This is a genomic window from Paenibacillus sanguinis 2301083 = DSM 16941 (genome assembly GCF_000374825.1).
In the GTDB taxonomy this organism is placed as follows: domain Bacteria; phylum Bacillota; class Bacilli; order Paenibacillales; family Paenibacillaceae; genus Fontibacillus; species Fontibacillus sanguinis.
Map to the genome: position 1 here is coordinate 1 of NZ_KB895388.1, position 57,671 is coordinate 57,671.

Consider the following 57,671-nt stretch of genomic DNA (forward strand, 5'->3'; position numbering starts at 1 on the left):
AGAACGCCATCTTTCCGCCCGTGCCTGCCCAAGTCTACGGCTACAGCCCTTGGCAGCTTTGGATTTCGTCATGTATTGGTGACTCATCCGACTGCGACCGCCTCCAATTGGATTCGTGTACCTCAGGCCGTGCTTTTGCCTCCGGCTTCCTTCAGATTCCACCTCACGGTGGACACCCTTGCCCTTGGCTAACGGTAGGCGCTTGCCAGCCCCCGCTCGGGACTTTCACCCTAGAGATGACGCCCATGCTGGGCGTACCATAAAAAAGACTCCTTGCCTGATTCAGGCAAGGAGTCCTCAGTCATAGTAATTCCATGACTGTCATGTGGGTCTTGGGCAGAATCGCTGCATATGAGCGTAGTTTACCCCATTTCCCCATTCACGTTACCTTGCCAGCCTCACGGGACTGAATTAAAGGTGCTTATGATTTACATGAATTATGACAGAACGAGGTTAGCCTGTCAAGACGCCTGGCCGGAAAATATCCGTAAGCTGTAAGTATCATAAATTCACTTAACACTAATAATTATACGTTTTAAGTTATATTTATTCAACAGTATTTTTAGGACAGAATGAGCTTGGCCGACTGAATTAACAACCTTTCCTATCTCATTTCACTAACAGAATCATTTCGTCATCAGAAAATGCCTTTTTAAACAACCCTTAAACAAAAAAAGAGCTATCCTCAGGTCTTAACAAGAACCTTGAAGACAGCTCAAGCTGCTTAACATTAACACTTAGAGAGGTTGTTCAAAAAGTCGTCATCCCAGGACGTAGCTGTTCCAAGGAGTAGATTCGACATCGAATCTTGAATTCACCCGGGCCAAGCGTTTGCTTCTGTAGTATATTTCTTGCAGAGACATTTCAGTTGCTCACGTACCCCTGCTTCCGAAGTCGTTTTCTGCGAAAACGTGTAGCTCCGCTACTTACGTCCCTAGCTTCATTCAACCTAAAGCGTTTTGAGAAAACGCACATCGGAAGCATAAGCCTCGGTCCTGTAAACCTGACTTCTTGAAAATCGCACTTAAAAGGTAAATTTCACTTCGCCCAATCTGCGTTTAATTTCCGAAATAACACGACGTTCCTCTTCTTCTCCATGCGCAACAAAGGTAACAGAAAAGCGCACATAATGTCCGGCATCATCCCATGGCACCGTAGAGATTAATTTCTCACGAATTAAATATTGAGAGAAGTCCTCAGCCGTGGCAAACACAGGACCGCCCTCTACACCACTTGGAATCTTTACGTACAAGAAAAATGAGCCTTTGGGCTTCGTGGCCGTAAATCCCAAGTCATTTAATGCAGCAACAAGCAATTCATGCCGGCGGGAATATTTAGCGGCGATCTTCTCCGTAATCTCCGGATGCTCAAGCCCGTAGGCACCTGCCTTTTGAATGGCAATGAATTGACCGGAATCGTTGTTGTCCTTGACATCGCTAAAGGCCTTGACGACCAACGGATTCCCCGCCACAAAGCCAATTCTCCAGCCAGTCATATTATACGACTTGGACAAGGAATGAAGCTCGACACCCACATCCTTCGCTCCGGGCACAGACAAAAAGCTAAGCGGTTTTACTCCGTCATAGGTTAACGCTGAATACGGAGCATCATGCACAACGATAACATGATATTTCTTTGCCCAATCAACTACTTTGGCGAAGAATTCCGGCGTAGCGCTTGCTCCTGTGGGATTGTTGGGATAATTCAGGTACAGCAGCTTAGCTTTCAAGGCAATCTCTGCCGGAATTGCATCCAGATCTGGGAGAAAGTGATTTTCTTCTGTCAACGGAACCGTGTACACCTCGCCCCCCAAATACTTCGTATGGGTACCGATGACCGGATACCCGGGAACCGTCATAATTGTTATATCTCCCGGGTTGATAAAGCAGGATGGAAGCATCGCGATTGCCGGCTTTGAACCGATGGAATGCACAACCTCTGTGACCGGATCAATGCCTTCTACGCCAAATACCTTGTGCAAATAAGTGGCGGCAGCTTCCTTAAATTCCGGAATACCATTATCAGCGTAGCCGCGATTCTCCGGTTTGGCCGCTTCTTCAGCCAATTTTGCCACAATGCCGGCATCGGCCATATCGTCAGGCTCACCAACGCCCATATCAATTAATTCAACGTCTGGAAAATCCTTTTTTGCCGCGGCCTTAGCCCGTTTAATCTTCTCAAATTTATAAATAGCGGTATCTTTGCCATAATTCGATCCGCCAATCCGTTCGGCAAATTGCTGCTGAATGTAAGTTTCTTGCCCGTTCAACGTACTCATCTCAGAGTTCCACTCCTTCATATCATAAAAAATCTGCGCAATATAAATATGCAGGAAGCAGAACTAATATTGAATGGATTAATCACCTGATCGTTTGTACTATTTGATTAGGCTGTCTCCTGGAGATGCACATTCAGAAGCTATATTAACGATTTCTAAGTGATACTAATAAAGCTGCCATATCCTCTGGAATAGGAGCTGAATACTCCAGATACCGTGCGTCCTCGGGATGTTCAAATCCCAGCACCGCGGCATGCAGCGCCTGGCCATTCATCTTGATGCCCTTGCTTCGCCCATACAATGGGTCTCCCACCAGCGGATGGCCGATAAACTTCATATGCACGCGAATTTGATGGGTGCGGCCAGTCTCCAGCTTCAGCTCCAGCAAGGTATAATCCCCCAAGCGTTCAACAACCTGGAAGTGGGTAATCGCGGGCTTGCTGTTCCGCTCAATCACGGTATACATCTTACGGTCATGCGGGTCTCGTCCAATCGGCGCATCCACCGTGCCCTGATCATGGCTCACATGGCCATGCACCAGTGCGAAGTATTTTCTCGTCACGGAATGCGCCTTTAATTGAGCCGCCAGTGAAGCGTGAGCTTTATCGTTCTTGGCGGCCATAATCAACCCCGAGGTATCCTTGTCGATCCGGTGCACGATTCCCGGGCGCAACTCCCCGTTGATCCCAGACAAATCACGGCAATGGAACATCAGCGCGTTCACCAAAGTCCCGGAGGCATGTCCTGGTGCGGGATGCACAACCATGCCCCGCTGCTTGTTGACTACGATTACATCCCGATCTTCATAGTAAATATCCAGTGGTATATCCTCCGGTACAATCTCTACTGCTTCAGGTTCGGGCACCGTCAAGCAGATAATATCTCCTGGACTCAGCTTATAATTAGTTTTCACAGAAGCTCCGTTAACCATGAGATTTCCCGCCTCAATCCATAATTGAATTTGACTGCGGGATACCTCTTCGCCCAATTGCTGCTTTACATATTTATCAATTCGTTCCTTAGCATCAGTAGGACTAGCTACCCATTCCAGCTGCTCATCTGCTTCTGCTTCATATGGCTTACTTGAATTCATACCTTCTCCTCATGATCTTGCTGTGCCGCCGCAATTTGCTTCTCTCGGCGAATTTCCATCAACGAATCCAGTATAATCAAGGCTACGCCCACCACAATACAGGAGTCCGCCACATTGAAGATCGGAAAGGTATAGCTGCCGAAATTGAACTGGAGAAAATCCACCACTTCGCCGCTTATCGCCCGATCCAGGAAATTGCCGATGGCCCCCCCCAACACGAGAGATAGCGCCGTGGGCAGCAGCTTGTTAGGCTGCTTCTTCACTTTTTGCAAATACCAAATAATTCCGATCACAACTACAGTGGTTATTACGATAAAAAACCAACGCTGATCTTGCAAAATGCCAAATGCAGCACCTCGGTTCCGATGGGACGTAATCAGAAAGAAATCCCCGATGACCGGAATTTGCTCTCCGATGGTCAAACGGGTTGCGATCAAGTATTTTGTTCCCTGATCAATCAGAAACACAATCAATGCAATCAAGAAATATACCACGCGGCAAGTCACCTCGTTTTTCATTTCCTGTCCGCCTGAAGCGGCAGGATGTTCCACGTTCAAGCCTTGTTTATTGTAGCACAGCGGGAATTGGCCCGTCCATGCACGAAAGGTTTTTCCTTAGGTATTTCGTCTTAATTTTGCGCAAAATAGGCGTAGACATAAGGAAAGGAGCAGCAAGCTATGACTCATTTAACAGCAACTCAACTGGAACAGCTGGCCGCAAAGCTGACCCAAGCCCGCGAATCCCTCATACATCAAGAGCGGGAAGACAAAAGTTATGGATTGGAAAGCTCCCTGCGCGATCAAACGGATGAACTAAGCGTCATTGATAACCATCCTGCCGACCTTGGCTCCGAAGTGTACGAACGCGGCAAGGATCTGGCTTTGGCCGAACACCAGCAATTGCACCTTGCCCGAATCGAGAATGCCCTGCAGCGAATCGCGAATGGAGACTACGGTACTTGTACTGTCTGTGGTAGCCCCATCAAATTTGAACGTCTCGAAGCTATCCCTGAAACGGCATATTGCCTGGAACATAGTCCGCAAACCTCAGTTTCCGCCAGCCGTCCAGTGGAGGAGACTGTTTTGGCTCCTTCATTTGGACGAACGAACCTGGATGATCGGGATGACCAAAATGGCTTTGATGGTGAAGATACCTGGCAGGCCCTGGAGCGCTTTGGCACATCTGGCGTTCCCGCCATCATCGAAAGCTCGGATATGGCGGATTACAATGAGCTTGAGAACGAAAGCCCCACTGAGTTAGAGGGGTTCGTAGAGCCTTATGAGAGCTTTGTTGCCACCGATATTTATGGTCAGCATGCCTGCTTTTATCGTAATCACGCTTATCGCCAGTATATGAATGAGGAAGAACACTTGGAAAGCGAAGACTCATTGGAATAATCCTTCACTAATAATCAAGCTCAAGCTGTCTTTGCACAATACGCACAATATCAGCAATGTAATCACCAATAATGGGTAAATTAAGTGCGCCTAGAATCTGGAGCATGTAAATAATTGTGGCCGCAAAAAAGGTGAATCCAATGGCAATGCCTACGCCCCGGGCTGTACCGGATAACAGGTTCAGCCAAATAAGACGCCAGGGCCGATTCAGCAGTTCGGTATATTCAACAATTCGCGATTTCTCCAATTGTCGGGTCCATTTTAACGTCAGGCGGTATATCGCATTCATTTGCTCTTCAGGATTTTCCGGGTATTCGGCTGGTGGTTCGATAGGTGTTTGTTGACTGCGAGTCATTAGCTCCCCTCCCCATTATGGCCGCAAGATTTTCTCTTTATTAGCGCAAACGAGCCGGGATTTCTGCTATGCAGAGATTTACCCAGGCTCATTTGCACACTTATAGCACGTTAGTGCGTGTTACTTCTAGTGTGTGTTATTTCGTGATCAAAAGACGACTTTTGAACAACCTCTATCTATTATGTTCCATCTGAAACAGACCCATGCAGCCCAGCAGCACGTCGTTACAGGCTAAGCATCAATCAATCCACAGCCGGATCGATTTCTGGCCAAGATCAGCCGTTTCCGGTTTTCCTTCCGCCTCCCCGAACGTCAGCTCATTCACCAATACATTTTCCCGCAATACATGTTCAAAGGCTTGGATAGCTTCCTTCAACTCATCATCTACATCCAGGGTAAGCCGAACGCGCTTCTCTATGGCCAAGTCAAGCTTCTTGCGAGTATCCTGCACGGCGCGCACCACTTCGCGAACCCAGCCCTCTTGCTCTAATTCAGGAGTGATATCCGTGTTGAGCGCCACCGTCAATCCATAGCCCGAAGCTGAAGCAAAGCCCGGTTTGGCTTGCTTTTCGATCAGCAGTTCTTCTGCCGTTACTGTTAACTCCTCACCTTCCGGAGATACAATGGAGAATTGCCCCTGATCCACAATCGCCCGAGTCTGCTCAGCCGCAAGTCCCTTCAGATAGCCCTGCAAAAATCCAACATTTTTGCCATACTTTTTGCCAGCCACCTTCAAATTGAGCTTCAAGGTGAAATCAACAAAGCCGCTGTCGCTATGCTCGATATCGATGACTTTGACATTAATTTCTTCCTTGATAATTTCCTCATATTCCTCAACCGCAAAATGACGATCCATGGAGACAATCAAGTTGGACAAAGGCTGGCGTGTCTTAATGCCGCTTTCGTTGCGTACATTACGAGCAAGCTCGACAATTTGCCGCGCACTTTCCATATCCTGCTCCAGCTCCAAATCGATCAAGGCCTCATCCGGCTGCGGATAATCCGCAAAATGCACGCTCTCCCCACCCCTGAGGTTCGTAAAGATATCCTCGGCGATCATCGGCGCAAACGGAGCAATCAGCTTCGAGACAGTGAGCAATACATGAATGAGTGTTTGATAAGCCGATACCTTATCCTCACCCAGGCCGCTGCCCCAGAAACGGTCCCGGGAACGACGGATATACCAGTTGCTCAATTCATCGACGAAACCTTCAATAGCTTGTGCAGCATTTACATAATCATTAACCGCAAGTCCTTTATCAATAACAGGAATCAGACTATTTAACCGAGAAAGAATCCAACGGTCCAGTTTATTGGTGGATGGACGATAAGGATGCTCCTCCGGTTTGTAGCCGTCAATACCCGCATACAGTGTCAGGAAAGCATGGGTATTGACCAATGTATCCATTACCTTTGATTTGGCCTCGCCCACGATTCCCTTCGAGAATCGCTTGCTGTTCCATGGAGCACTATCAGACAATAAAGCCCAGCGGAATGCATCCGTACCAAACTCGTTGATGATATCCCAGGGATCGATCACGTTCCCTTTGGATTTGGACATCTTTTGCCCATTTTCGTCCAACACATGCCCTGTGGCGATAACCGCTTTGTACGGTGCTTTGCCGGTATATAAAGTAGATATGGCGAGCAAGCTGTAGAACCACCCGCGCGTCTGATCGATTCCTTCGCAAATCATGTCGGCCGGGTATTGCTCCTCGAAGGTCTCCTTATTCTCAAATGGATAGTGATGCTGTGCGAACGGCATCGACCCACTATCGAACCACACATCAATAACTTCGCTTGTACGAGTCATCACGCCGCTCTCGCAATGCGGACAATGTACTTTAACTTCATCTACATAAGGCTTATGCAGTTCAAGGTCCTCGCTGACCTCGCCTACGGCATGTTCACGAAGCTCCTGCAAGCTGTGCGGGGCGAATTGTTCTCCACAATCCGAACATACCCACACATTAAGCGGAGTCCCCCAATAACGGTTCCTGCTAATGTTCCAATCGACCAATTCTTGAAGAAATTTACCGAAGCGTCCTTCACGCACATGCTCCGGATACCATTCTACAGCATTGTTGTTGGCAATCAATTGATCCTTCACTGCCGTTGTCTCAATAAACCAGCTCTCCATCGCATAGTAGAGCAGCGGTGATTTGCAGCGCCAGCAGAAGGGGTAGCTATGCTCGTATTTCTCTTTGCTGTAGAGAAGACCTTGCTCCGACAGCATCTTCACAATATCCAGATCGCAATCCTTCACGAAGCGTCCGGCAAAGTCGGTCACCTCTTCCGTGTATCGGCCTTGCCCGTTCACCACACTGACGAAGCTGATGCCATTCTCGCGGCAGACGCGATAGTCATCCTCACCATGAGCAGGCGCCATATGCACGATCCCCGTACCGCTGGCATCCGTAACGAACGAAGCGCCTACGATGACGTTGATCTTGTCGGCTTTGATGTAGCCAAACGGCGGAGTGTAGGTTTTGCCAATAAACTCGGTTCCCAGATGAGTCGACAATACCGTATAGTCGCCCTTCATCACCTTCTCCACCAAATTTTTGGCAACGATGTACACGCCATCCGCTTGCTGAACCTTGGCATATTCCATCTCCGGATTCATCGCCAGCGCTACGTGAGCTGGCAATGTCCAAGGGGTTGTTGTCCAGGCCAATACGTATTCGCCTGTACCGTGAAGCTTGAACTTGGCGGTAGCACTGAGATCCTTCACGTCCTCGTAGCCCTGTGCAACTTCATGGGAGCTTAGGGACGTTTGACAACATGGGCAATATGGGCTGACCCGATGCCCGCGATATAGCAGGCCCTTATCATGAATCGTCGCCAGGATGTTCCAGACGCTCTCAATGTAGCTGTTATTAAGGGTAATATAAGGGTCATCCAGATCTGCCCAATATGCAATTGCTTCGGTGAACTCACGCCATTGCTTTTCGTAGCCAAACACGCTGTCCTTGCACTTTTTGACGAAGGCTTCAATGCCATATTTCTCAATCTCCTGCTTCCCGGAAATGCCCAGTTCCTTCTCAACCCCAAGCTCAACCGGCAAGCCATGCGTATCCCAGCCCGCTTTACGAACAACCCGGTAGCCCTTCATCGTTTGGTAGCGGCCTATAAAGTCCTTGATAACGCGTCCCAGCACATGACCGATATGCGGCAAGCCGTTGGCCGTAGGCGGCCCATCATAAAATACAAAGTTAGGGCGGCCCTTTCGATTCTCAATGCTCCGCTTGAACGTGTTCTCCCGATTCCATTTGTCCAAAATCCGCAGGTCGCGCGTACGCGCATGTTCTTTGACATCCACTTTCTTCATGTTTTCGCTTCCTTTCACTTGTTTACATAGAAAAAACAAAAAAAGCCCCGCCCCAAAAGGGACGAGACCTGGCTCGCGTTACCACCCTTGTTCCATGAACGTATAGAGCACCTCATAAAAATGAGGATGTGCTTCAAGCGAACATGACACCTTGATCCCATACGCTTCATATGGGGTCGGGATAACGGCCGACAGCCGGCAAAGCTTACTTGATATTTCAGCTTGGCTTCTCCGGGATGATCTTCCACTCGCGCTTTGAACATTGGCTTTCAGCAAATCGCCAACTCTCTGGAGAACAAAATCACGGTGTACTGGTTCCCATCATCAAATGTTTAACCTATTCAAGTACATTATGTACATAGTTATAACGCATTTGGTGCGTGCATGTCAATGAGTCCCTATCCTAACAAAAAACCATTTGCCTCTTCCTTCGATAAGCGGGCAAATGGCATTTATTAATGTTACTTATCAAGCTTAGTATAACTCCGGTACTTCCCGACCTTTATCTGCCGCATGCTCACGGGTATCCAGCGTATCCCATCCGTCGCTGGAAAGCAAATCAAGCTGAGCTTCTACCAGTGTGCGGAACCGTGCTCTGTAAATAGATGCCTGCTTCTTAAGCTCTTCAACCTCCAGGGCCACCTTGCGCGACTTCGCTAGAGACTCGTTCACGATCCGGTCGGCATTCTTCTCCGCTTCCTTCACAATAAGCTGTGCTTCCTTCTTGGCATTATTCTTGACCTCATCAGCAGCTTCCTGAGCCACAATAATTGTCTTGCTCAATGTTTCTTCAATCGTGGCAAAGTGATCCAGCTTCTCCTGTACAGCCAGCAATTGATTATGAAGCTCTTTATTCTCACGAATCACAATTTCATAGTCCTTAATGACCTGATCAAGAAATTCATTGACTTCATCTTCGTCATAACCGCGAATTCGTCTGGAGAACTCTTTGTTATGTATATCTAACGGCGTTAATGGCATGATCCCCACCTCCTATAATTTTCGGGCACCTCCCGCAAGGGGAAGACGCGGTCATTATCCATATCTATGTGGCAACAGATAGTTTGAACTATACTTATTCGACAAGAATTCACCATCTCCTGCAAAGCCAATCACACAAATTTACCGATTTTGACACGATGTCTCCCTTTTTTGGTCAATCCATCTACCTCAAGCACCTTAAAACGACCAAATCCTTGCAGTGCGACGATATCTCCTGCCTTAAGCGGCTTGGAGGGGTCCTCCTCAACACGCCAGTTCACCCGGCAGCGTCCCGCCTTGATTGGAAGCAGTACCTTGTTGCGACTGAGCCGGAACACGTCGCTGGCAATGCCATCCAACCTTAAGGAAGCCACCGTCAAGTCCAGCGGCTCTAGCTCCTTCTCTACCCTTCTTAGCTCGTTTAGCTCCAGAATATCTGTCATTACCCCTACACGGTGCACCTGACGAAGATGAAGCTGAACAAATGAAGCAATCTCTTCCGCCACCACCACATGGCAGCCATCCTCCAGCACATGAATATCACCAATTTTGTCCCGCTTTAGTCCCAAGCCCAAAATTGAACCCAAATAATCACCATGCTGAAGAGTTTGGAACTTTTGGTCCCCCGAAGTTACTGCCAGCACTTTCATTCCCATCGATTCTCCACTAAGATCGCGATAATCAGGGGCTATCAATGCCCGGCATCGTTCAGCACCTTCATAGCCGCCATCCAGGCGAATAACGACATCCGGATGACGATTGGCTAAGGATTCCAAGATGTATCCCTGTCTTGGATCAAGGAAATCGCTGCGTTTGACCTCATGGTATTCCCCCGCATTGACCACCCACTCCCATGCACGGTCAACAAAGGGACGTTCTTCTGGACTAAAATGCTCATATAGTTCTGTTCTCATCAAATTCACGTTACCTGATGATAAAGTACAGCACGCTCAGCAACCCATCTACAGCCAGGCGCAACACAAACAAGGCCACGATCGGGGAAATATCAATGGCTCCCATAATCGGAGGAATAAAGCGCCGGAATATAGCCAAATAAGGCTCAACCAGCTTTCCAAGCAATTCGCCAATGAAACTTTCGCGAGCGTTCGGAACCCAGGACATCAGGATATAGACTAAAATCATGTAGAAGTAGATATTGTAAAGCACTAGTACGATAGAATTGATAGTCCCTATCAAGCAGTCTTCACCTCATTCTGTTATAGTCAGGATCCTCGGTTAGTATTTCCGTAATTGACCCTTCAATTTCAACTGTGTCGGGCGTACATAGAAAGATATTTCCGCCTATCTTGGAAATACTGCCGCTAAGCGCATAGATCGTTCCACTCAGAAAATCGATAATACGCATAGCCTGATCATTGCGCACCCGTTGCAAATTGACAACAACCGATCGGTGCGAACGCAAATGATCAGCAATTTCCTGTGCCTCATCATAGGAACGAGGCTCATAGAGAATAACCTTCACATTCTTCTGGGAGTGAATGCTCACAACGTTATTTCCTCTCTGATTTTTACGGGATTCAAAGCTTGGGGTTTCAAGTTCCGTATCTTCCTCAGCATCGGAGAAACGCTCGCGCTCCACAACTTCCTCTTCTTCCTGCAGCCCCAGATAATTCATAAACCGGTTCATGACTCCCATGTCATCTCTTCCCCTTTCCCCACTAAAATGGTCCCTAGACGCACCCATGTTGCCCCTTCCTCAATCGCTACCTCAAAATCGCCTGACATTCCCATTGACAGTTCGGTTAGCGGTTCATCCATGATACTCAGATCGTTCAACTCGTCACGCAATTTGCGAAGTCTGCGAAACACGGGTCTCGTCAGCTCCGGATCATCCTCAATCGGAGCCATCGTCATGAGACCAATGATCTTGATGTGAGGATAAGCTGCCATTTCTCTCAAGAAATCCGCTGCAGCTTCCGGCGCAATTCCCTGCTTGGAAGCCTCTCCGGATACATTAACCTGTACAAAGGCCGAGACTGTAGTATTCAACCCCTTGGCCCGCTTCTCCACCTCACTCGCCAGAGAAATCCGGTCTAGCGAATGAATATATTGAAATCTACCGATGACATCTTTGACCTTTCTGCTCTGCAAATGGCCGATGAAATGCCATACGCCCTGTCCACCAAGCGCTTCCCACTTCGGCACAGCGTGCTGAGGGCGGTTCTCTCCAATATGGGTTATTCCTTCCTCCAGGACCGCGCGGGTTAAGTCCGATGACACGTACTTGGTAACGGCTACAATATGCACGTCCTCGCGTCTTCGTCCGCTGCGCTCGCAAGCCGCCTGAATTCGCTCTTCCACCTGCTTAATCTGTTCCTTCAGCGACAACGAAAGGATCACCTCTCTTTCATGCCAATCCAGCTGGCCATCCTTCCTGTCACCCCATTTTGCTTGCGGTATGAGAAGAAAATTTCAGGATGGCAGCTTGTACACCACGTTGTACATTCGATATGAGTCGGCAATATTCCTGCTTTAATCATAATGATTCGATTCATTTCTTTCAAGTTCAGCATTGTTTTTCCTTCATGAACAGAGGGAGAGCACCATTCCGACTCCGTTATTCCGTCCTCTTCTGGTGGCAGCGCTAGCCGTGCCTGCGCCATGACCTTCTCATCCACTTCATAGCAGCATTCCCCAATGCTTGGTCCTAGGGCCACGCGAATATCCGCTGGTCGACTGCCAAACTCCTGCTCCATTCTGGACACCATTGCACTTGCCATCCCCGCTACTGTGCCTTTCCAACCAGCATGAGCCAGTCCGACAACCCGCTGTACAGGGTCCGCAAAATATAGGGGAACACAATCGGCATAGAAGGAAGTAAGCAGCACGCCGGGAACATCGGTGAGGAGTCCGTCGGTTTGCTGGAAAGCATCCTGACGGCTCAGGTAGCCCCGCCCAGCATCCCCGGAGCGTACCACAGCAATGTTCGTCCCGTGAACCTGTTCTCCGCAGGTCCATGCCTCGGGCGCAAAGCCCAGCGCCTCGGCCAGAAGGCGCCGGTTCTCCAGCACATGTACAGGATTATCTCCTACATGGTAAGCAAGATTTAATTGATTATAAGGGACCTCTCCGACCCCGCCAGACTTTCCGGTAAAGCCTACGCTCAGCTCAGGCATTAATAAGCTCCAGGAGCGAAGTTCAAACCGCTCCGGCTGCTTTTGATTAGGATTGCTAATAAACGGTTCCATCATCCATCTCCTGGTCAAGATTATTGAAATTATGATTTATTGATAACAGCTTCGTCCTGGGAAGACGACTTTTTGAACTACCTCTTTAAGGACAGTTTACCATAAAGTCGGGCCAGTTTCGCCTCTACCCCCGCCGTTCCGCCTTTCCATCCCGGTCAATATATACCGTGGTATCGTAGGCCCCCCCTTTGGGCTCCCTTGCCTCCTCCATCTTCACCAGCACTACATCAGAACCAATTTTAACAATGTTTCTCCATGGAATGATTAAATCACTGCCACCGCCAAACAATCCCATAAATTTGGCTCCTGCAGGGACCACAATAGCCTCGATCACCCCTTGCCGCAAATCCAGCTCCAAATCGCTGATGTGACCAAGCCGCTTCCCATCTACCACATTAATGACATCCTTCGTCTGAAAATCGGAAATTTTCATATTGGCCCTCACCACACTATCCATGCCCTTCGCCTCCGCTCCACCGAATTCACTGTCCCTTTACTATATGACTCGTATTTTGCGTACATACGTCTAAAAGCGTGGTGAATAAGTTGCCAGAAGGCCGATATGGAGCTGAAACAGCGAGTGTAAGCCCATATCGCCCGTAGGCCCTGTATTGTTCACCACACTTCGAAGCATGAGAAACATCATGCTCAGAATTGGCCTGTTATCTTCTAAACCCAGAAGGACGCAAAAAAAGAGCCACGCCTGACGGAATACATTCCGATCAGGCACAGCTCCTCTTTATCCTGTTCCTTCTAACACTTTAATGCTACTTGCCTAAAGCATCGGCAGCCGCACTCTCGCCGCCAAGACGCCCGGATGTAAAGGAATAACCAATACCTACACCGTTGCCTACATAAGTATCGTTAAACAATACACCTTCAGACTCCAAACCTACTGCATAAAGGCCTTTGACCGGTATCCGCTTATCATTCAGCACCTGGAATTTGGTGTTCACCAGCAAGCCGCCGACAGACCCCAGGTTATTGATTTCGGCAATCACTGCATAGTAAGGTCCTTCGCCCATAGGTTGCAGGTATTCCTTGGACTTGCCAAATTCGCTGTCTACCCCGGTTTGTGTAGCTTTTGCATATTGCTCGAATGCATTCTTGAATACTTCCGCATCCATACCAGCATTTTGAGCCAGTTCTTCTATAGTGTTGCCCTTGTAGCCGTCCCCGTTCTTGACCATCGTCTCGAACACATTCACTACATTCTTCCATGGAGTGTCCAATTTAAATTGATCCGCAAAATCAGCATAGAACTCAGGAGGCATTCCCGGCAGACGTGGTGCTTTAACGCCATTCATCCCCTGACTCTCCAGCGCCTTTAGCTGAGACTGTGAAACAATGACCAGATGATAAGGTCCATTGAAGGCGCTGGTATTCGCCGCAGCTACCGCTGTCAAGGTCGCCGTTTCGTCTCTAAAACGGGCGCCGGATGGGCCCACATTCATCAATGTCGGCAAGTAGCTGAGCATCATCGGATAGCTTGCTTCAAACGATGGATACTCTTTCTTCAAATTGCTTGTTGCTCTTGCCAACGTTTGGTGCAGCATTTGTCCGCCGAAATTATCCGGAACTTTAGCGCCCGCTTCCCAGGCCATTTTCAGGCCTTCGCCAATATTTTGACCAAGTCCGCCGTTAACACCTTCAAAACCAAAGGCTTCCTTGACCATTTCCTTATTGCCGGCATATCCCCCCGTCGCCATCACAACGCTCTTGGCTGAAATTTCCAGGGTTGTTCCATCCGCTTTCTCTGCAACGACGCCAGTTACCACACCATCAGCATTTGTGATGAGCTTCTTGGCAGTGGTTTCCGTAATGACCTGTCCCCCACCTTGCTCCACAGAGCTGGCCAGCATCTTGCGAAGCGTTTCTTCGCGAGTCTCATAAGCGGGCAGCACATGAAGCTGTTCTCCGCCAACATTCTTGAACGAGGTGACATACCCCTTGCTCTTCAGCCAATCGTAAGTATCTCCTGATTTGGTTACATATTGACGCAGGCTGGCTGCGTCCACCCGCCAGTGGTTGTTCACGATCCAATCGGCAATTTCCTTCTCCACATTAACCTTCAAACCACCTTCTACCGCGGCGGAGGAATTGTAGAATTTACCCGCCCAAGACAGGTTGCTGGCACCACCTATAACGGCTGTCTTCTCGATGATGATTACCTTGGCTCCTTTGTCCGCCGCAGTAACCGCTGCGGATACGCCGGAAGCGCCTGCACCAACGACAACAACGTCGGCCTGCAGTTGCTCCGTTTTGCCTTCGCCCGCCTTCTTGACGCCCTCACTCTTCAAGGCAGTCAAATCGCCGCCCGCTTTCTTCACGGCATCCTCCACCGCGCTAAGCAATGCTTGACTTGACAAGCTGGCTCCACTGACAGCATCCACGACCAGTGTTTGATGGGATAAAATTTGCTCCTTCATCTTATTTAGAGCAGAATCCCCCAGTCCTTCCGTTTCTGTTTGGCTTACGATCTGGATATCCTTGATTTCATCAGCTTTTTCCATGGTAACTTCTACTTTGATTGTACCGTCTTTACCCTCTGCTTCCCCCATATAGGTTCCTGCCTTGAATGAAGACGCTGCTGAGGAACCAGAGTTCCCTTCGCCTTGCTTGCTGCCCATACATCCGCTAAGCGCAGATACGATCAGTATCATGCAGAATGTAAGCAAAAGCACCTTGGTCATCCCTTTGCTGTGCATGGCCTTTCTCCCCCTATTGCTTATTGAAGCCCCAAAATGTGATTATTTTCACATGTATTCAGATAAAGCTTGGCTTCTGTTCAAAGCATAAACCTTGGTCTAACACCAAGGTCAATAGAATGTTCAACCAAGATCATCACTAACCTGATTCACAGGAATCAATATCTCAAGATAAGAGCGCTTGACTCCATCCCGCTTCTCAGTGAACATCAATCTGCCAGTCACATCACCAGCCACGGTGAGCTCTTGCTCTTCCAGAGCATCAATCATGAATTGGAGAATGTCCTTCGTAAAATGCTCCTGGCTGGGTGACAGAATAACCGCAGACAAGCATGCGGAAGGTGGAATATATTCCAGCATCCTCTTTTCAAGCTCAATATTCAGTAACTTTACATCCTCCTCAGAGATGGTCAGGCCCCACCCATAATCCAGGCTAAAGGATTCCGAAATGAAGGTCTCCCGCTCAATACAAAAGCAATAGAACGTATAAGGCAGCCATTCCATTAATGTATTGATAACCTCCTCGATGCCCTTGGTATCCAGCAAGTTATTTTTATCGGTCTGTTGAATCCGATATAATCCAGGTCTTGCCTTCAGCTTACATTGCCAAAGGCTTCCTTCGATGTCTTGGATTTCCTTGGCCAATTCATCAAGCTTGCCCAGCAGCATAGTGCTTCGACGAATATCCTCAGCTAGCTGGTTTCTACTCTGCTCGACGCTAGCAAGAATCTTCTCCATAGGAGATTCCTTGATCAACTGAGCTACGTCCTGTAAAGGAATCTGCAGGCTGCGGTACCACCGGCTCATGAGCATATCTCTGGCATCCAAATCGCTAAAGTAACGGTAATTGTTATGCTCGTCCTTCATCGGTTTAACGATATCATGCTTCTCGTATAATCTCAGCGTATCTCTGGATATCCCCAGCAGTGAAGAAAACTCACCTATACAATAATTCATGTTAATTCTCCCCCATCATCTGTTCTCCCTATCATAATGAATAATAGCGTTTTAGACTATGGGGTTGTTAACAGCTGACCGGACTCCCCGAAGAAGCAATCAGCCGTTAATCATTTGAACACTTCAGACATTGTGAAACCTACTTTCCCCACAATTTGAATTTTGCCAATATTACAGCGCCGTAGGCCGCATCCTTGACCGGCATCATCAGCCGGGTTTGCGGATAGCCTAGCGCCAGCCTACGTTCCAGCCCTTCCTGGACAAACCGGGACTTCTGCAAGACGCTCCCAGCCATGGCAATAGGACTTTCCCCCAGCGCCAGCCGCTCGATGACGGGGACAATCAGCTCATACAAACTGGCTGCACTTTGTTCCGCCAGCCTTAGCGCCTGTGCATCCCCCTGCTCGCATGCCGTCGTCAGAATCGGCGCTAGCCGGGCAATATCCTTCTTTGTTGTTCCCTTATCGTACACAAAGCCGATAACCTCCTGTACCGTAGTCATCCCCAGCTGCTGATAAACCAGTTCAGGAACAACGGTATCCTTGATTCTGCCATCTGCAGACTGCACCAGCAAAGCAAGGAGATAACGCCCAATGCTGTACCCGCTGCCTTCATCATCAATCAGGTGACCAAAGCCACCGGTGCGATGCTGCTGTCCCTGTTCGTTAACGCCAAAACAAATGGAGCCTGTACCGGCAATCAGAATAATGCCCTGCAGTCTGTTTTGCGCTCCGTACAAAGCGGTCTCCTGGTCACCGGTAATCGTAAGCGGTCCAGCATAACCACAGTCCCTTGCCTGCTGCTCCAGCAAACTGCGGACAGATGGATTGCTTATTCCAGCGGCTCCTATACAAAGATGGTCCACTAGCTGCAAATGGCCGCAATACAACGTAATTTGGCGAAACATCTCCGTAAAGGAGGCGGAGATAGAATCAGGGTCACCGCCATTATAATTGATAGGTCCCACTGTAAACCGCGTGAGCTCTTCTCCCTTGTCGCTGGCGATGATTACCGCCGTTTTGGTCCCGCCTCCATCCACTCCAACGAGATAGGTCATAAGCTGGCATCCCCTTCATTTATCTTGATTGACCCGTTGACTAGAGCCGAATCTTAATCCTGGCCATTGGCGTAGCCTGGCCGCTCAACATGACAGCCAAGGCGCGAAATGTCTCCGGGGAATAATCAAAGGCGGCCAGCGCACACAAATCCCCCTCAATTATACCCAAATCATAAGGCTGTCCAAGGGCGATAACTGTGACATGACATCCAGTCTTCAATAGTTGTCGGGCAAGGTTAAGCTGGCCCGGATGCTCCCGGGCATTAAACAAGCCCATAATTACTTGCTGGCAGCCCACAGCCCGGCGCAGCACCGCAGACACCTGCTGCTCATCGAGGTCAATGGCGATTGTCTCATATTTGGTCTGAAAGTACTGCCCCATATAGGGAGCGAACCCATAGCTACCATCCACCGCGCTGGAGGCCAAATCGGTACGGTAAGCTGCCGGGCCAACAAAAAGCGCGTGCTTACTACCGACCGCAACAGGCTGGATTTCTCCGCGGACAAGGCTAATCGTCTCCAGCCGCATCAGCTCATTGGCGCGGCGATGCTGCTCGCTGCCCACGACCTCCTCATCCGGCTTTTGTATGCCCGCATATTTCGCTTTATACTTTAAGATCTTCGCCACTGCCGCATCAATAACCGCTTCATCCAGCTCTCCCGTTGCCACCGCTTCTTCAATCAAGCGCATCGCCTCGCGTGCGGTCGCCGGCGTATGACTGACGAATACCAGCTCCACCCCGGCCTGGATCGCCCCCAGAGCGCCCTGGGCCGTACCATAATAATGCTTGATCGCCTCCATCTCCAGGCAGTCCGACAGCACCAGTCCTGTAAAACCCAGCCGCTCCTTCAACAGACCGGTCACGATCTGACGAGACATCGTACCCGGAACACCCGCAGGCTCAATTTGCGGGAACAGAATATGAGCGATCATGATGGCTTCCGCCCCCCGGGCTATCCCTGCCTGGAAAGGCAGCAGCTCAAGCCGTTCCAATTCCTCCAGAGATTTGCCGATGATCGGCAAGCCGAGGTGGGAGTCTACCTCTGTATCCCCATGGCCGGGAAAATGCTTCAAGCAGGACATCACCCCTTCGTCCATCAGCCCTCTCATCATTTGGACGCCATAGGTCGCTACCGTATCCACATCCTCGCCATAGGAGCGGACATTGATCACAGGATTCAGCGCATTGCTGTTCACATCCATCACCGGAGCAAGGTTGAAGTTAATGCCCAGCGCCATCAGTTCTCTGGCGGTTATTCTGCCCGCCGCATAAGCATTTTCCGGCCGTCCCGAGGAAGCGATGGCCATGGCCCCGGGGACATGGGTCGCATCCCTGGGCAGCCGGGTTACCCGGCCCCCTTCCTGATCAATCGTCACAAAGCCCGGGATACCTGTATGCTCCAAGAAACATCTCTGCAATTCGGCAGTAAGTTTGCCGAGCTGCCTTTTATGCTCAATATTGTGCGAGAACAAGATAACATTGCCTACCTTGTCCTGCTTCACCAGTTCCTTATACTCCGCCGTCAGCTCGGTATCATGGAAGCCGACCACGAACATCTGACCAATCTTCTCCTTGAGGCACATTTGCTCTAGCGTTCTCTCCATACGCTTACCTTCCCCCTCGCTGCTAGCGGTATAAATGATAAGCCTGCTTCGTTCTGGCAAATTGCCCACTCTCCTCGGCAAACTGCTCCAGCAACGGCTTGGCCTGGATGTTCTCGGTACGATATACGCTGTCTCCGCCCAGCAGATCGATAAATGGACGCGAGCCCTCCTTCATCGGTGGCAAGAAGCAAAATTCCTCAAACCGATCCCTGATTGCAAACAACAGGTGCACCCCTACCTCAAGTGGCTTCAAGGCATGAATATCGGTAATATAGATCTGCACGCCGCCGCACAGCTTCCCTTGATGCTTGGAGGCGGTTGGCTTGAAATGAACCGGACGGAAGCGAACCCCGGGTAGCCCCCTGGCGTTCATCTCCTTAGCAAGAGCTTCCGCCTGAATAAAGGGAGCGCCAATCATCTCAAACGGAAAGGTTGTACCACGCCCTTCAGAGCAATTGGTGCCCTCGAACAAGCAAGTGCCGACATACAACAGCGCCGTCTCATAACGGGGGATGCCCATTGAAGGATGCACCCAGGTCAACCCGGTATCCGGCAGGGACATGGTGCGCTGCCAGCCTTCCAGAGGCACGACATGAAGCTCGGCCCCCCATTTCATCTGATCATTGGCCATCATAGCCACCTCGCCGGCGGTCAGTCCGTAACGAACCGGGAATTCATAATTGCCAACAAATGATTTGAAGCCCGGCTTGACCAGATTTCCTTCAATGCCTATCCCGTTCAGCGGATTGACCCGATCCAGAACTACAAACTCCACACCTGCCGCAGCGCAATCTTCAAGGGCATACAGCATAGTATAAATAAAAGTATAATAGCGCACTCCGATATCCTGGATATCGTAAATGACGATATCTACCTGATCCAGCATCTGCTTTGTCAGCCGTTTGGAGTCTTTGCGGTACAAGCTATAGACCGGAACCTTCGTCACAGGATCGATATAACTTTCCACCAGCGCTCCCGCATCCAGTTCTCCACGTATGCCATGCTCGGGTGCAAACATCGCGGTCAGATTAAAATGCTCGCGCACGATGGAAATGGTAGGTTCAAAATTTCGGGCAAGGCCTGTAGGTGCCGTAATTAATCCTACTCTTTTACCTGCAAACCATTCGCGATATTTTGTAATGGAATCAACGCCGCTCAACACCATTGTGGATAAGACACCTCCTGTTCAGATCACGGATTGTCAGAGTGCAGACTGCTTGATTTTCATCGTCTCGGGAGGGACCATAAAGGCCTCGGCGTAAGCCTTTCTAGCCTCACAGCCACGAACGACAGCCAGCGCCTTATAATAGTCCATATATTTGAAGGACTTGCTATTCGTAACGAACCAATGCTTGTCAAGCGCTGCTATCCATAGATCGAAGGCGGCCTGGTTAAAGTCTACATAAAGATAAGGAACATAATCCACCGCATCCTCCCAATTCTCTGAATAAAGCAGCTTGGGCGCAAAGTGTGCGGGCAGTTCACGCTCAAGAGAGCCCAAACTGGCAAAGAAGCGAGCATCGTTGACGATATAGTGCGTTAGAGCGTGGTCCTTGTGCATACTGTTCTTCCAGTGCGTAATAATGACTTGAGGTTTGACGCGCCGAATTACATCACAGACCTCCAGCCGGATCTGCTGATGGTCAGGCAGCTCTCCATCACAATAACCATCAAATACAATCGCTTCTCCGTCCAGCATCTCCGCAAAAGCATGGGCTTCCCGCACCTTTTGCTGACGATACTCCTGCCAGTCCTGTCCCGCTGGTACGCCCCGCTCTCCTGCCGTTAGCGCCAACGTCACAATATGGTCTCCCTTCAGGCTGTGGCTGGCCAGCACGCCTCCGGAGGCCAGCTCTACGTCTCCTACATGCGCTCCTACCGCTAATACAGTGATCTTTTCACCCATGATTCAGTTCCCTCCGCAATATAGAAAATGTTTTGACCGTGGCAAAACCAGCCTTTTCATAAATTCGCAACGCCGGATTTTGACTTCCTGTGAACAGCGTGATATAGCGGCAGCCCGCCTGCTGAAAGGCCTCAACCATGCGGAAGAACAACACGCTGCCCAGGCCATGCCCTTCGCTCCCGGGATGTACGCCAATCCCGCTGAAGAACGCCCGGCCACTTGGTTCCACAATAATCGGCCCGGCAAAGCCAACCACCTCGCTGCCATGAATCGCCACAATCAGAGCAGCGCCATCTCGGGCATAGGCCACAACTTCCTGCTCCCACTGCGAGTTTTGCAAGGCAACAAGCGTGTTCTTTAGCCCAGTATGCCTGGTCGGGTCATAGGTAGTGATACTGTATCCCTTTTCTCCTGCCTTGACTTCCTTGGCCAGCAGATCCTGTGGGATAACAAAGTCGCCCAGCTGCAAGTACATGCCGCATTGCGTCGCCCGGTCCTCATAACCTCTGGCCAGTAGTGCACCATATAGCGGCTGCTCCTTGCCAATGCCCGGCGCATTATTATGTTCATGCCCCGGTGTCCCTGGAATGCTCCATTTCAGCCTGACTGGGTTGAAGAATAAAATATCAGCCTGCTTTTTCCCCCGCTCCCGGAATCTGGTCTCCAGCAAAGATACGAAGGCATCATAAAGCTCGATAGCCGCTACACTCCGGTCAATGATAACGCTTGTAATATAGCCCGTCATCTCACCTAAAGGAAGGTCATCGCCAATACAGCCTGCCGCAAACCCAACGATCTCCGTCGCTTCATAGCCCACCCAGATCGCCTGGGCATCGTAATATGGATGATGAAGAAAGGTCTCGGAGAACTGCCGCTCATCCATCGGCTTGTAATCATATTTGGTCGCTTCGCGGTTCCAGAGCTTGACGACCTCGGCGATATCTGCCGCTGAAAAAGGTCTGATCTCCATATGCTATAGCCTCCATAAATTATCCGGGAAGGGGATACGACACCTTGCCCATAATGACGGGCGAAGCAGCACCCGTAGCGCCCGGAATCGTGTTGGGCAAGCGATTCATCGTATAATAGGCCAGCAGGGCAAAGGCAATCGCTTCCTTGGCCTCGCTATTGGCACCGATCTCCTCCATCGTCAGCACCTCGATTGGATGAGGGGCAAGCTGGCTACGCAAGGCATGCAACAGGGTAGGATTGTAGCTGCCCCCACCGCCCACCAGCAATTGCTGAGCCTCATACCGCGGCCGGACATATCGCTCATAGCTGTCTGCAATGCTCCAGGCCGTCAAATGCGTGGCCGTAGCGATGACATCCTGCGGAATCCAGCCCTTTTCCTCCATTACATCCAGGATCCCTGACACATACTCGCTGCCAAAGCGTTCTCTACCCGTCGATTTGGGCAATGGCAGCCTGTAGTATTCATCCTGTTTCATCCACTCCAGCAGCTCGGGTATCACCTGTCCACTCGCAGCAATCACCCCGCCTACATCCATAGTTAGCGGCGCATAACATTGCGATACCAGTCCATCGATAATCATATTGCCCGGGCCGGTGTCAAAAGCAAATACCTGCTCCGGCGAAGCATGAGCGGGAAGCACCGTCACATTTCCGATCCCCCCGATGTTTTGCAGTAGCCGAGTTCGCCGGGGATCAGTGAATAATAAATAATCAGTGAACGGGACTAACGGCGCCCCCTGCCCGCCCATCGCCAGATCGGCAACCCGAAAGTCCGATACGCACGGAATTCCCGTACGGCTGGCAATGACCGCCCCCTCGCCAATCTGCACCGTGCAGCGCAGCGAGTAGCCATCTTTGCTCTTCTTCTCCGGCGCATGATACAGCGTTTGTCCGTGGGAGCCTATAGCCAGCACCTGGGAAGGGGAAAGGCCGCTTTGCCCTATAACGGTTAAAGCCGCTTGGGCATACAGCTCACCAAGCTGCATATTCATAGCTCCCACTTTATCAATCGTAGCTTGAGCAGGATCAAACAAATCAAATAACCCTTGCTTGATTCGTTTGGGATAAGGGATCGTTTCAAAAGCCAGCAGTTCAGCCTTGACGGGCTGCTCCTCTGTAGCCGAAGACCAGAATTCAACAATGGCGGCATCTATGCCGTCTACCGAGGTTCCCGACATCAGACCGACCAGATAAGCGGGACACGCCGACCTTTCATGAATACCCATCAGCCCTTCACCGCCCCAACAGTGACTCCTTCCAGGAAATACTTTTGCAGACTGAAGAACAAGATGAACATCGGAACTGCGGAAATCGTCGCCCCCGCCATCATCGGCGCGAAATACGTGGTATTGGCAAATCTGAAATTTTTCAGCCCTACCTGAATGGTCTGCATCTCCATCGTATTGGTGACCAGGAAGGGCCAGAAGAAGTCGTTCCAAGCGCTCATAAACGTCAGGATAGCCAGGACAGCCATAACGGTTTTGGACAGCGGCATAATGATATGCCAGAAGATCTTCGGCTGTGAGCAGCCTTCAATTTTTGCAGCCTCAATAATCTCTACCGGAATCGAGGACATGAACTGCTTCACCAGAAAGATATTATATACGGTGACCAGGCTCGGCATAATCAACGCGGTATACGTATTTTGGAGGTTAAAGATATTAACGATTAGAATGTATAAGGGAACCTGGGTGACCTGCCCGGGAATCATCATCGATCCCAGCAAAATCGCAAACAGCACATTTTTCCCCTTAAACTTCATTTTGGCAAAAGCATATCCGGCCAGCGTCGCAAAAAAGACATTGGATATTGTCACCGATACGGCTACAACGAAAGAATTTAACAGCCAGTCCCAGGAATGAGGGCTGAATTCAAAAAAGAATTTATAGGACTCAAACGATATTTTCGAAGGGAAAATAGAATAGCTCATCGCTCCGGCTTCCACCGGGTCGCCAAAGGAAGAAATGGTCATGAAATAAATAGGAAATAGGGTGGCTAACGCAAACAGAATCAGGAACGTAGTAATAGTACCATTACGAGCGAACAGAATCCTTTTGCTCTTTATGCTATTGTTGTATAACCCCATCGTACTCTGCTCCTCTCCTAGTATTCTACGTCATTGCCCAAGAACTTGAATTGCAGGAATGAGATAAAGGCAATAATCAGGGCAAGTAATAAGGATTGCGCAGCAGCCTCGCCAAATTCAAAATAGGTAAATGCATTATTGAAAATTAACAGCCCCACCATGGTAGTTGCGTGATCCGGGCCACCACCTGTCATCAGATAAGCATTTTGAAATACCTGGAAGGAACCAATTACGCCGGTGACTAGCAGGAATAATGTCGTTGGCTTGAGGAAGGGAATAACAATGAACCACAGCTTTTGAAAAAAGGTAGCCCCATCGATTTCTGCGGCTTCATAATAACTGTTGTCAATCCCCAGCAGCGCCGCCAGGTAAATAATAATAGCCGTACCATGACTCGATAGCCAGGACATGATCACAAGCGAGAGCATCGCAGTGGCGCTGGAGCCAAGCCAGTTTTGATTCTCCACTCCAAAAAAGCTCACAACCTGGTTGGCAATACCTGATTTGAGCGGATCAAAGATCCACAGCCATACTACTGAAAGCGCAACGCCCGAAGCGACAGCCGGCAAATAATAAATGGCCTTGAAGATCGTTTGCGTTTTCTTCTTGAAAGGAAGGATCAGAATAGCAATAACGAAGGAGAGTAAAATATTCATCGGAACCGTTAGAAGCGTGTAGACGAGCGTATTTTTTAGCGCTTTCCAGAACAAACCGTCCTGAAAGGTGTTGACAAAGTTCTCCAGCCCAACATAAGTGGACCCTAACGGGGCATATTCCTGCAAGCTGATAATAAATGCGTTAATCACTGGATAAGCCGTGAACAAAGAAAAGGCAATCAGGGCCACGGCGATAAAGGCATATCCCCAGCCCGAGTCGCTTTCAAGCTTTAATCTTTTTCTTTTTATTAATGTATCATTCACTAGATCGCACCCCTCTTCCCAAAACATGCCACTTGCATTCCTAAGGCTGATCTGAAAGGGAAGCTATGCGACAAGAGCTCCCCTTCCCACCTAGAAGCCTTTAATCAGTTACAATGCCATCTTCGCCAAAGGACTTGATAGCAGCTGTCTTCACAGCATCATACATTTGTTCAGGAGTAATCTCGTTGGCAAGCAAGGCCTGCAATTTAGGCACGATGACTTCAGTCTCAATCTTGATGGCTTCCGCAGCCAGATCCGTCGGAATATCCGTACGTGCCGGCACTGCCTTGGACATCATCATCTGGTCAGCCTTCTGATTATCCTCATTACGCGGATATTCCTCAAGGACAGCCGAATTACGGGCCGATTCAGTAATTGGAGTCAGGAACAGCTCATTGCTGTAATTCGCGGCAATGGAGCCGGAGGACAGAAAGCTGATGGCAAGACCGATATTTTTGATATGCTCCTCGGAAGGCTCCTTTTTGCCGCGAAGTGCAATATAGCCATCGACTACCGCCGTCGGAATATACTCCGCTCCGTTGAAGCTAGGCACAGGCAAGGCGATATACTCGGCTTCAATCGAATCAGCCACGGCGGAGCCATCGTTGGCTTGAAGCTTCTCATTATTCAAGCGGGCAGAGTTCTCAAAGCTGACAAGACCCTTGCCCGTAATCATCGTTTGCCCGGTCAGGAACATATTCCAACGCTTGCCCGCATCGATAGAGCTGAGCTCTTTAGGCATAGAGCCATCTTCGATCATCTCCCGAAGAGCGGTAAGCAACCCCAGGAACTTCTTGCTGGTATAAGAGAATTTCAGATTTTCATCAAAATAGTCAGGCAGGCCGGCTGATTTGGCCATAATGCTTAAATAGTCTTTTGAGGTAACGCCGGAGGTGGCAAACACAAAGCCATACCGGGTGGTCTCCCCTTTATCATTTTTGACCACCCCACGCTTAATGGCATCGCGGAATTCTTCATAGGTCCAGCCATTTTGCTGAACATTTCGCCAGTCAACACCCGCTTCCTCCAGAAATTGCTTGTTGCCGCCGATCGAGTGAATGGCCAAATAGGCAGGCAACCCGTATTGCGCTTCGCCCAGCTGGAAATGCTTCATGGCCACCTCATCATAATCCGCCTTAACCTCGTCCGATAACACTGGATTAAGGTCAAGCAGAACGCCTAAGGATGCATATTTGGAAATGCCCGTCGAACCCACCCAGGCTATATCCGGAGGTGAGCCCGCATTCACCTGAGTATCCAGCTTCTGCGTCATATCCTCCCAGCTGGCAGGCTCGATTTTCAATGTTAGGTTGGGATACAGCTCATTGAATTCCTTTTCCATAACGGCAAACCGTGCCTGATAGTTCGCAGAGACCGGAGGCAGCAACGCCGTAATCGTATCCTTTTGCGGCCCCGATTCGCCGTTCCCGCCACTCCCCGCTCCGTTATCCGCCGACTTGCTTCCATTCCCGCCACATGCGGACAATAACGACAGCAGCATGATGGACGACAATAATAAAATGAATACCCGTGTTCTTTTTAGCATCGATACCAGCCTCCCTATAGCTTATAATATTTTCCTGCTTCCACATTTAAGACCAGCCAATGAACCGACCGGCTTCCTTTACCTTTACACCAGCGAAGCAATCGCTGGCTTCAACCGTCCTCCGTGGGCCGCAAGCACGCGCTCCGCTTCTGGTGCCTCGAGATCGGTCTTGATCATCATGATTGCCAGCTTGCAGTTCATCCCGGCCTTCTCCAGCATTTGTCCAGCGGTTCGCGCGTCTACACCGGTAATATTCACAATCATGCGAATGGAGCGTTCTACCAGCTTGTTATTGCTAGCCTTCAGATCAATCATCAAATTATTGTACGTTTTACCCAACTTGACCATAGTACAAGTCGTCAGCATATTAAGCACCAGCTTCTGCGCCGTCCCTGCCTTTAACCGGGTGGAGCCGCTGATTACCTCAGGTCCAACCACAGGTGCGATACAAACATCAACAAGAGGCTCAAACTTTGAATCCTTATTGTTACAGACACCGATAGTAGCTGCCCCATAATGCCTAGCTTTTACCAAAGCGCCAATGACATAATTCGCACTGCCGCTTGCTGAAATTCCGATCACTACATCCTTGTCTGTGACACCGATACGCTCAATCAAATCGCTTCCAGCAGCCGCATCATCTTCACAGCCCTCGACCGCAGTGCGCAAGGCTGTGTCCCCGCCCGCGATATATCCCTGAACCAGCGAGGGGTCTGTGCCAAAGGTGGGAGGACATTCCGATGCGTCCAAAACGCCCAATCTCCCCGAAGTGCCCGCCCCTATATAATACATGCGGCCACCAGTGGATAATTTGTGGTATAGAATGTCTACGGCTTTTGAAATTTGCGGAATTTCTTCAGCTATAGCAGCCGGGACCAGGGCATCCTGTTGATTGATCAACTGAACCATCTCCTCCGTATTACATTCATCGATCATTAATGTATCCGGGTTCACTGCCTCTGTGGTCAATCCCGCAAGGTAGTTATTCATTTTCCACCCTCCTTTTCTGTTTATCTAACACGTAAATAACATAATACGTTATATTTTCTAACAGGTTTTATGTTTTTAATAGTAAACCATCCAAAAGATGTCGTCAATAGATTTTGAAATTAAATTTCACAAAAAAATATTTTTTTGTTTTTTTAATTCAAATATTACACCTTCTGTTATAACACATTTATGAAGCGCTTACAATACTGATTTAACAGTACTTAAGTCGCAAACAGCATGCTGATGCTCGCCCTGCATCCCTACTCTCACCATCAAACGCTTGCCCCTCACACTCCCTTCTCATGCCCAGCCATGTAACACTCAACGGTGGATTTTCATTGCACAAACCCTAAAGTGCATGGCTAAAACCACCGATTTTTTAGTAGAAAACCTGACATAGATATGAATCTACGCTTTTTGTGTTTCTTTTTAAGCATAGAAAAAAAGCACTGATTCAGAATCAGTACCTAGCTTTATCCTTATGTGCTGCTGAAGGTGATTAATCTCGTTGCTTCCTCTTTAAAATATTGTGGGTCTTGGTCAAATAGGTTTTGACTGACTCATATTCCGCACTAGCTACCCCCGCAAACAATATATCAATCACCGTAAGCATGGCGATACGCGAACCCATAGCACCGCTGCGAATTGTGATTTCAGGCGTTGATATGCTTAACACAATATCCGCCCGTTCCGCCAGCTCACTCTTGTTGTATTTGGTAATAGCGATACATTGAACACCGTTTCTCTGTACGATTTCCAGAGCATCAAGAATATCACTGGTAGCGCCCGAATTGGAAATAAAAATAGCAACATCTTCCTTCTCCAGCAGGGTAGCTGCTGTGAGCTGGCTGTGCCCATCGGTATAAGCATGACATATCTTGCTGATTCGCGAAAATTTCTGTTCTCCATCCATACATACCAGACCAGAGGCGCCGATTCCGAAGAAAACGATACGCTTGCTCTGACATAGCAGTCCAACGGCTCGGGCAATCTCCTTACGGTCGATCACACTCAGCGTATCCTCAATCGACTTGCAATTATTCAAGGAGACATTTGAAATAATGGTTGAAAGATCATCCCCGGGTTGAATGTCAGTATACTGCTCTCTTGCCTCCTCATCTCGGGAGCCCAGGGATGCAGAGATACTCACGATGAAGTTGCGATAGCCGCTATAACCCATCGTTTTGCAGAAGCGCAGCACCGAGGCATCGCTTGTCTTACTTAATTGCGCCAGCTCCTTGATGGAAAGATGGGGAATCTCTTCAGTATTCTCCAGAATATAATCGCCAACCAGCCGTTCAACCGGAGTCAAGCTGTCCCACATTTCACGAATTTTAATCAGTATATTGTCATTTAGACTCATAATCTACCTACTCTTGATTTATTTAGACCTTATAACATCATAATCAATAGTGGCCTATAATTTCAATAACAAAAAAACTGCCCATACCCGTGGACCTCTTTAAGGGACCCGCGTATGGGCTGGGCAAAACTATTTCACATGCTTCTGCATTTGTAAAATGGCGGACTTCTCAAGCCGGGAGACCTGAGCCTGGGAGATGCCGATTTCGTCGGCCACCTCCATCTGTGTCTTTCCCTCAAAAAAGCGCATGGACAAAATCATCTTCTCCCGTTTGCCTAATCGCTGCATTGCTTCGCGAAGTGCGATTTCCTCAATCCAGGAGACATCCTTGTTCCTGTCATCGCTAATTTGATCCATGACGTAGATGGGGTCACCTCCATCATGATAGATCGGTTCAAACAAGGAGACGGGGTCCTGGATGGCGTCCAAGGCAAATACGACGTCTTCCTTAGGCAGCCCCAGCGCCTCGGAAATTTCAAAGATTGTAGGCTCGCGTGAATTGCGGTTGGTTAAGCTATCCCGCATTTGCAAAGCCTTATAAGCGATGTCACGCAGACTGCGGGATACCCGGATCGGGTTATTATCCCGCAAGTATCGGCGGATTTCCCCGATGATCATCGGCACCGCATAGGTAGAGAATTTCACGTTTTGTGATAAATCAAAATTATCGATGGCTTTCATGAGTCCGATACAACCAACCTGGAACAGGTCGTCCACATATTCCCCGCGATTGTTGAATCGCTGAATAACACTCAGCACGAGTCTCAAGTTGCCATTCACAAGCTTTTCTCTGGCTGATCTTACGTGGTCCTGCTGCAAGGAGCGGAACAGCTCTCGCATCTCCGCATTGGTTAGTACGGGTAACTTGGCGGTATCTACACCGCAAATTTCTACTTTATTTCGGGTCATCGTGTCTTTACCTCCCAAGGAGAAACTATTGATCAGTATCTCCCGGGACTGTATTTTTATTCCGCTTCAGGAATTCGCTACACCATCTTGTTGAACTCCTTGCGCAGGCGCTTAATGATTCGCTTTTCCAGTCTGGAAATGTAAGATTGTGAAATGCCCAGCAGATCGGCTACATCTTTTTGCGTCTTCTCATCCCCATCCACAAGGCCGAATCGCAGCTCCATAATCATCCGCTCCCGCTCGGTTAATTTGTCCAACGCCTTGTGCAAGAGCTTACGGTCCACCTGCTCCTCGATATTACGATAAATCGTATCATTCTCTGTGCCAAGCACGTCTGACAGCAGCAGTTCATTGCCATCCCAGTCAATATTGAGCGGTTCGTCAAAAGAGACTTCGCTCCGGATTTTGCTATTACGCCGCAGGTACATCAGAATTTCATTTTCAATGCAACGAGAAGCATAGGTGGCCAGCTTGATCTTTTTCTCCGGGTCAAAGGTATTCACCGCCTTGATTAGACCAATGGCTCCAATAGACACCAGATCCTCGATATTGATACCTGTGTTCTCGAACTTGCGGGCAATGTAAACGACCAAGCGCAGATTACGCTCGATCAACATCGCCCGAATGCTGGAATCCCCTCCCGGAAGCCGCTGAAGCAAATATTCCTCCTCTTCGCGCGTCAGTGGGGGCGGCAGTGCTTCACTTCCGCCAATATAATAAATCTCTTCACTTTTTAGCCCCAAAAGAAACAGTAAGCGGTAGTATTGAAGTTGCAGCATCATTTTCCACTTTACACGCATATCCTCTGTCCTCCCATATTACGTTCCCGTTTTGCTAACGGCATTCAGCATTGAATCGTTGGTCTCGCCTGCTTCCACCGTTTCAATCAGAGCCGGATGAATAATCGCCCGATAAGCGCCTTCTGCCGATAGACGGCCGCCATCCCAACCCACCAATACGCGCGTGGATCGATACACTGACCCATCCAGACGTACTGTCACCTCATCCGGCTTGAGCGCCAGCATGAATTGGGCATTTCTGTTCACGCCCCGGTAAGGAACCAGACGCAGCCGATGAGGCCAAGGAAAGGCCCCTGCCTCTGACCATTCCAGAATGAGGTTGTCCGCCTGCTCATGAGCCAGCTTTCCCTGATAGGCAGAAGGCAGAACCTCTTCCCACAACGACGCCTCCATCACCATGACCGGTAAGCCACTTAGCGGATCGGACAACTGGTTGCCCGTATCGATCAGACCTGTGCAAGCGACCACCGTCCCCTCTAGATGCACCTCTACTTCCGCCAGAAAGGTATCGATCCTTTCCTGCCTTTGCCTGGCGAGCATAACCCTCCGGAACCACAGCAATACAATAAAGAAGCACACCAGCATGAAGACTGTCCGGATTTGCAGCGAGAAGCCAAGGCCTCCGGAAGCCGAATACCAGATCCCGCTCCAGACCTCTCCGCTATCCTGTAGCAAATAGTGAATACCCAAAATTCCACCGGCGGCCACAAAGTTAATCATATAGAACGCGCCCATATTCCTTAAATAATTTTGTAAGCCTCCAAATCCAAACGCGACCCACAGCATGACGACAGAGAAAAGAAACTTCACCAGAAAAGTAAACATAAAATCCAGTTCCGGTAAAAACATCATCAACACATATAAAGCTCCCACCACAGCCGAGAGAATGACGCGCCAGAGAATAACCCTCTGCTTGCGCAGCCATGCCGTAGCCAGCAATAAGCAAGCATCTATGGCTAGATTCATAGCGAATATAAGATCGATATAGACTATCAACGGCATTCACCTGCCTGGGGAGATGCTTATCAGTATAAAGAGAAACATTTATAAAGTCTGTCTAAAATTGCAAGCAAAAACCCACTAATTTTGTCGAGGAGAAATTTGGGAGAATAGGAGGTTCAGAGAGCCAGTCAGGCCGTCCTCTACTGAAAAGAGCATGAGGGGATGACTAATCGCAAAAAAGACCTTAGCCCACCGGGGGCCAAGGTCTTGGGGAAGACGAAACAGTATTTCTATCTATTCATTATTATTCCGGGAACGATTGCGAAGAAATGTCGGAATATCCAATTGATCACTATTAGATGAGTTCCCAAACGGTCTCAGCGACGGAGCCTGACGGTTCTCTTGAGACTCCGATATGCTTGGAGTCCCCGAAGCACCTGGTGCGCCCGGAGCCGTAGCTGTCGGTTTGCGAGTCAGATGAGAGACATCCTTGTGCTCAAACCCTGTCGCAATGACCGTTACCTTAATCTCTTCCTTCATATCTTCATCAATGATGGCACCAAATATCATGTTCACTTCCGGATCGGAAGCAGCAATCACGATCTCAGCCGCCTCATTGACCTCATACAACGACAGGTTCGCCCCACCGGTAATATTCATGATCACACCACGGGCACCTTCGATGGAAGTCTCCAGCAGTGGGCTCATAATCGCCTTGCGTGCCGCTTCGGCCGCGCGATTCTCACCAGTAGCCAGTCCAATTCCCATCAGAGCCGATCCGCGTTCTGTCATGATCGTCTTTACGTCGGCGAAGTCCAAGTTGATCAAGCCAGGTACGGCGATCAGATCGGAAATACCTTGTACCGCCTGACGCAATACATTATCTGCTTCACGGAATGCTTCCAGCATCGGTGTCTTCTTGTCTACAATCTCAAGCAAGCGATCGTTCGGAATAACGATAAGCGTGTCTACTTTTTCCTTCAACGCTTCAATGCCAAGCACAGCTTGGGAAGAACGCTTGCGTCCTTCAAACGTAAACGGTCTGGTTACTACACCAACCGTCAGCGCGCCACACTCTCTGGCAATTTCAGCGATGACTGGCGCAGCCCCCGTACCGGTGCCGCCACCCATACCAGCGGTAACGAACACCATATCCGCACCCTTCAACGTATTGGCAATCAGCTCACGGGATTCCTCCGCCGCTTTCTTGCCTACCTCCGGATTTGCTCCAGCTCCAAGGCCGCGCGTAAGCTTGTCTCCGATCTGCAATTTATGCTCGGATTTGGCCAGATGCAGTGCTTGCGCATCTGTATTCACCGTGATGAATTCTACGCCTTGCACACCATTCTCGATCATCCGGTTCACAGCGTTGCTTCCGCCGCCGCCAACTCCGATAACCTTGATTTGAGCCAAGCTCTCCATTTCAAAATCAAATTCCAACATACTCTTCCATCTCCCCCTCAATGTGCATGGATGGCCCGTTTATTATCCCTGAACCAACTATATGAACTCGCTGAATATATTCTTTAGCCGCTCCATCAGGCCTGTCTTATTCCGTGCAGCTTCCTGCGAGCCGGAAGGCTTGGCCCGGTTGGCCGCCTTCTTAGGACTGCCCGTGTTGTTACGCACGTGAATATTCTTGATCACCTTGTAGAGGATGCCTACCCCGCCTGTATATGCAGGATCGCGAACCCCAATGTAATCAGGAACCGCCACCCGTACGGATGCAGATAGCTCTTCCTGGGCAATCTTAAGCAATCCCGGCATAGAAGCCGTCCCCCCGGTGAGTATAAACCCGCCAGGCTGCTCTGCGTAGCCAAGACGCTTGACTTCCTGATAAATCAATTGAAAAATTTCCTGCACGCGTGGTTCCGCGATCGCAGCCAAATCCTCTTGCGTAAACTCCTTGTCCACATTGCTGCCGATACGCGTTACCTTGAAGGTGACGTCCGCCGCCGCATCCTCAATCGAAGCACAGCCATATTTCAGCTTGGCCTTCTCCGCCTGATCCGTTAACGTCCGGAGACCGTAGGCAATGTCGTTTGTTATAAATTCTCCCCCAATCGGAAGCGTGGATGTCGATACGATCGTGCCGCTTTCAAATACAGCGATCGTTGTAGAGCCTGCGCCAATATCCACAAGCACGGAGCCCATGGTCTTCTCATCCTTGGACAAAGCCAGCTGGCCGGAGCCCAGCGACAACAATACGAGATCCTTTACCTTCAAGCCGGACTTCTCCACGCAGCGAAGCAGATTGTGAATCGCCGTCTTAGCACCGGTAATGATGGTCGCCTCAACCTCCAGACGAACCCCGATCATCCCGCGAGGATCAGATATCCCCTCGAGCCCGTCCACTACATATTGTTTTGCTACTACATCGATTATTTCACGTTCCGGCGGCAAGGCGATGACTTCGGCCGCTTTAAGTACGCGGTCGATATCCTCCTCACCAATTTCCCGGTCTTCATTTTGTACGGCTACAACCCCGTGGCTCGTTTGGAGTCCGATATGATTTCCCGAAATGCCGACATATACTTCCGATATTTGAATACCTACCATCCGTTCCGCATGATCCACAGCACTGCGAATCGATTGCACCGTCTGGTCAATATCTACAATCGCACCTTTTCGAATACCTTCCGAGTCGGCAGACCCAACCCCAATAATATTAAAGGTTCCATGATTAATTTCCCCAATAATAGCACGAACTTTGGATGTACCGATGTCCAAACTAACAATGATGTCATTGTTACTCAAGCCCCTGGCACCTCCTATTTCCCAATCAAAATGACTTGCCGTGTTGGATTCACTCTCTACATATTCAACGCCATTTAATCTTTCCCTCTTTTTTCTACAAATTTTTTGGCTTCCAACTTTTACATAGAACTAGGCATGAAGTACCTGAAACCTATGAAATCCAACTCTTGCCTTGCAAGCAAAATAGGAAGAAAAAAGAGGGAGCTCGGCAAGCTGCCCATAAAACGTATTTTAACATTGTTTTTCACTCATGAGTAGTATCATTTTCCCCGTCATTGCCGTTCTCCAGGGATTCATACGGAACATAGGAATCCGCGTCCAGCATCGTGAGTCTTCCAGGGTCCTGAGCCTGCAAAATCTCGTTCATATATCCAGCCTTTTTGGCCAGAAGCGACACCGCAGAAATGATCTCGAATCGCGATCTGGTGTACATCTTGATCCGGTCCGGGTAAGACAAGGTTGGCGAAGGCACGATCTCGGAGATGTCCGCCGTAAGCTCATCCGAAATCTGCGAGAGCGTAAGGCACAGCTTGGCCAAGGTCTCCTCATCTGCTTCCCAGCCCGTCAATAAAGGCTTGTCCACAGGCATGGAACCATTAAGCTCGATCCTTGTCCCATTGGCCAGCAGCCCTTGCAACGCGCCATCCGCAGTCAGCTTGTAGGCTGCAATCGGATATTCCTCGATGAGCACCTTCACATTGCCAGGAAACGACTTGTTTACCGTAGCCTGCTGCACGGCAGGAATCTCTTCCAGTCTTCGAGCTACCTGCTCGGAGCTGACGGCAAAGAACGGGGACCCGACCTCGATCCCGCTGGCCAACAGCAACTCCTCGTTCATTATATACTCGTTGCCTTCAAATGTAATAACTGATATTTTGCTTAAGGACGAGCGGAAGAACAGGACGCACAGCAAGGAAATGAACAACAGCATGAGAATGATCTTGATTTTCCGGCCGCCTCTCCTCTTCGGTACCGGCGTTTTCAACACTGGAACATTAGCTTTTGACATGTCATTTCTCCGCATCTTTCTGAATAAGTATTACAAAGCCCTGTATCCCCTCCATAAGGAGGGGACCCTGATCAGGCCAAGGCATGGTCTCCATGCATCATACCATCTAGGCAAGGTCCAGCTTTAATGCAGGAGCTTCGCGATGCACCGCGCCTCCAAGCCGCTGGAACATATGTTCAATCCGATCATAACCGCGATCAATATGGTGAACCTGTTCGACGACCGTCTTGCCTTGTGCCGCCAGGCCAGCGATGACCAATGCCGCTCCGGCTCGCAGGTCGGTTGCTTCTACGGTAGCCCCGTAAAGCCTGGGCACCCCGCGGATAAACGCAGAGTTCAAGTCTACCGAAATATCGGCTCCCATGCGAACAAGTTCATCAACATGCTTGAATCTGCCTTCAAACACCGTTTCTTTCATAACGCTAAGTCCGTCTGATAAAGACAGCAGCACCATCACCTGGGATTGTAGATCAGTAGGAAAAGAAGGATAGGGCGAAGTGACGATTCGCTCCACCGCCTTGGGACGGCCTGCACTGCTTATCGTTATTATATCATCGGAAGCTCCGATTTGAACACCGGACCGCTTGAGCACGTGCAAAAGCGAGGTCAGATGGGCTGGATTGCAATGGGTCAGTGTAACACTGCCACGTGTCGCCGCCACAGCCAGCAGGGCCGTTCCGGCAACGATACGATCGGGAATGACTTCATAATCGCAAGGATAAAGACGCTTCACACCGCGGATCGTGATCGTATCCGTACCTGCCCCCATAATGCTTGCGCCCATCGCGTTAAGAAAGTTCTGCAAATCCTGAATCTCTGGCTCACGGGCCGCGTTAGTCAGAATCGTGGTGCCTTCGGCCAGTGCCGCTGCCATCATAATGTTCTCCGTAGCACCCACACTCGGAAAATCCAGATGGATATCGCTGCCAACCAGCTTGCTTGCTCTGCACCAGATCTGTTGATCATATTCCTCAATCTTGGCACCGAGAGCCTCCAGCCCCTTCAAGTGCAAATCAATTTTGCGCTCCCCGATCGCGCAGCCTCCAGGCTGATAAATGCAAGCCTCTCCAAACCTGGCTAGTAAAGGCCCCATCAGGAAGATGGATGAGCGCATCTGCTTCATCAAGTCCTCCGGCACATGGCTGGAATCCGCACTCCCCGTATCCACGGTTACCGTTTCCCCCAAGTGGACGGTCCTGCAGCCCAGACGGCCTAGAATGCCCAGCATGACATCAATATCGAGCAGACGGGGGACATTTCGAAGTTGTACTTTGCCTTCCGCCAGCAGACTAGCCGCCAGAATCGGCAGTGCAGCATTTTTCGCTCCATGGATACGAATGGTTCCTGAGAGGGGTCTCCCGCCTTCAATCACCAATTTGTCCAATGTATCACCTCCGAGTTTACCGTTCACCCACGTAGAAAACCTCCGGCACCAGGGCTACGCCGGACTGATCGGCAACCACGGCCTTGATTTTCTCCATGAGCGCAAGAACGTCCTCTGCTGTCGCTTGCCCGGTATTGACGATGAAATTGGCATGCAGCGTAGATACTTCGGCTCCGCCAACCTTCATTCCCTTGAGTCCCGCCGCTTCGATAAGCCTTGCTGCATGATCGCCCTGCGGATTGCGAAAGACGCTGCCGCAGCACGGCTGGGTGAGCGGCTGTGTTTTACGCCGCCGGTCCTTGTACGTCGCCATGGCTGCCGCAATCTCCAACCTGTCGCCGGCAGCGAGCGAAAACCGGGCCTCAGCCACGATGCCGCGCTGTTCATGCAAGATGGAATGCCGGTAGGCAAACATCATGTCGTTTGCGGTATAAGTTACCAATTCACCTGTCTCCAGAACAATGTCAGCGGAATTGAATATTCGTGACACATCCGACCCATGAGCTCCTGCATTCATATAGACGGCACCGCCAACCGTACCCGGAATGCCCCCGGCAAATTCCAGACCCGTTAACCCCGCCTTGCCCGCCATCACACTTAACCGGACGAACGAGGCTCCGCCTCCAGCAGAGATTGCCGCACCATCAATCGCGATGCTCTCCAGATCCGTGCCAAGCCGAATGACACAACCGCGAATCCCCTTGTCGGACACCAGCATATTAGAGCCTTTGCCCACCGTCATCCACGGGATTTGCTCTTCATGTAGCAGCCGAATCAATTCCTGCAACTGCCGGACATTTTGGGGAATAATCATCGCGTCTGCCGGACCGCCAATTTTCCATGTTGTATGTTTTGACATCGGCTCGTCGGGTAAAATCTCTCCGACCTCCAGCCGGGCCAATTTCGATATCCACTGCTGCATCGTAAAACCTCCTTGACTTGAATGGCGAAAAATAGCCAGACATCCAGTTATGGATGCCATCTATTCCCTGCTTCCGGGCTCCGTGTGGTTTGTCACGATGTATAGAGTATCTTATGCCTTCCTCGGAAAGAGTGTGACAATCGCCCAGGCCCGAGAAGGTTGCATGAAGCTAGGGACTGAGTAGCGCAGCGTACGTATTGGGTACGTGAGCAACTCAAATGTTTCTGCAAGAAACATACTACGGAAGCCTACGCTTGGCCCGGCTGAATTCAAGATTCGATGTCGAATTCACTTCCCGAACAACTTCGTCCTGGGAAGACGACTTTTTGAACTGCCTCTTTAAGTGCGGCCTTGAACCAATCTGCGCATTTCTTCCACGACCAGACGCGCAGCCTCCGGTTTGCCCAAGGTGCGGGAGGCCGAGGACATGGAAGCCTGTAGCGCGTGATCCCCCATCACTTGTTCAACCGCTGCGTACAAACGGGAACCGGATAGTTCCGGCTCCAGAATAACCCTCGCCGCACCGGAACGCTCCAGCGAGCGCGCGTTCTTCTCCTGATGATTATTGGTTACGTTCGGCGAAGGAATCAATATCGCCGGGATGCCCAAGGCTGTAATTTCGGCCAAAAAAGAAGCCCCGGCGCGGTTCACGATGAGCGAGGTACACGCCAATACCTCAGGCATGTTGTGCACATAGGGCAGCACCCGCAGATTGGCGGGAAGCTCGCCTGTCTTCGCCCGAATCGCCTCCACCGTCGAGGCATAGTAGCTTTCGCCTGTCACGTATACGTATTGCAAATACGGAGAGCCCTGCAGCAGCGGGGCCATCTCGATCATCGCTTCATTGATAGCTCTGGCTCCCCGGCTGCCGCCTACCACAAGCACTACGGAACTGCTTCCAGGCAAGCCAAGTGTCTCGAACCCCTTGGCCTTGTCCGCTGCATATACCGTAGTGGCCCGCGGATTCCCCGTGTATACGACGCGACGAGCAGCCGGAAAAGCCGATTCCGAATCCTCAAAGCTGACGGCCACTGCCGAAACGTACTTGCTGAGAAAACGATTCGTCAGGCCAGGAACCGCATTCTGCTCGTGAATGATGCTGGGAATGCCCAGCTTGGCCGCCGCGTACACTACCGGACCGCAAACATAGCCACCTGTGCCAATTACCACATCCGGCTTGAACTCGCGAAGCAGCTTTTTGGAGGTGCGAACCCCCTTAAGAAAACGCATGACTGTTTTTACATTATCCAAAGACAGCTTCCTGCGGAAGCCGGTAATATCGATTGCTTCAAACGGAATATCCTGCTTGGGAACCAGCGAGCTTTCCAGTCCGCGCTGGCCACCGATATAGAGAAACTCGCAGCCGGGAAATTCCGCAGCGCATTGATTTGCAACAGCGAGCGCCGGATAGATATGTCCTCCGGTACCGCCGCCACTTAACACGACGCGCATATTCTCACCTCGCATAACGGGATAAATTTAGTAGAATGCCGAGTGCCGTCAGCATCAGAGTCAGGGATGACCCTCCATAACTGATCAGCGGCAGCGTAATACCCGTCACCGGCATCATGCCAATGACTACGCCTATGTTAATGACAACCTGAACCGCCACCATGCCTACAATCCCGACTGCCAGGAGACTGCCAAATGCATCGTCAAGCGTCATGGCTACCCTCATGCCTCTCCAGACCAGGATCAGGAACAACAGCAGCACCAGCAGCCCACCGATGAACCCTAGCTCCTCTGTGAGGATAGAGAAGATAAAGTCGGTTTGGGGTTCCGGGACATAGCTGTATTTCTGCCGACTCATGCCGAGTCCCAAGCCAGCCAGGCCTCCGGGGCCGATGGCATACAAGGATTGAATAATTTGATAGCCTGCGCCGAGCGGGTCAGACCAAGGGTCCAGAAATGCGGTAATCCGCTGCAGCCGATAAGGCGCCGCAATGATCAAGCCGGCAAACCCGAGAACTCCGACAGCGGCCAAGCCAGCCAAATGTCGGATTCGTGCTCCCGCCGTAAAGACAATGAACAACGAAGCCCCAAGCATAACCGTCCCGGTACCCAGGTCGGGCTGAAGCATGATCAGGCCAAAGGCCAGTCCAATTACGCCAAGCGGAGGTAACAGGCCTCTCGTAAAATGAGTAATCCTGTAATCCTCCTTACTCAGCCAATAAGAAAGAAACAAGATCATGCCCAGCTTCATAAACTCGGAAGGCTGAATGCCAAAAGAGCTGATGCCAAGCCAGCTTCTTGCTCCTCCTCGCACGACGCCGATACCGGGAATAAGCACGGCGATCAGCAGCACAAAACATAGCAATAAGCCTATTTTTGCGTATTTTCGCAGTAAGCGGTAATCAAAGTTCATCATGAAGAACATAGCAGCCAAGCCAAGCACAGCAAACAATAGCTGCCGTTTCACAAAATAAAAAGAATCGCCATAATCATGGAAAGCGAGTACCGAGCCCGCGCTATACACCATCACGATTCCGATGGCGAGCAGCCCGAGGATGCTGACCATCATCCAAAAATCCGGCGCTGTACGGCCCTTGCCCATCGTGGATGCCACCTCTTAACAGAAAGTAGGGGCTTTTCCACCCCCCTACTTAAAGGGTATGCACCGCTTCTTTAAAAATGCGTCCACGCTCTTCATAGGAAGCGAACATATCCCAACTTGCACAAGCCGGTGAGAGCAACACAATGTCTCCACGGTCCGCCAGGGCCGCCGCCTCCTTCAGCGCGTTACGCAGCGTATCTGCGGCGCTGTCTCCATTATCGACCAGCACGATGCGGGATAGACCCGCCAGGGCCGCCACGTGTGCGATTTTTTCCTTCGTTTGCCCCAAAGCAACGATGGCTTTAAGCTTTGTTTTGAAGGCTGGCAGCAGCTCCATATAATCCGATCCGCGGTCCAGCCCCCCGGCGATCAGGACAATCCCTGCATGCAGGGCATCCAGCGCCATCAGGGTCGCTTTGGAATTGGTTGCCTTGGAATTGTTATAATATGTAACCTCATCCTTCACAGCCACAAACTCCAGCCGGTGCTCTACCCCCCGAAACGTGCGCAACGGCTCAGCCAACGCCTCTGGCGCCGCTCCTGCTGCAATAGAAATCGCCACTGCCGCCAGGGCGTTCTCAACATTGAATCTGCCGGGCAAAGCAATTTCATCCACGTTAACGATAGAACATACTTCCCCTTCGGCATCCCGGTAAATAATGCTTCGCGACAGCCCGTCCTCCTGCTCCGGCACATAGGGAGGATGTATATACACCCCTTCGGTTAGTAATTCCTCGCTCATCGAGAAGGGGATTAGCTTGGCTCGAAGGTAAGGAACCAGTTCCCGGCATGTGGAATCATCCCAGTTAATAACAGCCCGGTCCATCTCCCGTTGGTTGGCGAACAGCTTGGCCTTGGAAGAGACATAATCCTCTATCGTACCATGGTAGTCCAGGTGCGTCTCGGCTATATTCAGCAGGCACGCCACCTCTGGACGAAACTGGCCGGTCCCCTTCAACTGGAAGCTGCTGAGCTCGGCAACCAGCCAGTGCTCTGCGTCTGCTGCCTCTGCCGCTTCACAAAGCGGGGTACCAATGTTGCCCGCTACGATAGGATGCAGACCCGCGGCTTCCAGCATGCGGCCAACCCAGGTCGTCGTCGTGGTCTTGCCATTAGAGCCCGTTATGCCAATGATTGGCGCCGGGCTAAGCAGATAGGCAATTTCCACCTCAGTAACTACCTCAATACCTAACTCCTGGGCTTTAGCTACTGGAGGAGCCGTATAAGGAATCCCGGGATTTTTGACTACCAGGGCTACGCCTTCATGGATAAGCCCGTCTGGATGCCCTCCGCATACAACAGAAATTCCCAAAGCTTCCAGTTCGGATGCTTCGGGACATTGTTCCCTTTCCTTCTTATCGTTGACCGTCACAACGACACCGTGGCGATGCAACGTTTTGGCGACCTGAACGCCGCTCTTCGCAAGACCGAGAACGACAACCTTACGTCCCCGATATTCATCTGGATGCTTCATTAATTACAGCCCCTTGTTCAAGTAAAGTCCGATCACTGCCAAAATCAGGCCAGCAGCCCAAAACGTGACCACTACGCGCCACTCCGACCAACCCGACAATTCAAAGTGATGATGAATCGGACTCATTTTAAATACCCGTTTTCCCCGGGTTTTAAACGAGATGATCTGAATGACAACCGACAACATCTCGATAACGAAGATACCACCGATGACCAGAAACAGCAGCTCCGTTTTGGTAATAATCGCGATGGCTCCAATCGCCCCGCCAATCCCGAGCGAACCGGTATCGCCCATAAATACCTTGGCCGGATGAGCATTGAAGACGAGAAAACCCAATACCGCTCCGATCATGGCTCCCGCACAAACCGCTGCCGGCAGTGAAGTTACTTGCATCGCAACGACGGCGAATGCTCCCAGTGCGATCGCACTAACGCCGGATAACAGGCCGTCCAGTCCATCCGTAAAATTAACGGCATTCGTTACCGCAATGAACATAAATACGATAAAGGGATAATAAAACCAGGGCCCAAAATCGAGGGAAAGCTTTGTACCCGGGATGCCGATCGCTGTACTATGGCCTTCCGTAATCAGCAGAGCGCAGATGATACCGGCGAGCAGCAATTGCCCGATCATTTTCTGTGCGGGCGTTAGTCCCAGGGATCGTTTAAAGATAATCTTGATGTAATCATCCAGAAAACCAATTAACCCAAAGCCTAATGCAGCAACAAGAAGCACGTAGAAATCCGTGTTAACTACAGAGAATTTAAGATACGAGAGCGTAAATGCCAGTAGAATAATGATGCCGCCCATCGTAGGCGTACCCGCCTTCTTCTGATGGCTTTGCGGCCCCTCGCCGCGAATCTGCTGGCCGAACTTTAACCTTCTCAAGAGCGGGATAATTAACGGAGCCGAAATAACTGCCAAAATAAATGAAACGCCTATCGTTAATAGAATCAGTCCAAAATCCATGGGTCTCCCCCCTTTCGCCGGTGTTATGGTTGGTCTAGCTTGCTGAATTTGACGGCTTCAACGACCTCTTCGAGTCTCATGCCTCTGGAGGCCTTGACCAGGACGACATCTTGAGGGTGTAAATGTTCAATCAGCTTACCTATCAACTCAGACTTATCAGTATATGCATGGATGCTGCCGGGTGTCAAATGCTTCTGCGCCCCTCGGGCAATGTGCCCGGAAAGCGGGCCATAGGTGAACAGCAGATCCGCCTTGTCCGGCGTCAGGGAAGACCCAACCTCGTAATGATAGGCCTCTTCATCCGGCCCAAGTTCCAGCATATCCCCCAAAACAGCGATTTTCCGGCGATAGCCCTTCATGGTCCCCAGGACGCCAATCGCCGCCTTCATTGAGGTGGGACTGGCATTGTAGGCATCGTTAAGCACCGTAATTCCGCTCTCCCCGATCACCATTTCAATACGCATGCCCGTCAGCTCTGCCTCACCCAGACCCTCACGAATAAATGCTTCACTCACTCCATAGTGGCGAGCAATGGCAATAGCCGCTAAAGCATTGGATACGTTATGCTCTCCCAAGAGCGGCAGCTCCACAGGATCAGCCTGATCACCGGATGGCGTAAAGACCGTACGGTCGTCCAGGAACATGATTCCGGTCGGATACAGATCATTATATGGCGTCAAGCCGAAGGTCATGGTCTGAAGGAGCTCAGGCTTGGGCATATCTGGCTCTGCCAATACACCAGCAATAAGAGGCTCATCCCCGTTGTAAACAAGCAGCCCCCCTAGCTTCATCCCGGCCAGGATTTCCAGCTTGGCGCGAGCGATTTCCTCACGCGAGCCGAGCTGAAGCAGATGGGATTCACCAATGTTGGTTATGATGGCCGTTTCCGGCTCTCCCAACTTAGACAGCAGCTCAATTTCGCCGCGCCCGCTCATTCCCATCTCCAGTACAGCAATTTCCGTATCCTCCGGCATGGCCAGCAGCGTCAGCGGCAAGCCGATATGATTATTGTAATTGCCCTGGGTTTTATGGACTTTATACCTCTTGGACAAGAGGGCAAACACCAGGTCCTTGGTCGTCGTTTTCCCGTTGCTTCCAGTTATCCCTACTACCTTAACTCCGCTCTCCTCCCGGTAAGCCTTGGCGAGATTCTGGAGTGCGGCCAGCGTGTCCTCCACCAGGACAGCAGGTCCTGGCGGTGTTCCCTTCGATGACTCCCACAAGCAGGCGCTTGCCCCGGCCCCAAGACAATCTGCGGCGAAATGATGCCCGTCAAACCGCTCGCCCACGAGGGGAACAAAGAGGCAGCCCAACGTGATTTGCCGCGAGTCTGTGACGACTCCCTGAACGGAGAGTCCGGAATCCTCATTATTTTGTAGCTGTCCGCCGCACATAACGGCAATATCCCCTAAACTTTTCTTAATCACTTTGCCAAACCCCTTATCGCTTCTCTGGCTACAATTCGGTCATCAAAATCAAATACCTTGGAGCCGATCAATTGGTAGGTTTCATGCCCCTTCCCCGCAATCAATACTACATCCTCATGGCTTGCCATTTCAATAGCCTTCTGAATGGCCTTATGGCGGTCCACCACAAGCTCATAGTTAGCTTCAGGCACACCATCCTTAACCAGACCCTGTTCAATATCAAGCAGGATGGCATCCGGACTTTCCGTTCGCGGATTATCGGAGGTGATAATGACATGCTCCGCATATTTGGCTGCGATTTGCCCCATTAACGGACGTTTTGTACGATCCCGGTCTCCGCCGCAGCCAAAGACACAAATGACTCGGCCTTTGGCAAACTCATTAACGGTACGGAGTACGTTCTCCAGTCCATCCGGCGTATGGGCATAGTCCACAATGACAGCGAAGGGCTGTCCTTCATCGACCGCTTCCACACGCCCCTCGACTCCTTGAATCGCTTCAAGGCTCGCCTTGATTTGCTCAAGCTCGATTCCTTCCAGCAAGGCAGCCGAGATTGCCGCAAGGGCGTTATATACATTAAACTTTCCAACCATCTTCAAGGAGATGTCCGTGCTTCCGCGAAAAGTCTCTACATGAAACGAGGTTCCCTTGGCCGTGACGGAAATAGCAGATGCCCGTACATCCGCTTCATGATCCACTCCGTACAAAATCGTCTCCGCGGCTGTCTGCTTGGCAAAATAAGCGCTAGCCTCATCATCCGCATTCAACACCGCATAACTGCGCTTCTCAGAATCGTCGGCATACGTATTGCCTAGCCGTGAGAAGAACAACGCCTTGGCTCCCCGGTACTCCTCCATCGTCTTATGGTAGTCCAGATGATCCTGCGTCAGGTTGGTGAATATGGCGGTACGGAAGGCAGTGCCTTTCACCCGTCCCTGATGCAGAGCATGAGAGGAGACCTCCATCACGCAATACTCTCCGCCGGCTTCGGCCATATCATGCAGGTAGGACTGCAGCTCAAGCGATTCCGGAGTCGTCCCGGACATGGGGAATGTCTGCCCGGCAAAGCGACGTTGAATCGTACCGATCAGACCAGTCTTGCGCTGCTGATCCTGCAGGATACGCTCGATCAAATACGTCGTCGTCGTTTTGCCATTCGTTCCGGTAACCCCGATCACCTTCATACGCGAGCTTGGCGATTTGAAGTACACTCCAGCCAGGATCGACATGGCCACTCGGCTATCCTTCACCTTCAATTGCGGAAGCGGCAAGCCTTCCAGCCACCGCTCCACCACTAGAGCCGCTGCCCCCAGATCGGCAGCCTGCTGTGCATAATCATGACCGTCAACCGTATGTCCAGGCAGGCAGATAAACAAGTCGCCCTGCTGCACTCTCCGCGAGTCAATGACGATGCCCGTACATTCCGTGCTTTCGTCGCCCTGAATTTGTGATGCCATCAAATAAGTCGCCAATTCCTTAAGCTGCATAGATACCCCTCCGTTAAATTCAACAACGTTCTCTATGTCGATTCATAGAGCAATACACTCACTCTATATTATCACCAAATATTGCAAAGTTCAGGACATTTATTCACGGTGATTATGCAATGGTTCCACATCCGCTTCCTTGCCCATATAAATCCGGATCGTTGATCCTTTCTCTACCCGTGCTCCTGGCTTGGGGGCCTGATTAATGACCACGTTGCCGACTCCCGATTTAGCCAGATTAAAGTTCATATTCATATCCTCATAGATTTCCGCAGCGGTATGCCCGATCAGATCTGGCACGGTAACGACAGGAGTTTCCCCATACTTATATTTCTTGGCTACTTGCTGCTGGCGTGGAGGAATTTTCATATATTCCAACGCATCTTCCATGATATTGCGAACGATCGGGGCCGCCACCACCCCGCCGAACTGGATACCCTGGGGATTATCCACCGCCGTATAGACGACAATTTGCGGATCATCCGCGGGAGCAAAGCCTATAAAGGATACGATATGCTCGTTCGGAGAGTATCGTCCGTTGATAACCTTTTGTGCCGTCCCCGTCTTTCCGCCAACCCGGTAACCATCAATAAAGGCGTTACCTCCTGTGCCGTTGGCCACCACGCTTTCCAAGGCCGAGCGGACACGCTTGGAGGTCTCCTCCGAGATGACCTGACGCACCAGTTCCGGTTTGGCCTCAGAAACCACCTCGCCCGTCTCGGGATGGGTCCAGGCTTTCGCCACATAAGGCTTGTAAAGCTTGCCTCCATTAATTGCCGCAGACACCGCCGTTATTTGCTGAATTGGCGTTACGGATACACCTTGGCCAAATGAAGTCGTTGCCAGCTCCACCGGACCCACCTGAGACAGCTTGAACAGAATTCCGTTCTCTTCCCCGTTTAGGTCAATCCCCGTTTTACTGCCAAACCCGAAGTCGCGAATATATTCAAACAGCTTTTCCTTGCCTAGGCGCTGTCCCAATGCTACAAAGCCGGGGTTGCAGGAATTCTCCACCACCTGCAAAAAGGTTTGACTGCCATGTCCGCCCTTCTTCCAGCAGCGAAGCGTCGCTCCCCCTACCTTTACATATCCCGGATCAAAGAACCGGTCATTCAGCAAATCAACCTTTTTCTCCTCCAGGGCTGCCGCCAGTGTAATAATTTTGAAGGTGGAGCCCGGCTCATAAGTCATCCAGATCGGCAAATTCCGATTGTACACCTCGGCATCATATTCCTGATAGGCTCCCGGCTCGTAACCCGGTCTGGCTGCCATACCCAAAATCTCGCCAGTCTGGGGATTCATCGCGATTGTCAAGGCCGAGTCGGCTTGAAGCCGATTCATGGCCTGATCCAGCTCACGTTCAACAATGCTTTGAACCGTCTTATCGATGGTCAACGTCAAATTGAGTCCATCCTTTGGCTCCATGTATTTCTCCGAAGAACCCGGCATCAGACGTCCACCCGCATCCGACAAATAAGAGACACTTCCATTCATTCCGCTAAGCAGCTTGTCATACTTGCTCTCTACCCCGGTTAACCCTTGGCTGTAGCCGCCGGTGAACCCCAGAATATGAGCCGCCAACCCGCCAAACGGATAATAACGTTTGTTATCCTCTGCGACAACAATGCCCGGCAGAGCCAAATCACGAATTTGCTGCGCTTTCTCCATCGTAATTTTGCGTCCGCCGGGCTGAAGTCTGACTATAGATTGTCTCTTGGTGATTGTTTTGAAGATGCTGTCCTCACCCATGTCCAGCAGAGGAGCCAGGCTCTTGGCCGTCTGCTCCGGGTCCTTGATTTGTACCGGTATAGCCATAACGGTTGGTGTCGTAATATTGTAAGCGAGCACATTGCCACTGCGGTCGCTGATCTCTCCTCGCTTGGCGGAATAAGGAATATTGCGGCGCCACGAGTCCTCCGCCTTGGCAGACAACTCGGCCCCCTTCCCAATCTGCACATAGGCCAGTCGCACGATAAGCGCCGTAAACAACAAACACAGTATCATCAAGAGCCAGAACAATCTTCTTCTGACAGTAAGCTTGGAAATTTTCACAGGTTGCCCTCCTATCTACCCTGACACATGAATGTTCTCATCTCATGAGTATTCAGGACAACCTGGGGTTAGAACAAGCTACGGAGAGTCTCCGCCAGTAACCTCATTCTCTGTATTTACTGCTTCATCTGTCATCTCTTCCTGTCCCTGCTCACCGTCAGAAGCCTGCTCGTCTTCGCCGTTCTCCTCCTGGTCCGGAGGTCTCAGTGTCAACTCAACCTTTCTTCCGCCATTGTCTTCAATCACTTGCTGAGATACCACGTATCCTTCTCCATGGGCTGTAACCGGAATCTGTAAAATGGAGAGCAGCTCCACGGCATCTCTGAGCGATTCGCCTTGAAGATTAGGCACATTGATGGCTGCCCCCTCCTCTGTCAGTAAATAGACGAACTGTCCAGATTTCAAGGTGCTGCCCGCTTTCGGGAACTGGGAGATGACTTCCGTCCCCTTACCCAGCGTAGCATAAGAGATTTGCTCGTCTGCCAGCTTGTTCTTCGCGTCGAGCACAGCCAATTTTTTGAGGTCCGGTACTTTACGTGCTGTGCTGACCTTCCCCGAGCCCTTTGATGCATCGCCTTCCGTGCTCTTCGGAACGCCCATGTATTGAAGTGTCTTGCCCACGATCTCCTTAAATACCGGCGCTGCTGCCGTCCCCCCGCCTAGCTCCGAGTCCCTGGGTTCATCAATCAATACGATGATGGCAATCTTCGGATCATTTACTGGAGCGTAACCTATAAAGGAAACAACCTGCTTCGTATAATCGTATACCCCTTTGACCGGCTTGATAGCCGTCCCCGTCTTTCCGGCAATTCGGTAGCCTTCGATGTAGGCATGACGTCCTGTACCGATCTCGCGGTCTGATACGACCTGCTCCAGGTACCCCCCCACTTCCTTCGCTTTTTCAGGAGTGAGTACTTGACGAATTACTTTGGGTTCGATATTGACAGTTTCTCCGGTCTGCGTATTTGTGATCGATTTGACAATATGAGGCTCCATCAGCCGCCCGCCATTGGCAATCGCCGATACAGCCACAATCTGCTGCAACGGGGTAACCAGGAGCTTGCCATGACCATAGGCCATCGCTGCATAGTCAGCCTGCTGAACCGGATTCACAATCCCTTTGGACTCGCCCGGCAGCTCAATCCCGGTTTTTTGACCAAAGCCAAACTGGTCTACATAGGATTTCAAGCGCTCCGGACCCAGCATCTCATAGCCCAGCTTGACAAAGGCTACGTTACTGGACCGCTTGATCCCTTCCAAATAACTGATTTCGCCCCATCCCGATCTTCTCAAGTCATGGATAGTTTGTCCCGGGACCCGAATGCTCCCCGATCTGTATGTGGCGTTCGGATTCAACAAATTCTCCTCAATCGCTCCGGCCAAGGTGATAATCTTGAAGGTCGAGCCTGGCTCATAAACCGACTTGATGGCATGATTGTAAAAATTCTTCTGGTCCACATCCATCCAATATTCATTGGGATCATAGGTAGGCATATTGGCCATGCCCAGAATCTCCATGGTATTCGGGTCAGCCGCAATGACGGTCATACTGATAGGCTGCAGCTTGGCAAAGGCCTCTTGCATTGCCTTCTCAATATAATATTGAATAGTGTAATCTATCGTCAGCTTCAGATCATCGCCGTTCTTAACCGGCGTATAGATTTCGCTGGCTTTCGGAATTTCAATTCCCCGGCCATCGCGTTTATATTCTAGCGATCCATCCGTGCCCTGAAGCTGTTCATCGAAGTAAGCCTCCAGACCCGAGACTGCATTGCCCTCTCGATCCGTGTACCCCAATACATGAGCAGCCAGACTATGTTTAGGATAATACCTTTTTTGGTCCTTAATCAGATAGATGCCAACATCTTCCAGATTCTTATGCTTTTCCTTTAATTGATTAATGAAGACCTGCACCTGATCCCGTAATTCCTGGTCAATCTTCCAGCCTTCGTTACGCACCTCGCGCTGGGTATAATAACCACTGCCATCGGGTTTTTGCGCGCCGATGATATCCCGCAGCTCGTTTTCGCTTTTGCCAAGCACCTTGCTAAGCCCTGTGGCAATCTCGTCCTGAAGCTGATATTCATTAATAATTTTGGGATTGACAGCTACCGTATACGCCGGGGCATCCACCGCCAGCACATCCCCGTTCCGGTCTGTAATCGTGCCCCGCGTGGCCGGCAGCGCCTTTTTGGTGGACCAGAGCTTCTCCGCATGCTCTTGCCAGAAATCCGCCTGAACGACCTGCAGCCAGAATACTCTGCCCATCAATACACCAAAAAAGAGGGTAATAATCCCCCCTATGAGCAGTGTCCGAAGCTTTATTCTCTTAATCATGGCATAACCTCTTTTGACTTTTATTTCTTAGCGGTAGTTACACTATCCGCAGTTTTTGTCTCCTCATTGTCAGCGACCTGACTATGATCCGTGTTCGTGTTTTCCGGAACCTGAACATGCAGCCCCTCAACTTCAGGCTGAACATACCCCAGCTCATTTATCGCTCTCTCCGGAATTTGCTCTTCCAGCTTCTGCTTCTGAATGGACAGTTCCTTAATTTCGGTAGTGATGGCCTGAACATCAGTATTCAAATTGAACATTTGACGCTTGATATTGTAAAGCGCCACATTTTGCCATAAAATAGCTGCCATGACAGCTACGCAAAACATAACTGTAAACATGTACAGCAATTTCTCCCTAACCGGCAACGGGGGGCGGCGCGTGACCACCTTGGTCGTTTCCCGATAACGCTGTGAGGGGCTGTTGCGTTTCGATTGTTGTTCCTGAACTGCTAAATTTCCCCGTGTATATGCCATCTACATTTCCTCCACTAAAGTTTGCAATTTCTCCGCCACGCGCAGCTTGGCTGAGCGGGCCCGCGAATTACCAGATAGCTCCTCTTCCGAGGGCACGATCGGCTTGCGATTAATTAATTTGATCGTACCTTTCCCCCCACATACGCACATTGGAAAGTCCGGCGGACAAGTACACTTCTCCACATATCCGGCAAAAATTTGCTTGCAAATGCGATCTTCCAAGGAATGGAACGTAATAACGGAGACTCGACCTTCCGGAGCCAAACAACGAATGGAAGCATGAAGTCCTTCCTCAAAGGCGCCCAGTTCGTCATTCACCGCAATACGCAAGGCCTGGAAGCTCCGCTTGGCCGGATGCCCGCCTGTTCGCCTTGCCGCTGCCGGAATTCCTTCTTTAATCAGTTCGACAAGTTGCTCCGTAGTGTCAATTGAGCCCTGCTCACGCCGTTCAGTAATCACCTTGGCAATTCGTCTTGAAAATTTCTCTTCCCCATATTGGAACAAAATACGAGCAATTTCACGTTCGGGCCATTCGTTAATAATCTCCCAAGCTGTTAATGAAGCGGACTGATCCATCCGCATATCCAGCCTGGCATCTGCATTATAGCTAAATCCGCGCTCTCCCTCATCGAACTGAGGAGAGGACACACCAAGATCAAACAATATTCCATCGACCTGAGGAACCCCGTCTTGCTGCGGGATGCCATCAATCTCCAATAGCTTCTGCTCTAAATAACGAAAATTACTCCTAACCAATGTCAGTTTGTCTGCATAAGAAGACAATCGTTCTCTGGCATGATCCAGCGCCCAATCGTCCTGATCAAAGGCTATAAGCCTTCCTCCAGAGCCGAGCTTGGATAAAATCACCGAACTATGCCCACCGCCTCCCAGCGTACAATCTACATAAATACCGTTCGGCTTGATGCGCAGCCCTTCTGTCGCTTCTTCTTTGAGTACCGTGATGTGATGGAACAAGACCTACGCCTCCAAACCTTAAGTGTTAAAGATCAAAATTGAAATCCACAAGCTTCTCGGCAATTTCGTTGAACGTATCCTCTGACTGCTGAAAATATTGCTCCCAGGTATTTTTGCTCCAAATTTCTACCCGGTTCGACACGCCCAAGACGACACAATCCTTCTCCAGCTTGGCGTATTGTCTTAAATTGCCCGGCAGATTTACCCTTCCCTGCTTATCCCATTCGCATTCTGTAGCACCAGAGAAAAAAAACCGGGTAAACGCCCGTGCATCGGATTTCATCAGCGGCAAAGCCTTCAGCTTCTGCTCCAGCACTTCCCACTCCTGCGAGGGGTAAACAAATAAGCACTGGTCCAGACCGCGGGTAACAACGAAAGAGTTGCCGAGGAGGTCACGAAACTTAGCCGGGATAATAATCCGGCCTTTATCGTCAATGCTATGTTGGAATTCCCCCATAAACATTGTGCCTCACCCCTTACCTCTTTCCCCCACTTTGCACCACTTTACACCACTGTAATAAGTAACTATTCTGCATAGAGCGTTAAATTCCTTCTAATGTTCATAATTTTTTTTAAACAAAGAAGGGCGAGGATATTTTTCAACGACAAAAAAGGCTAGTCTACACAGATATCCTCTGCGGACTAGCCCTGCCTAAGTCTATTTATTTAACCCCTGCCTGACAGTCTACTCCTCGAACAGCTTCGTTCTGGGAAGACGACTTTTTGAACAACCTCTATTAGTGCTCCTGCCAGCTATCAAGATATGCTCGTTGCTCTCCGGACAAGACGTCGATGTTTAGCCCCAAGCTCTCCAGCTTAAAGCGAGCCACCTGCTCATCCAGTTCATAAGGTACATTCACCACAGTATTGCCGATTTGCTCATATTGATCATTCACATATTTCAGCGACAGTGCCTGCAGCGCAAACGTCATATCCATAATTTCGGCAGGATGTCCATCGCCTGCTGCCAGATTGACCAGACGGCCTTCTGCGAGTAAATAGACTTTGCGACCATCCTTGAGCTGATACTCTTCAATATTGCGGCGCACCGTGCGCACAGAGGAAGAACGCTGCTGAAGTTCAGGCTTATTGACTTCCACATCGAAATGACCTGCGTTAGACAATAATGCCCCATCCTTCATTACATCGTAATGCTCACCCCGAATGACATCACGATTTCCGGTGACCGTCACGAAAAAATCGCCAATCTTGGCCGCTTCCAGCATCGGCATCACTTGGAAGCCATCCATATAAGCCTCTACCGCTTTGATGGCATCTACTTCTGTAACTACAACATTCGCTCCCAGACCCTTGGCCCGCATAGCAACTCCTTTGCCGCACCAGCCATAGCCTACTACAACAACCGTCTTGCCGGCAACCACCAGATTTGTCGTACGGTTGATGCCATCCCATACCGATTGACCTGTGCCATAGCGGTTATCAAACAAATATTTGCAATATGCATCGTTAACAGCAACCATTGGGAATTTTAATTGCCCTTCCTTATCCATCGCCTTCAAGCGTAAAATGCCTGTAGTTGTTTCCTCAGCTCCTCCCCGCACTTGAGCCAGGAGGTCTGGACGCTCAGAATGTAGTGTGGACACCAAGTCGCCCCCATCGTCAATAATCAGATCCGGCTTTGTCTCCAGTGCCTTGATTAATAACGATTTGTATTCCTCGGGCGACGGATTATACTTGGCGAACACGGTAACACCGTCCTCTACCAAGGCTGCACAAACATCATCCTGAGTAGACAACGGGTTACTCCCGGTAATCGTCACCTCTGCTCCACCCGCTTGTACGACCTTGGCCAGATAAGCTGTCTTGGCCTCCAAATGAAGGGAAATGGTGACCTTGAGTCCTTTAAATGGCTGCTCGGCTTCAAATTGCTTGCGTACCCGATTGAGCACAGGCATATGAGCCTCTACCCAATCAATTTTCAAGTGTCCTTCCGGAGCAAGCTTCAAGTCAGCAATAACGCTGTTCTGAATAGCTGTTGTGCTCATCATATTCCTCCTATAAATAAATAATGCGATGCTTTCCAGTCTCGTTATATGAAATATCCATCAGATCATCAATCCAGTCAAGTCCAAACCGATTGAGATAATAAAAGATATTGTAGACTCTTTCTTGCGGCTTATTCAAAGGAAACAAGGATAATTCAATTCGGTCAAAATGACGAAGGCCAGTGTCATGATTTCTGGCAAGGGCATCCTTTGTCTTGCCCCGCAAATAATTCATCTGCTCGATAATCTTGTCGCGATTGACGACTCCAAGCTTATGTAGGCCAGTATCAATACCCGATAATTGCTCAATAAGCGGGTTGTACATGTCCGCAAACGCTCTAATCACTTCATCAAACCGAGGATCGGTTTGCAACTCATCCTGAGCGGATAACCAAGCCTCACGCTTCTGCCGAAAATCCTCTCGTTCCTTCACATCATTCCACTTTATTCCGTATTTGTTCATATATTTTTGCACCGTTGGTTCTATAACCGTGAACGATTCACGAGGAAGCAGCAGCGGCATGCGCAAGCCCAGCTTACGAAAGGCACGCCGAGTCAGTGCCCAATACGAAATCTCTCCGGGCCCCAGCACCGCAGCCAGCACCGGCAATACGCTGTCCTGCATCAACGGCCGGGTAAGCACATTATTACTAAAGCGTTCCGGATATTTGCGCAGCTCGCTCAATAATTCTTCCTGAGAGAAGGACACTTTTCTCTTACGGTCACTGTAACGGCCTGACTGCTTAAAGAGCAACCGACGTTCGTGTCCATCAACATAAAATAAATTAGCTCCATTCTCTGATACCTCGGCCGCGGGGCTGTATCCCAATTCGGCCATATCACGGACGGCATTGAAATATGCACCTTCCAGTTCATCGTTTTGAGCAATGATTGCCTCAAAAACGGGAAGCTCCAGCCGCCGCAGCTTGGGATCTGCTGAATCCATCAGTATCAATCCATATTTGCCAAACAAATTTCCCATCAATCGGGCAAACATCTCACTCAGACTGGAGGCCTGCTTGCCTTGCAGTTGATGCAACATAGCCAGTAATTCTGCTTTGAACTCACTATCCGGAAGCTGTTGTTCCAATTCGGCAACCGCTTGCTGCCAGTCCTCCGGGCTGACATTCGTATAACTGACAGGGCGCCGATCCACGGCATCACGATGGACTCGAATCCGGCGGACCTGCAGCTCGGGAGACAAAAAATAAGAATGATTCACTTCATCCCAATCATGATCTTCCCCTGCAATCCAGAATACCGGCACCACGGGACGCTTCAAATCGGCTGATGCTTTCTTTGCTGCCTTGATTACCGTGAGTGCCTTATAAATAACCAGTAGCGGCCCGGTAAACAACCCGCTTTGCTGACCACCCACAATAACGGCCGCTCCAGGCTGTTCCAGATCAGAAATCGCCTGTTCCACAGCGGGATGCGGATTGAACCGGCGATTGTACTCGCGCAGATAAGCAGCCAACTCAATTCGTCCAATACGCGTATGCTCGGATTCATCCAGCCATGCCGCACGCTTGCTCCAACTCGCGGACTGAGCCGGATCACTCTCATATAGCAACTCAACTGCCGAAAACTGATTTACATATACCTCAGCCAGCGGTTGAGCGGATGATAGTTGCTCTTGAACCACATTCATCAGGTCAAATCCTCCTGTTCTCCATCAAGCCCTTCTTGATTGTACCGGATGTCCAGCCGCTCCGTCAAAGAACTTCTAACTTTTTGTAACCTTGGACAAAAAAACTCCCGTAGCCATACATTTGGCTGCAGGAGTTTACTTCTATATTACATCAGGCTTTTTTTGGCATCGATACGAAATGTCCCTTGGACACCTCGACAAGCTCGGAATTATCCAGATCAAACAGTCCGCTGCCAGCGTTGCCATCTTTCGAGCTGATCGGTCCACTTGCTGTATCCTCCAAGTGAATCCGCTTCTTGTTAGCCTCGACTTCCGGGTCGGGGATCGGAATCGCTGACAAGAGCGTCTTCGTATAAGGATGCATTGGATTGGCGTAGAGTTCTTCACTTTCGGCCAGTTCCACAATCCGTCCCATATACATCACAGCAACACGGTCACTGATATGCTTAACCATGGACAGGTCATGGGCGATGAACAAATAAGTCAAACCAAGACGATCCTGCAAATCCTCAAGCAGGTTAACCACCTGGGCTTGAATGGATACGTCCAGCGCCGAGATCGGTTCATCACAGATGATAAATTTGGGATTTACCGCAAGTGCACGGGCAATCCCGATCCGCTGACGTTGGCCCCCGGAAAATTCATGCGGATAACGGGTAGCGTGGTCAGGATTCAAGCCGACCAAATCAAGCAATTCCTCTACACGTCTCTTACGTTCGGCACGCGAGCCCGCCATCTTATGAATATCCAGAGCCTCACCGATAATATCCGTAACGGTAAACCGTGGATTTAGCGAAGCATAAGGGTCCTGGAAGATCATTTGCATATCCCGGCGCATGGCCTTCATCTTGCGAGGCGACAATTGATTGATGTCAACACCGTTGAACCGAACGCTGCCGCCGGTTGGTTCATAGAGGCGAAGAATCGTACGACCGGCGGTGGATTTACCACAGCCGGATTCACCCACCAAACCTAATGTCTCGCCTTCGGCGATGGAGAAGCTGATGTCATTCACGGCCTTCAATACGTTGCCGCCTCCGACATTAAAATATTTCTTTAAGCCTTCAACCTCAATCAAGGTTTTCCCATTACTCATGACGACTGTACCTCCTTGGCCATCGGATGCAGATCCCAGCAGCGGGCCAGGTGCGAATCGCTAAACACGGTGGCTTCCGGATCAATGCGTTCACAAATCTTCATGGCATGATCACAACGGGCTGCAAAAGGGCAACCAACCGGCGGCTTGATCAAGTCAGGCGGTGTACCGATAATCGGAATCAACGGCTCCCCCTTCTTCTGATCGAGGCGCGGCATAGAACGCAGCAAGCCCTTGGTGTACGGATGCTGCGGATTTTTAAAGATTTCCCATTTCGTACCGGTCTCTACCACTTCACCAGCATACATGACGATAACGCGGTCACACATCCCGGCAACCACACCGAGGTCATGGGTAATCAGAATGATAGAAGTACCCAGACGGGCCTGCATTTCTTTCATAACGTCCATGATTTGTGCCTGAATCGTTACGTCAAGCGCTGTTGTAGGTTCGTCCGCTATCAACAGTGCAGGACGGCAAGCGAGGGCAATCGCAATCATAACGCGCTGACGCATGCCCCCGGAAAATTCGTGAGGATATTGTTTAAAGCGAGCCTCAGCATTTTTGATGCCAACAAGCTTGAGCATTTCTATAGCTTGCTTTCCAGCTTCGGCCGCTGACATATTCTGATGTTTGATTAACACTTCAGTAATTTGCCGGCCCACCCTAATCGTAGGATTGAGGGAAGTCATAGGGTCCTGAAATATCATGCCAATATCTTTACCGCGGATGGATTCCATATGCTTGTCGCTTGTTTTCAACAGGTTTTGCCCTTGAAAAATAATTTCACCTTGCTTAATGATAGACGGAGGGGACGGAATCAAGCGCATGATCGTTTGGGCCGTGACACTTTTGCCACTGCCGGATTCGCCGACGATCGCAACCGTTTCGCCTTTCCCCACTTCAAAGTTCATCCCGCGAACAGCCTTAACCTCTCCACCGTTCACTTGGAAGGAAACATGCAAATCTTTAACTTGTAAAATCGGCTCCAATCTTTCCACCCCCTATTTTTTCAATTTTGGATCAAGCGCGTCACGAAGACCGTCGCCGAAGACGTTAAATGCAAGCATGATCAAACTGATCAAGATAGCCGGGAACAACATCCGCCATGGATAGTACAACCAGCCGGTCAAGGCATCGTTAATCATCGAACCGAGGGAAGCAATTGGAGCTTGCACGCCCAGTCCGAGAAAGCTTAAGAATGCTTCAGAGAAAATAGCATTCGGCACAGACAAGGTCACGGTAACGATGATTGGTCCAACCGCATTCGGCAACAAATGGCGGAACAACAAACGTCCCGAGCCAGCCCCCATTGAACGGGAGGCCAATACAAATTCGCGATTTTTAAGTTGCATGATCTCACCGCGTACAATCCACGACATATTAATCCAACCTGTAATGGTTAAGGCCAGTATGATCGTTCCAAGGCTTGGCTCCAGCACAACCAGCAACAAGATCGTAACGAGCAAATAAGGAATGGAATACAGGATTTCAGAGAACTTGTTCATAATTTCATCCACACGTCCGCCAAAGTACCCCATAATCCCGCCATATATTACGCCGATCAGAAGGTCGATACAAGCAGCAGCCAAACCAACGATAAGGGAAATTCTTGCCCCCATCCAGGTACGGATGAACATGTCGCGTCCAAGATCATCTGTTCCGAACCAGTGCGCAGCCGAAGGGCCT

51 protein-coding genes and 1 other annotated feature (1 of these 52 running past the window's edge) are annotated in these 57,671 nt (G+C 50.2%); of the genes, 2 read left to right on the forward strand and 49 right to left on the reverse strand.

Features of this window, described 5'->3' with window-relative positions; genetic code table 11:
- Positions 1 to 192: hypothetical protein (locus C557_RS25285; protein WP_476703793.1), on the forward strand; the 192-nt coding region annotated here is incomplete at its 5' end.
- A gap of 832 nt (positions 193 to 1,024) precedes the next feature.
- Here C557_RS25285 and C557_RS0117700 read toward each other — a convergent pair.
- The 3 genes from C557_RS0117700 to lspA form a co-directional block, all read right to left on the reverse strand.
- The gene (locus tag C557_RS0117700) at positions 1,025 to 2,278 is read right to left on the reverse strand and encodes an LL-diaminopimelate aminotransferase (RefSeq protein ID WP_018753217.1); all 1,254 of its coding nucleotides are present in this window, start codon (positions 2,276 to 2,278) and stop codon (positions 1,025 to 1,027) included.
- 145 nt (positions 2,279 to 2,423) lie between these two features.
- A complete protein-coding gene (locus C557_RS0117705) occupies positions 2,424 to 3,371 on the reverse strand; it encodes an RluA family pseudouridine synthase (protein ID WP_018753218.1) in 948 nt (315 codons plus the stop codon).
- Positions 3,368 to 3,865, reverse strand: coding sequence for a signal peptidase II (lspA, locus tag C557_RS0117710; protein ID WP_040677280.1), 498 nt, complete (start codon positions 3,863 to 3,865; stop codon positions 3,368 to 3,370). The genes C557_RS0117705 and lspA overlap by 4 nt, the downstream gene beginning before the upstream one ends.
- A gap of 183 nt (positions 3,866 to 4,048) precedes the next feature.
- Here lspA and C557_RS0117715 point away from each other — a divergent pair, with 183 nt between their 5' ends.
- The gene (locus tag C557_RS0117715; RefSeq protein WP_018753220.1) at positions 4,049 to 4,768 is read left to right on the forward strand and encodes a TraR/DksA C4-type zinc finger protein; all 720 of its coding nucleotides are present in this window, start codon (positions 4,049 to 4,051) and stop codon (positions 4,766 to 4,768) included.
- Positions 4,769 to 4,775: 7 nt separating this feature from the next.
- Here the strand turns inward: C557_RS0117715 and C557_RS0117720 are convergent, their stop codons facing one another.
- From C557_RS0117720 to C557_RS0117950, 46 genes are all read right to left on the reverse strand, one after another.
- Positions 4,776 to 5,057, reverse strand: coding sequence for a DUF5665 domain-containing protein (locus C557_RS0117720; RefSeq protein ID WP_420805401.1), 282 nt, complete (start codon positions 5,055 to 5,057; stop codon positions 4,776 to 4,778).
- A gap of 304 nt (positions 5,058 to 5,361) precedes the next feature.
- Positions 5,362 to 8,454: an isoleucine--tRNA ligase gene (ileS, locus tag C557_RS0117725; RefSeq protein ID WP_018753222.1), complete on the reverse strand. Its 3,093-nt coding sequence runs from the start codon at positions 8,452 to 8,454 to the stop codon at positions 5,362 to 5,364.
- A gap of 54 nt (positions 8,455 to 8,508) precedes the next feature.
- Positions 8,509 to 8,788 (reverse strand) — a binding site (T-box leader).
- Between the two features lie 140 nt (positions 8,789 to 8,928).
- Entirely contained in the window at positions 8,929 to 9,435 is a 507-nt protein-coding gene (locus tag C557_RS0117730; protein WP_018753223.1) for a DivIVA domain-containing protein, read from the reverse strand.
- Positions 9,436 to 9,566: 131 nt separating this feature from the next.
- Positions 9,567 to 10,349, reverse strand: a complete 783-nt coding sequence (locus C557_RS0117735) for a YlmH family RNA-binding protein (RefSeq protein WP_018753224.1) — start codon at positions 10,347 to 10,349, stop codon at positions 9,567 to 9,569.
- Between the two features lie 10 nt (positions 10,350 to 10,359).
- Entirely contained in the window at positions 10,360 to 10,632 is a 273-nt protein-coding gene (locus C557_RS0117740; protein WP_018753225.1) for a YggT family protein, read from the reverse strand.
- A gap of 7 nt (positions 10,633 to 10,639) precedes the next feature.
- Positions 10,640 to 11,092, reverse strand: a complete 453-nt coding sequence (locus C557_RS0117745; RefSeq protein WP_018753226.1) for a cell division protein SepF — start codon at positions 11,090 to 11,092, stop codon at positions 10,640 to 10,642.
- Positions 11,080 to 11,784, reverse strand: a complete 705-nt coding sequence (locus tag C557_RS0117750) for a YggS family pyridoxal phosphate-dependent enzyme (protein ID WP_018753227.1) — start codon at positions 11,782 to 11,784, stop codon at positions 11,080 to 11,082. The genes C557_RS0117745 and C557_RS0117750 overlap by 13 nt, the downstream gene beginning before the upstream one ends.
- 8 nt (positions 11,785 to 11,792) lie before the next feature.
- Complete coding sequence (gene pgeF, locus C557_RS0117755; protein WP_018753228.1) at positions 11,793 to 12,644, reverse strand: peptidoglycan editing factor PgeF; 852 nt, start codon at positions 12,642 to 12,644, stop codon at positions 11,793 to 11,795.
- A gap of 124 nt (positions 12,645 to 12,768) precedes the next feature.
- Positions 12,769 to 13,101 (reverse strand): YlmC/YmxH family sporulation protein, encoded by a 333-nt coding sequence (locus tag C557_RS0117760; protein WP_018753229.1) that lies wholly within the window; start codon positions 13,099 to 13,101, stop codon positions 12,769 to 12,771.
- 310 nt (positions 13,102 to 13,411) lie between these two features.
- Positions 13,412 to 15,352 (reverse strand): FAD-dependent oxidoreductase, encoded by a 1,941-nt coding sequence (locus C557_RS0117765; protein ID WP_018753230.1) that lies wholly within the window; start codon positions 15,350 to 15,352, stop codon positions 13,412 to 13,414.
- A 123-nt stretch (positions 15,353 to 15,475) separates the two neighbouring features.
- Entirely contained in the window at positions 15,476 to 16,309 is an 834-nt protein-coding gene (locus tag C557_RS0117770; protein WP_018753231.1) for a MerR family transcriptional regulator, read from the reverse strand.
- Positions 16,310 to 16,448: 139 nt separating this feature from the next.
- The gene (locus tag C557_RS0117775; protein WP_018753232.1) at positions 16,449 to 17,366 is read right to left on the reverse strand and encodes an N-acetylglucosamine kinase; all 918 of its coding nucleotides are present in this window, start codon (positions 17,364 to 17,366) and stop codon (positions 16,449 to 16,451) included.
- A gap of 40 nt (positions 17,367 to 17,406) precedes the next feature.
- Positions 17,407 to 18,972, reverse strand: a complete 1,566-nt coding sequence (nagZ, locus tag C557_RS0117780; protein ID WP_018753233.1) for a beta-N-acetylhexosaminidase — start codon at positions 18,970 to 18,972, stop codon at positions 17,407 to 17,409.
- Positions 18,973 to 18,994: 22 nt separating this feature from the next.
- Positions 18,995 to 20,137, reverse strand: a complete 1,143-nt coding sequence (locus C557_RS0117785; protein ID WP_018753234.1) for an exo-beta-N-acetylmuramidase NamZ family protein — start codon at positions 20,135 to 20,137, stop codon at positions 18,995 to 18,997.
- A 36-nt stretch (positions 20,138 to 20,173) separates the two neighbouring features.
- Positions 20,174 to 20,878 (reverse strand): PIG-L family deacetylase, encoded by a 705-nt coding sequence (locus tag C557_RS0117790; RefSeq protein WP_018753235.1) that lies wholly within the window; start codon positions 20,876 to 20,878, stop codon positions 20,174 to 20,176.
- Positions 20,871 to 21,848 (reverse strand): GNAT family N-acetyltransferase, encoded by a 978-nt coding sequence (locus tag C557_RS0117795; protein ID WP_018753236.1) that lies wholly within the window; start codon positions 21,846 to 21,848, stop codon positions 20,871 to 20,873. The genes C557_RS0117790 and C557_RS0117795 overlap by 8 nt, the downstream gene beginning before the upstream one ends.
- Positions 21,849 to 21,867: 19 nt before the next feature.
- Positions 21,868 to 23,076 (reverse strand): anhydro-N-acetylmuramic acid kinase, encoded by a 1,209-nt coding sequence (locus C557_RS0117800; protein WP_018753237.1) that lies wholly within the window; start codon positions 23,074 to 23,076, stop codon positions 21,868 to 21,870.
- On the reverse strand, positions 23,076 to 23,936 hold the full coding sequence (locus tag C557_RS0117805) for a carbohydrate ABC transporter permease (protein ID WP_018753238.1): 861 nt from the start codon (positions 23,934 to 23,936) through the stop codon (positions 23,076 to 23,078). The genes C557_RS0117800 and C557_RS0117805 overlap by 1 nt, the downstream gene beginning before the upstream one ends.
- Before the next feature lie 17 nt (positions 23,937 to 23,953).
- Positions 23,954 to 24,883 (reverse strand): carbohydrate ABC transporter permease, encoded by a 930-nt coding sequence (locus C557_RS0117810; protein WP_018753239.1) that lies wholly within the window; start codon positions 24,881 to 24,883, stop codon positions 23,954 to 23,956.
- A gap of 73 nt (positions 24,884 to 24,956) precedes the next feature.
- On the reverse strand, positions 24,957 to 26,402 hold the full coding sequence (locus C557_RS0117815; RefSeq protein WP_018753240.1) for an ABC transporter substrate-binding protein: 1,446 nt from the start codon (positions 26,400 to 26,402) through the stop codon (positions 24,957 to 24,959).
- Positions 26,403 to 26,486: 84 nt separating this feature from the next.
- The gene (murQ, locus tag C557_RS0117820) at positions 26,487 to 27,392 is read right to left on the reverse strand and encodes an N-acetylmuramic acid 6-phosphate etherase (protein ID WP_018753241.1); all 906 of its coding nucleotides are present in this window, start codon (positions 27,390 to 27,392) and stop codon (positions 26,487 to 26,489) included.
- A 499-nt stretch (positions 27,393 to 27,891) separates the two neighbouring features.
- Positions 27,892 to 28,755: a MurR/RpiR family transcriptional regulator gene (locus C557_RS0117825; protein WP_018753242.1), complete on the reverse strand. Its 864-nt coding sequence runs from the start codon at positions 28,753 to 28,755 to the stop codon at positions 27,892 to 27,894.
- A 129-nt stretch (positions 28,756 to 28,884) separates the two neighbouring features.
- Positions 28,885 to 29,664 carry an RNA polymerase sporulation sigma factor SigG gene (sigG, locus tag C557_RS0117830; RefSeq protein WP_018753243.1) on the reverse strand — a complete coding sequence of 260 codons (780 nt, stop codon included), beginning with the start codon at positions 29,662 to 29,664 and terminating at the stop codon, positions 28,885 to 28,887.
- Positions 29,665 to 29,741: 77 nt separating this feature from the next.
- The gene (gene sigE, locus C557_RS0117835) at positions 29,742 to 30,464 is read right to left on the reverse strand and encodes an RNA polymerase sporulation sigma factor SigE (RefSeq protein WP_018753244.1); all 723 of its coding nucleotides are present in this window, start codon (positions 30,462 to 30,464) and stop codon (positions 29,742 to 29,744) included.
- Positions 30,465 to 30,482: 18 nt separating this feature from the next.
- Positions 30,483 to 31,460: a sigma-E processing peptidase SpoIIGA gene (spoIIGA, locus tag C557_RS0117840; protein WP_018753245.1), complete on the reverse strand. Its 978-nt coding sequence runs from the start codon at positions 31,458 to 31,460 to the stop codon at positions 30,483 to 30,485.
- A gap of 240 nt (positions 31,461 to 31,700) precedes the next feature.
- Positions 31,701 to 32,849: a cell division protein FtsZ gene (gene ftsZ, locus C557_RS0117845; RefSeq protein WP_018753246.1), complete on the reverse strand. Its 1,149-nt coding sequence runs from the start codon at positions 32,847 to 32,849 to the stop codon at positions 31,701 to 31,703.
- Positions 32,850 to 32,906: 57 nt separating this feature from the next.
- Entirely contained in the window at positions 32,907 to 34,163 is a 1,257-nt protein-coding gene (gene ftsA / locus C557_RS0117850; RefSeq protein ID WP_018753247.1) for a cell division protein FtsA, read from the reverse strand.
- A gap of 244 nt (positions 34,164 to 34,407) precedes the next feature.
- Entirely contained in the window at positions 34,408 to 35,172 is a 765-nt protein-coding gene (locus C557_RS0117855) for a cell division protein FtsQ/DivIB (RefSeq protein WP_018753248.1), read from the reverse strand.
- A 106-nt stretch (positions 35,173 to 35,278) separates the two neighbouring features.
- Positions 35,279 to 36,556, reverse strand: a complete 1,278-nt coding sequence (gene murA, locus C557_RS0117865) for a UDP-N-acetylglucosamine 1-carboxyvinyltransferase (RefSeq protein ID WP_018753250.1) — start codon at positions 36,554 to 36,556, stop codon at positions 35,279 to 35,281.
- A gap of 16 nt (positions 36,557 to 36,572) precedes the next feature.
- On the reverse strand, positions 36,573 to 37,478 hold the full coding sequence (murB, locus tag C557_RS0117870; protein ID WP_018753251.1) for a UDP-N-acetylmuramate dehydrogenase: 906 nt from the start codon (positions 37,476 to 37,478) through the stop codon (positions 36,573 to 36,575).
- A gap of 339 nt (positions 37,479 to 37,817) precedes the next feature.
- Positions 37,818 to 38,930 (reverse strand): undecaprenyldiphospho-muramoylpentapeptide beta-N-acetylglucosaminyltransferase, encoded by a 1,113-nt coding sequence (gene murG / locus C557_RS0117875; protein ID WP_018753252.1) that lies wholly within the window; start codon positions 38,928 to 38,930, stop codon positions 37,818 to 37,820.
- Between the two features lie 4 nt (positions 38,931 to 38,934).
- Entirely contained in the window at positions 38,935 to 40,032 is a 1,098-nt protein-coding gene (gene spoVE, locus C557_RS0117880; RefSeq protein WP_018753253.1) for a stage V sporulation protein E, read from the reverse strand.
- A 49-nt stretch (positions 40,033 to 40,081) separates the two neighbouring features.
- Positions 40,082 to 41,506, reverse strand: coding sequence for a UDP-N-acetylmuramoyl-L-alanine--D-glutamate ligase (gene murD, locus C557_RS0117885; protein WP_018753254.1), 1,425 nt, complete (start codon positions 41,504 to 41,506; stop codon positions 40,082 to 40,084).
- Between the two features lie 3 nt (positions 41,507 to 41,509).
- Positions 41,510 to 42,475 carry a phospho-N-acetylmuramoyl-pentapeptide-transferase gene (gene mraY, locus C557_RS0117890; RefSeq protein WP_018753255.1) on the reverse strand — a complete coding sequence of 322 codons (966 nt, stop codon included), beginning with the start codon at positions 42,473 to 42,475 and terminating at the stop codon, positions 41,510 to 41,512.
- Between the two features lie 23 nt (positions 42,476 to 42,498).
- A complete protein-coding gene (locus C557_RS0117895; protein WP_018753256.1) occupies positions 42,499 to 43,902 on the reverse strand; it encodes a UDP-N-acetylmuramoyl-tripeptide--D-alanyl-D-alanine ligase in 1,404 nt (467 codons plus the stop codon).
- Complete coding sequence (locus C557_RS0117900; protein ID WP_018753257.1) at positions 43,899 to 45,389, reverse strand: UDP-N-acetylmuramoyl-L-alanyl-D-glutamate--2,6-diaminopimelate ligase; 1,491 nt, start codon at positions 45,387 to 45,389, stop codon at positions 43,899 to 43,901. The genes C557_RS0117895 and C557_RS0117900 overlap by 4 nt, the downstream gene beginning before the upstream one ends.
- Before the next feature lie 99 nt (positions 45,390 to 45,488).
- Entirely contained in the window at positions 45,489 to 47,441 is a 1,953-nt protein-coding gene (locus C557_RS0117905; RefSeq protein ID WP_018753258.1) for a stage V sporulation protein D, read from the reverse strand.
- Between the two features lie 78 nt (positions 47,442 to 47,519).
- Positions 47,520 to 49,778: a penicillin-binding transpeptidase domain-containing protein gene (locus C557_RS0117910; protein ID WP_018753259.1), complete on the reverse strand. Its 2,259-nt coding sequence runs from the start codon at positions 49,776 to 49,778 to the stop codon at positions 47,520 to 47,522.
- Between the two features lie 20 nt (positions 49,779 to 49,798).
- Positions 49,799 to 50,254, reverse strand: a complete 456-nt coding sequence (locus C557_RS23740; RefSeq protein WP_018753260.1) for a hypothetical protein — start codon at positions 50,252 to 50,254, stop codon at positions 49,799 to 49,801.
- A complete protein-coding gene (gene rsmH, locus C557_RS0117920) occupies positions 50,255 to 51,229 on the reverse strand; it encodes a 16S rRNA (cytosine(1402)-N(4))-methyltransferase RsmH (protein WP_018753261.1) in 975 nt (324 codons plus the stop codon).
- A gap of 25 nt (positions 51,230 to 51,254) precedes the next feature.
- The gene (gene mraZ / locus C557_RS0117925; protein ID WP_018753262.1) at positions 51,255 to 51,692 is read right to left on the reverse strand and encodes a division/cell wall cluster transcriptional repressor MraZ; all 438 of its coding nucleotides are present in this window, start codon (positions 51,690 to 51,692) and stop codon (positions 51,255 to 51,257) included.
- A gap of 274 nt (positions 51,693 to 51,966) precedes the next feature.
- On the reverse strand, positions 51,967 to 53,235 hold the full coding sequence (locus C557_RS0117930; protein WP_018753263.1) for an adenosylhomocysteinase: 1,269 nt from the start codon (positions 53,233 to 53,235) through the stop codon (positions 51,967 to 51,969).
- 10 nt (positions 53,236 to 53,245) lie between these two features.
- On the reverse strand, positions 53,246 to 54,886 hold the full coding sequence (bshC, locus tag C557_RS0117935; protein WP_018753264.1) for a bacillithiol biosynthesis cysteine-adding enzyme BshC: 1,641 nt from the start codon (positions 54,884 to 54,886) through the stop codon (positions 53,246 to 53,248).
- A 151-nt stretch (positions 54,887 to 55,037) separates the two neighbouring features.
- Positions 55,038 to 55,982: an ABC transporter ATP-binding protein gene (locus tag C557_RS0117940; protein WP_018753265.1), complete on the reverse strand. Its 945-nt coding sequence runs from the start codon at positions 55,980 to 55,982 to the stop codon at positions 55,038 to 55,040.
- Positions 55,979 to 56,974, reverse strand: a complete 996-nt coding sequence (locus C557_RS0117945) for an ABC transporter ATP-binding protein (protein WP_018753266.1) — start codon at positions 56,972 to 56,974, stop codon at positions 55,979 to 55,981. The genes C557_RS0117940 and C557_RS0117945 overlap by 4 nt, the downstream gene beginning before the upstream one ends.
- A 12-nt stretch (positions 56,975 to 56,986) precedes the next feature.
- Positions 56,987 to 57,671: the 3' portion of an ABC transporter permease gene (locus C557_RS0117950; RefSeq protein WP_018753267.1), read on the reverse strand. It continues 278 nt past the right edge of the window; the window shows 685 of its 963 coding nt (coding positions 279–963); its start codon lies off the right edge, out of view; it ends in the stop codon at positions 56,987 to 56,989.

Coding starts and splice junctions, on each gene's coding strand:
- C557_RS0117700 (WP_018753217.1), bottom strand. CDS start 2,278: ATGAGTACGTTGAACGGGCAAGAAACTTACATTCAGCAGCAATTTGCC.
- C557_RS0117705 (WP_018753218.1), bottom strand. CDS start 3,371: ATGAATTCAAGTAAGCCATATGAAGCAGAAGCAGATGAGCAGCTGGAA.
- C557_RS0117715 (WP_018753220.1), top strand. CDS start 4,049: ATGACTCATTTAACAGCAACTCAACTGGAACAGCTGGCCGCAAAGCTG.
- C557_RS0117720 (WP_420805401.1), bottom strand. CDS start 5,057: ATGAATGCGATATACCGCCTGACGTTAAAATGGACCCGACAATTGGAG.
- ileS (WP_018753222.1), bottom strand. CDS start 8,454: ATGAAGAAAGTGGATGTCAAAGAACATGCGCGTACGCGCGACCTGCGG.
- C557_RS0117730 (WP_018753223.1), bottom strand. CDS start 9,435: ATGCCATTAACGCCGTTAGATATACATAACAAAGAGTTCTCCAGACGA.
- C557_RS0117735 (WP_018753224.1), bottom strand. CDS start 10,349: ATGAGAACAGAACTATATGAGCATTTTAGTCCAGAAGAACGTCCCTTT.
- C557_RS0117745 (WP_018753226.1), bottom strand. CDS start 11,092: ATGGGAGTCATGAACCGGTTTATGAATTATCTGGGGCTGCAGGAAGAA.
- pgeF (WP_018753228.1), bottom strand. CDS start 12,644: ATGGAACCGTTTATTAGCAATCCTAATCAAAAGCAGCCGGAGCGGTTT.
- C557_RS0117760 (WP_018753229.1), bottom strand. CDS start 13,101: ATGGATAGTGTGGTGAGGGCCAATATGAAAATTTCCGATTTTCAGACG.
- C557_RS0117765 (WP_018753230.1), bottom strand. CDS start 15,352: ATGCACAGCAAAGGGATGACCAAGGTGCTTTTGCTTACATTCTGCATG.
- C557_RS0117770 (WP_018753231.1), bottom strand. CDS start 16,309: ATGAATTATTGTATAGGTGAGTTTTCTTCACTGCTGGGGATATCCAGA.
- C557_RS0117775 (WP_018753232.1), bottom strand. CDS start 17,366: ATGACCTATCTCGTTGGAGTGGATGGAGGCGGGACCAAAACGGCGGTA.
- nagZ (WP_018753233.1), bottom strand. CDS start 18,972: ATGGAGAGAACGCTAGAGCAAATGTGCCTCAAGGAGAAGATTGGTCAG.
- C557_RS0117785 (WP_018753234.1), bottom strand. CDS start 20,137: ATGGTGTTGAGCGGCGTTGATTCCATTACAAAATATCGCGAATGGTTT.
- C557_RS0117790 (WP_018753235.1), bottom strand. CDS start 20,878: ATGGGTGAAAAGATCACTGTATTAGCGGTAGGAGCGCATGTAGGAGAC.
- C557_RS0117795 (WP_018753236.1), bottom strand. CDS start 21,848: ATGGAGATCAGACCTTTTTCAGCGGCAGATATCGCCGAGGTCGTCAAG.
- C557_RS0117800 (WP_018753237.1), bottom strand. CDS start 23,076: ATGGGTATTCATGAAAGGTCGGCGTGTCCCGCTTATCTGGTCGGTCTG.
- C557_RS0117805 (WP_018753238.1), bottom strand. CDS start 23,936: ATGGGGTTATACAACAATAGCATAAAGAGCAAAAGGATTCTGTTCGCT.
- C557_RS0117810 (WP_018753239.1), bottom strand. CDS start 24,883: ATGTTTTGGGAAGAGGGGTGCGATCTAGTGAATGATACATTAATAAAA.
- C557_RS0117815 (WP_018753240.1), bottom strand. CDS start 26,402: ATGCTAAAAAGAACACGGGTATTCATTTTATTATTGTCGTCCATCATG.
- murQ (WP_018753241.1), bottom strand. CDS start 27,392: ATGAATAACTACCTTGCGGGATTGACCACAGAGGCAGTGAACCCGGAT.
- C557_RS0117825 (WP_018753242.1), bottom strand. CDS start 28,755: ATGAGTCTAAATGACAATATACTGATTAAAATTCGTGAAATGTGGGAC.
- sigG (WP_018753243.1), bottom strand. CDS start 29,664: ATGACCCGAAATAAAGTAGAAATTTGCGGTGTAGATACCGCCAAGTTA.
- sigE (WP_018753244.1), bottom strand. CDS start 30,464: ATGCGTGTAAAGTGGAAAATGATGCTGCAACTTCAATACTACCGCTTA.
- ftsZ (WP_018753246.1), bottom strand. CDS start 32,849: ATGTTGGAATTTGATTTTGAAATGGAGAGCTTGGCTCAAATCAAGGTT.
- C557_RS0117855 (WP_018753248.1), bottom strand. CDS start 35,172: ATGTCAAAAGCTAATGTTCCAGTGTTGAAAACGCCGGTACCGAAGAGG.
- murB (WP_018753251.1), bottom strand. CDS start 37,478: ATGCAGCAGTGGATATCGAAATTGGCCCGGCTGGAGGTCGGAGAGATT.
- murG (WP_018753252.1), bottom strand. CDS start 38,930: ATGCGCGTCGTGTTAAGTGGCGGCGGTACCGGAGGACATATCTATCCG.
- spoVE (WP_018753253.1), bottom strand. CDS start 40,032: ATGGGCAAGGGCCGTACAGCGCCGGATTTTTGGATGATGGTCAGCATC.
- murD (WP_018753254.1), bottom strand. CDS start 41,506: ATGAAGCATCCAGATGAATATCGGGGACGTAAGGTTGTCGTTCTCGGT.
- mraY (WP_018753255.1), bottom strand. CDS start 42,475: ATGGATTTTGGACTGATTCTATTAACGATAGGCGTTTCATTTATTTTG.
- C557_RS0117900 (WP_018753257.1), bottom strand. CDS start 45,389: ATGCAGCTTAAGGAATTGGCGACTTATTTGATGGCATCACAAATTCAG.
- C557_RS0117910 (WP_018753259.1), bottom strand. CDS start 49,778: ATGATTAAGAGAATAAAGCTTCGGACACTGCTCATAGGGGGGATTATT.
- C557_RS23740 (WP_018753260.1), bottom strand. CDS start 50,254: ATGGCATATACACGGGGAAATTTAGCAGTTCAGGAACAACAATCGAAA.
- mraZ (WP_018753262.1), bottom strand. CDS start 51,692: ATGTTTATGGGGGAATTCCAACATAGCATTGACGATAAAGGCCGGATT.
- C557_RS0117930 (WP_018753263.1), bottom strand. CDS start 53,235: ATGAGCACAACAGCTATTCAGAACAGCGTTATTGCTGACTTGAAGCTT.
- bshC (WP_018753264.1), bottom strand. CDS start 54,886: ATGAATGTGGTTCAAGAGCAACTATCATCCGCTCAACCGCTGGCTGAG.
- C557_RS0117940 (WP_018753265.1), bottom strand. CDS start 55,982: ATGAGTAATGGGAAAACCTTGATTGAGGTTGAAGGCTTAAAGAAATAT.